49 protein-coding genes (2 of these 49 only partly in view) are annotated in these 57,671 nt (G+C 54.8%); 16 read left to right on the top strand and 33 right to left on the bottom strand.

What is annotated here, in order from left to right; translation table 11 throughout:
- Positions 1-29 carry the beginning of a YdcH family protein gene (locus LC059_RS02825; RefSeq protein ID WP_226702307.1) on the bottom strand. Its footprint begins 220 nt before the window's first position, so the window shows 29 of its 249 coding nt (coding positions 1-29); the start codon lies at positions 27-29; its stop codon lies off the left edge, out of view.
- Between the two features lie 636 nt (positions 30-665).
- On the opposite strand from LC059_RS02825, the gene LC059_RS02820 reads away from it, so the two are divergent.
- The 6 genes from LC059_RS02820 (at position 666) to LC059_RS02795 (ending at position 7,672) form a co-directional block, all read left to right on the top strand.
- Positions 666-1,976 (top strand): nucleotide sugar dehydrogenase, encoded by a 1,311-nt coding sequence (locus tag LC059_RS02820; RefSeq protein ID WP_226702306.1) that lies wholly within the window; start codon positions 666-668, stop codon positions 1,974-1,976.
- A 245-nt stretch (positions 1,977-2,221) separates the two neighbouring features.
- Positions 2,222-3,496 carry an oligosaccharide flippase family protein gene (locus LC059_RS02815; protein WP_226702305.1) on the top strand — a complete coding sequence of 425 codons (1,275 nt, stop codon included), beginning with the start codon at positions 2,222-2,224 and terminating at the stop codon, positions 3,494-3,496.
- Positions 3,497-3,560: 64 nt separating this feature from the next.
- Positions 3,561-4,490 carry an FkbM family methyltransferase gene (locus tag LC059_RS02810; protein ID WP_226702304.1) on the top strand — a complete coding sequence of 310 codons (930 nt, stop codon included), beginning with the start codon at positions 3,561-3,563 and terminating at the stop codon, positions 4,488-4,490.
- Positions 4,487-5,494, top strand: coding sequence for a glycosyltransferase family 4 protein (locus tag LC059_RS02805; protein ID WP_226702303.1), 1,008 nt, complete (start codon positions 4,487-4,489; stop codon positions 5,492-5,494). Before LC059_RS02810 ends, LC059_RS02805 begins: the two co-directional genes overlap by 4 nt.
- An 8-nt stretch (positions 5,495-5,502) precedes the next feature.
- Positions 5,503-6,411 (top strand): glycosyltransferase, encoded by a 909-nt coding sequence (locus tag LC059_RS02800; RefSeq protein WP_226702302.1) that lies wholly within the window; start codon positions 5,503-5,505, stop codon positions 6,409-6,411.
- 31 nt (positions 6,412-6,442) lie between these two features.
- The gene (locus LC059_RS02795) at positions 6,443-7,672 is read left to right on the top strand and encodes a glycosyltransferase (RefSeq protein ID WP_226702301.1); all 1,230 of its coding nucleotides are present in this window, start codon (positions 6,443-6,445) and stop codon (positions 7,670-7,672) included.
- 173 nt (positions 7,673-7,845) lie between these two features.
- Here the strand turns inward: LC059_RS02795 and LC059_RS02790 are convergent, their stop codons facing one another.
- The 3 genes from LC059_RS02790 to LC059_RS02780 form a co-directional block, all read right to left on the bottom strand.
- On the bottom strand, positions 7,846-8,712 hold the full coding sequence (locus tag LC059_RS02790) for a glycosyltransferase family 2 protein (protein WP_226702300.1): 867 nt from the start codon (positions 8,710-8,712) through the stop codon (positions 7,846-7,848).
- The gene (locus LC059_RS02785) at positions 8,712-10,625 is read right to left on the bottom strand and encodes a hypothetical protein (RefSeq protein ID WP_226702299.1); all 1,914 of its coding nucleotides are present in this window, start codon (positions 10,623-10,625) and stop codon (positions 8,712-8,714) included. Before LC059_RS02785 ends, LC059_RS02790 begins: the two co-directional genes overlap by 1 nt.
- Positions 10,626-10,691: 66 nt before the next feature.
- Positions 10,692-11,126 carry a pilin gene (locus LC059_RS02780; protein ID WP_319005067.1) on the bottom strand — a complete coding sequence of 145 codons (435 nt, stop codon included), beginning with the start codon at positions 11,124-11,126 and terminating at the stop codon, positions 10,692-10,694.
- A gap of 507 nt (positions 11,127-11,633) precedes the next feature.
- On the opposite strand from LC059_RS02780, the gene pilB reads away from it, so the two are divergent.
- The 5 genes from pilB (at position 11,634) to yacG (ending at position 16,465) form a co-directional block, all read left to right on the top strand.
- Positions 11,634-13,343: a type IV-A pilus assembly ATPase PilB gene (pilB, locus tag LC059_RS02770; RefSeq protein ID WP_226702298.1), complete on the top strand. Its 1,710-nt coding sequence runs from the start codon at positions 11,634-11,636 to the stop codon at positions 13,341-13,343.
- A 138-nt stretch (positions 13,344-13,481) separates the two neighbouring features.
- Positions 13,482-14,696: a type II secretion system F family protein gene (locus LC059_RS02765; protein WP_226702297.1), complete on the top strand. Its 1,215-nt coding sequence runs from the start codon at positions 13,482-13,484 to the stop codon at positions 14,694-14,696.
- An 11-nt stretch (positions 14,697-14,707) separates the two neighbouring features.
- Positions 14,708-15,592, top strand: coding sequence for a prepilin peptidase (locus tag LC059_RS02760; RefSeq protein WP_226702296.1), 885 nt, complete (start codon positions 14,708-14,710; stop codon positions 15,590-15,592).
- A 4-nt stretch (positions 15,593-15,596) separates the two neighbouring features.
- Complete coding sequence (coaE, locus tag LC059_RS02755; RefSeq protein ID WP_226702295.1) at positions 15,597-16,211, top strand: dephospho-CoA kinase; 615 nt, start codon at positions 15,597-15,599, stop codon at positions 16,209-16,211.
- Positions 16,212-16,243: 32 nt separating this feature from the next.
- On the top strand, positions 16,244-16,465 hold the full coding sequence (yacG, locus tag LC059_RS02750) for a DNA gyrase inhibitor YacG (protein WP_226702294.1): 222 nt from the start codon (positions 16,244-16,246) through the stop codon (positions 16,463-16,465).
- Between the two features lie 3 nt (positions 16,466-16,468).
- Here yacG and LC059_RS02745 read toward each other — a convergent pair whose 3' ends face one another.
- From LC059_RS02745 to trmJ, 21 genes are all read right to left on the bottom strand, one after another.
- Positions 16,469-16,969, bottom strand: coding sequence for a protein disulfide oxidoreductase (locus LC059_RS02745; protein WP_226702293.1), 501 nt, complete (start codon positions 16,967-16,969; stop codon positions 16,469-16,471).
- Positions 16,966-17,685 carry a tRNA (N6-threonylcarbamoyladenosine(37)-N6)-methyltransferase TrmO gene (gene tsaA, locus LC059_RS02740; RefSeq protein ID WP_226702292.1) on the bottom strand — a complete coding sequence of 240 codons (720 nt, stop codon included), beginning with the start codon at positions 17,683-17,685 and terminating at the stop codon, positions 16,966-16,968. The genes LC059_RS02745 and tsaA overlap by 4 nt, the downstream gene beginning before the upstream one ends.
- Before the next feature lie 12 nt (positions 17,686-17,697).
- Positions 17,698-19,155 (bottom strand): NAD-dependent succinate-semialdehyde dehydrogenase, encoded by a 1,458-nt coding sequence (locus LC059_RS02735; protein ID WP_226702291.1) that lies wholly within the window; start codon positions 19,153-19,155, stop codon positions 17,698-17,700.
- A gap of 263 nt (positions 19,156-19,418) precedes the next feature.
- The gene (gene der, locus LC059_RS02730) at positions 19,419-20,813 is read right to left on the bottom strand and encodes a ribosome biogenesis GTPase Der (protein ID WP_226702290.1); all 1,395 of its coding nucleotides are present in this window, start codon (positions 20,811-20,813) and stop codon (positions 19,419-19,421) included.
- Between the two features lie 154 nt (positions 20,814-20,967).
- A complete protein-coding gene (gene bamB / locus LC059_RS02725; RefSeq protein WP_226702289.1) occupies positions 20,968-22,161 on the bottom strand; it encodes an outer membrane protein assembly factor BamB in 1,194 nt (397 codons plus the stop codon).
- Positions 22,158-22,907, bottom strand: a complete 750-nt coding sequence (locus tag LC059_RS02720) for a YfgM family protein (RefSeq protein WP_226702288.1) — start codon at positions 22,905-22,907, stop codon at positions 22,158-22,160. Before LC059_RS02720 ends, bamB begins: the two co-directional genes overlap by 4 nt.
- 90 nt (positions 22,908-22,997) lie before the next feature.
- The gene (gene hisS / locus LC059_RS02715) at positions 22,998-24,260 is read right to left on the bottom strand and encodes a histidine--tRNA ligase (protein ID WP_226702287.1); all 1,263 of its coding nucleotides are present in this window, start codon (positions 24,258-24,260) and stop codon (positions 22,998-23,000) included.
- A 61-nt stretch (positions 24,261-24,321) separates the two neighbouring features.
- Positions 24,322-25,443 (bottom strand): flavodoxin-dependent (E)-4-hydroxy-3-methylbut-2-enyl-diphosphate synthase, encoded by a 1,122-nt coding sequence (gene ispG, locus LC059_RS02710; protein ID WP_226702286.1) that lies wholly within the window; start codon positions 25,441-25,443, stop codon positions 24,322-24,324.
- A 129-nt stretch (positions 25,444-25,572) separates the two neighbouring features.
- The gene (locus LC059_RS02705) at positions 25,573-26,661 is read right to left on the bottom strand and encodes a RodZ domain-containing protein (RefSeq protein WP_226702285.1); all 1,089 of its coding nucleotides are present in this window, start codon (positions 26,659-26,661) and stop codon (positions 25,573-25,575) included.
- Positions 26,648-27,436 (bottom strand): type IV pilus biogenesis/stability protein PilW, encoded by a 789-nt coding sequence (gene pilW, locus LC059_RS02700; RefSeq protein ID WP_226702284.1) that lies wholly within the window; start codon positions 27,434-27,436, stop codon positions 26,648-26,650. The genes LC059_RS02705 and pilW overlap by 14 nt, the downstream gene beginning before the upstream one ends.
- A 68-nt stretch (positions 27,437-27,504) precedes the next feature.
- Complete coding sequence (gene rlmN, locus LC059_RS02695) at positions 27,505-28,650, bottom strand: 23S rRNA (adenine(2503)-C(2))-methyltransferase RlmN (RefSeq protein WP_226702283.1); 1,146 nt, start codon at positions 28,648-28,650, stop codon at positions 27,505-27,507.
- A 91-nt stretch (positions 28,651-28,741) separates the two neighbouring features.
- Positions 28,742-29,167, bottom strand: coding sequence for a nucleoside-diphosphate kinase (gene ndk, locus LC059_RS02690; protein WP_226702282.1), 426 nt, complete (start codon positions 29,165-29,167; stop codon positions 28,742-28,744).
- A 166-nt stretch (positions 29,168-29,333) separates the two neighbouring features.
- Entirely contained in the window at positions 29,334-29,528 is a 195-nt protein-coding gene (gene iscX, locus LC059_RS02685; RefSeq protein WP_264189153.1) for a Fe-S cluster assembly protein IscX, read from the bottom strand.
- A 47-nt stretch (positions 29,529-29,575) separates the two neighbouring features.
- Complete coding sequence (gene fdx, locus LC059_RS02680) at positions 29,576-29,914, bottom strand: ISC system 2Fe-2S type ferredoxin (protein WP_226702281.1); 339 nt, start codon at positions 29,912-29,914, stop codon at positions 29,576-29,578.
- A gap of 72 nt (positions 29,915-29,986) precedes the next feature.
- Positions 29,987-31,879: a Fe-S protein assembly chaperone HscA gene (hscA, locus tag LC059_RS02675; protein ID WP_226702280.1), complete on the bottom strand. Its 1,893-nt coding sequence runs from the start codon at positions 31,877-31,879 to the stop codon at positions 29,987-29,989.
- 116 nt (positions 31,880-31,995) lie between these two features.
- A complete protein-coding gene (hscB, locus tag LC059_RS02670; RefSeq protein WP_226702279.1) occupies positions 31,996-32,520 on the bottom strand; it encodes a co-chaperone HscB in 525 nt (174 codons plus the stop codon).
- 69 nt (positions 32,521-32,589) lie between these two features.
- Positions 32,590-32,913, bottom strand: a complete 324-nt coding sequence (gene iscA, locus LC059_RS02665) for an iron-sulfur cluster assembly protein IscA (RefSeq protein ID WP_226702278.1) — start codon at positions 32,911-32,913, stop codon at positions 32,590-32,592.
- Positions 32,914-32,965: 52 nt separating this feature from the next.
- Complete coding sequence (iscU, locus tag LC059_RS02660) at positions 32,966-33,370, bottom strand: Fe-S cluster assembly scaffold IscU (protein ID WP_078084205.1); 405 nt, start codon at positions 33,368-33,370, stop codon at positions 32,966-32,968.
- Between the two features lie 47 nt (positions 33,371-33,417).
- A complete protein-coding gene (locus LC059_RS02655; protein WP_226702277.1) occupies positions 33,418-34,632 on the bottom strand; it encodes an IscS subfamily cysteine desulfurase in 1,215 nt (404 codons plus the stop codon).
- A gap of 106 nt (positions 34,633-34,738) precedes the next feature.
- The gene (gene iscR / locus LC059_RS02650; protein WP_226702276.1) at positions 34,739-35,239 is read right to left on the bottom strand and encodes a Fe-S cluster assembly transcriptional regulator IscR; all 501 of its coding nucleotides are present in this window, start codon (positions 35,237-35,239) and stop codon (positions 34,739-34,741) included.
- Between the two features lie 243 nt (positions 35,240-35,482).
- Entirely contained in the window at positions 35,483-36,295 is an 813-nt protein-coding gene (gene trmJ, locus LC059_RS02645; protein WP_226702275.1) for a tRNA (cytosine(32)/uridine(32)-2'-O)-methyltransferase TrmJ, read from the bottom strand.
- 171 nt (positions 36,296-36,466) lie between these two features.
- On the opposite strand from trmJ, the gene LC059_RS02640 reads away from it, so the two are divergent.
- Positions 36,467-37,273: an inositol monophosphatase family protein gene (locus LC059_RS02640; protein WP_226702274.1), complete on the top strand. Its 807-nt coding sequence runs from the start codon at positions 36,467-36,469 to the stop codon at positions 37,271-37,273.
- Between the two features lie 54 nt (positions 37,274-37,327).
- On the opposite strand, the gene LC059_RS02635 is transcribed toward LC059_RS02640, so the two are convergent.
- Complete coding sequence (locus LC059_RS02635) at positions 37,328-40,726, bottom strand: EAL domain-containing protein (protein ID WP_226703173.1); 3,399 nt, start codon at positions 40,724-40,726, stop codon at positions 37,328-37,330.
- Positions 40,727-40,927: 201 nt separating this feature from the next.
- Positions 40,928-42,946: a sensor histidine kinase gene (locus LC059_RS02630; RefSeq protein ID WP_226702273.1), complete on the bottom strand. Its 2,019-nt coding sequence runs from the start codon at positions 42,944-42,946 to the stop codon at positions 40,928-40,930.
- Between the two features lie 732 nt (positions 42,947-43,678).
- On the opposite strand from LC059_RS02630, the gene LC059_RS02625 reads away from it, so the two are divergent.
- From LC059_RS02625 to nagX, 4 genes are all read left to right on the top strand, one after another.
- Positions 43,679-44,821, top strand: coding sequence for a fatty acid desaturase (locus LC059_RS02625; protein WP_226702272.1), 1,143 nt, complete (start codon positions 43,679-43,681; stop codon positions 44,819-44,821).
- 182 nt (positions 44,822-45,003) lie between these two features.
- Positions 45,004-45,462 (top strand): hypothetical protein, encoded by a 459-nt coding sequence (locus LC059_RS02620; RefSeq protein WP_226702271.1) that lies wholly within the window; start codon positions 45,004-45,006, stop codon positions 45,460-45,462.
- Between the two features lie 278 nt (positions 45,463-45,740).
- Complete coding sequence (locus tag LC059_RS02615; protein WP_226702270.1) at positions 45,741-48,848, top strand: glycosyl hydrolase family 18 protein; 3,108 nt, start codon at positions 45,741-45,743, stop codon at positions 48,846-48,848.
- Between the two features lie 266 nt (positions 48,849-49,114).
- Positions 49,115-50,212: a transmembrane glucosamine N-acetyltransferase NagX gene (nagX, locus tag LC059_RS02610; protein ID WP_226702269.1), complete on the top strand. Its 1,098-nt coding sequence runs from the start codon at positions 49,115-49,117 to the stop codon at positions 50,210-50,212.
- Positions 50,213-50,340: 128 nt separating this feature from the next.
- On the opposite strand, the gene mutT is transcribed toward nagX, so the two are convergent.
- From mutT to ftsZ, 6 genes are all read right to left on the bottom strand, one after another.
- Positions 50,341-50,751 carry an 8-oxo-dGTP diphosphatase MutT gene (mutT, locus tag LC059_RS02605; protein ID WP_226702268.1) on the bottom strand — a complete coding sequence of 137 codons (411 nt, stop codon included), beginning with the start codon at positions 50,749-50,751 and terminating at the stop codon, positions 50,341-50,343.
- On the bottom strand, positions 50,751-51,947 hold the full coding sequence (gene argJ / locus LC059_RS02600; RefSeq protein ID WP_226702267.1) for a bifunctional glutamate N-acetyltransferase/amino-acid acetyltransferase ArgJ: 1,197 nt from the start codon (positions 51,945-51,947) through the stop codon (positions 50,751-50,753). Before argJ ends, mutT begins: the two co-directional genes overlap by 1 nt.
- Before the next feature lie 107 nt (positions 51,948-52,054).
- The gene (gene secA / locus LC059_RS02595; RefSeq protein WP_226702266.1) at positions 52,055-54,802 is read right to left on the bottom strand and encodes a preprotein translocase subunit SecA; all 2,748 of its coding nucleotides are present in this window, start codon (positions 54,800-54,802) and stop codon (positions 52,055-52,057) included.
- A gap of 172 nt (positions 54,803-54,974) precedes the next feature.
- A complete protein-coding gene (locus LC059_RS02590) occupies positions 54,975-55,913 on the bottom strand; it encodes a M23 family metallopeptidase (RefSeq protein WP_226702265.1) in 939 nt (312 codons plus the stop codon).
- 236 nt (positions 55,914-56,149) lie between these two features.
- On the bottom strand, positions 56,150-57,061 hold the full coding sequence (gene lpxC / locus LC059_RS02585; RefSeq protein ID WP_226702264.1) for a UDP-3-O-acyl-N-acetylglucosamine deacetylase: 912 nt from the start codon (positions 57,059-57,061) through the stop codon (positions 56,150-56,152).
- A gap of 501 nt (positions 57,062-57,562) precedes the next feature.
- Positions 57,563-57,671: the 3' end of a cell division protein FtsZ gene (gene ftsZ, locus LC059_RS02580; RefSeq protein ID WP_226702263.1), read on the bottom strand. Its footprint extends 1,097 nt past the window's final position; the window shows 109 of its 1,206 coding nt (coding positions 1,098-1,206); its start codon lies beyond the right edge, outside the window — the gene reads right to left on this strand; it ends in the stop codon at positions 57,563-57,565.

Here is a 57,671-nt window from a genome sequence, read left to right as displayed (position 1 = left end):
GTTTCAAGGGTGCGGGAGGGAATAGACATTGACTGCGGCTCCTCGTGCTTGATGGTTTACATAAATATTGTAGTCTCCAAGTGTTCCACGCCCACCAACTGACCAGGCCTCGATTACGGTATTAGCCCGCTCTTGCAGTCCTTGATCCGGCGGCACCCTAGCCCTGACAAAACGCATCGCCTGGACGGCCATCTTGCCCCCTTATAGACCAAAAGAACTCTAAATAGACCAAAAGAACTCTAAGGCCGAAAGAGCTGGCCAAGCAAAATAGACCGGAAAGTCAAGATCATTAAACCCATCTCCAAAACTACGAGTTTATGCCTGTCGCACCATAGTTCCTCAGAAAAGAGTCGAGTAGAATGTCAGTTATTCCGGGCAACTCCCGGCGACCGATATTCATAAAAATGATGTGCAATCAAGATGTATGCATCTTCTAAATTATCCCACAGTCACTTCATAGACAGCTGCCAATACTCTACACCGCACTCGCTAGCCTGTAGGCGAGTAACGTCTCATGTATATGGCAAGAGAGCTCGGTCAAAAGCCATATAGATGGCTTGGGCTCCCGCTGTTCTGCTAAGAAAACTTAACATCCACCTGGGGCCTTAGAAACCAACACAAAGCAAGCGTCAATAACACTAATATTGCACAGGTCCACGTTACTCATGGTCTATCAAGAAGAGCTTATCAAGAAGCTCAAAAATCATACAGCACGCATAGGAGTGATTGGCCTAGGTTATGTAGGGCTTCCACTTGCGCTCACTTATAGCAAAGCGGGATTCAGAGTCCTAGGTTTCGATACAGATGACCAGAAAGTTCAAACGTTGAACGCTGGTGGCACCTATATTGAGCGAATAGCAAAGGAAGAAATTGGGCTGGCGAGAGAATTTGGCTTTGAGGCAACATCAAATTTTGAAGAAGCGTCACTATGTGACGCACTCATTATTTGCGTACCCACGCCACTCACTCAACATAGAGAACCCGACATCAGTTTCATAGTGAATACGATGGATAGTATTTGCCCTTATCTACGAGCAGGGCAAGTCATATCATTAGAAAGCACCACTTACCCTGGCACCACAGAAGAAGAGCTTCTACCCAAAATTGAATCTAGTAGTTTGATTGTAGGGCAAGATACCTTCCTTGTTTATTCGCCTGAGCGTGAAGACCCAGGCAATCCAAAATATGAAACTCGTAACATCCCGAAAGTTGTTGGCGGGCTTACCAAGGCATGCCTAAAGGTCGGAACTGAGCTTTACGAACAAGCTATCGAAACAGTTGTTCCCGTGACAAGCACCAAGACCGCCGAGATGACAAAACTCCTAGAAAACATTCACAGAGCAGTCAATATTGGGCTAGTCAACGAAATGAAACTCGTTGCGGACCGCATGGGGATCGACATCTTTGAAGTCATTGACGCAGCTGCAACCAAGCCATTTGGATTTACCCCATATTACCCCGGCCCGGGCCTGGGAGGACACTGCATACCGATTGATCCCTATTACCTTACATGGAAGGCGCGTGCCTATGGGATAAATACACGCTTTATCGAGCTATCAGGCGAGATAAACAGAGCTATGCCAGAATTTGTTCTAAAGAAACTCATTGATGGGTTAAACCAGCAGGGGAAGGCGCTAAATGGAAGCAAAATTTTAATTATAGGGATTTCATACAAAAAAAATGTAGACGATATGCGAGAGTCTCCATCTGTCGAAATTATGGAGCTAATCCAAAAGAAAGGTGGAGTATTATCCTATAGTGACCCCCATGTACCTGTATTCCCCAAAATGAGACAGCACCACTTTAACCTAGAAAGTATACCTTTAACCGAAAGCAATCTATCGATGCATGATGCAGTGATAATAGCCACGGACCATGAAAAAATTGACTATGTCAAGATCAAAGAAAACAGTCAGCTCATAATTGATACCCGCGGAAAATACAGAGATCCCGCTGCGCACATAGTTAGTGCGTAGTTTTGTAACCCGATGTTGGCGCCCTTAGTTAATAATGGGCAATTCAAAGAGCCGCTAAATCCCCCCAAATTGAATAAATTATTACAGAATGTGAAATAGACACCATGTCGGACAAAATTTGAAACTGAACGCGACACCCGGTAAAAAGCAAGATTTAAAATTCTTAACATCTATACACATGACATAACAATGAATTTAAGCCAAAGACAAGCACCATGTAAGGGACCGACACGGGAAATAGCTAAGTGACCCGCCCCAAATACGTATATGCTACAGGGGCACTGGCTCGCAATACGATCTGGCTAATGACAAGCCAGGCAATTAGAATTTTTGTACAGGCAGCGTACTTCTTGTTAATAACAAGAACACTGGGAGCGCAAGGTTACGGTATATTCGCGGGCGTTGTATCGCTAACTACAATTTTGGCAGCATTCGCGGGAATGGGCAGTGGACACATATTGATAAAGAATGTGGCGAGAGCTCCCGACTCTTTTTCACATTACTGGGGCATCACGCTAACACTGCTGTTAGCAACATCGATCCCACTCACTAGTCTACTACTCCTTCTCGGAATCTTATTTTTGCCGCCGGAAGTCCCGGCTGAAATAGTCGTAACAATTGCGATAGCCGACCTTATATTTGCACCACTCGTATTAATTTGCAGTCAAAGCTTCCAAGGTTTTCAACGGATTCGAGAAGCAGCAACAATACTACTCATTCTTGCGCTCAGCCGCCTAATGACTGCACTAGCAATGGGGCTAAAAGAAAGTTCACCGACGCCGGAGGATTGGGCCAATTTTTACCTCGCAGGCACCATAATTGCCACAGTGATTTCTTTTTATTTCGTACGGAATAGGCTCTCAGCACACTTTAAACCTCAGCTGATAACGCTCAAGGAATTACGTGAAGGGTTTAGTTTTTCACTTAGCAACAGTGGACAACGAGGTAATAATGACATAGACAAGACTATGTTATTACGCCTCGATACTGCACAATCTGCTGGTCTATATTCAGCTGCCTATCGCATAGTTGAAGTGGCATTTATGCCGGTGACGGCTCTACTTTCTGCGGCGTACTCCCGTTTTTTTCAACAAGGTGCTAACGGCCTCTCAGGGAGCCGTAATTACGCGCTAAAGCTCCTTGCGCCTGCTACAGGTTATGCAGCATTAAGTACCATAATTATCTATTTTTTTGCCCCATATCTACCAATGTTACTAGGAGATGGATTTGAAAGCACTGAGAGTGTAGCCCGCTGGCTTGCAATAATGCCCTTATTGTTAACGTTATACACAACATCTGCACTGGCATTAACTGGAGCAGGACATCAAAACCTAAGAACTGGCATTGAGATCAGCACACTGGGCATCAACCTAGTGCTAAATCTTTGGTGGATTCCGATATATTCATATTATGGTGCTGTTTGGGCGACGCTTTCTTCAAGATTATTAGCTACCGCAGCCACAATGTATTTTCTGTATAAGATTTCACCACAACAGCAAAGTAACGCAAACGCAATTTAAGCCCACAGATAACACCCAAAAACATGTGGCTTTGAATGGAAAGAACATACACGAGAGCAGACAGATGAACGAAAAAATTATGAAGCGCTCCAAAAAAATTATTGAATCAATAAAATCTGAGGGACTACTGGGTTACCTTAAGCGCTTACACGATCTCGGCATGTATCGTCATGCAATGAAAAAAATAGCTTATGCGAACCGACTTAATAGCTCTGAAGCACTAGTTCATGGGCATATACTGAGCTTACCAGAGCGTACTGCGGGTATAAAAGAGGAGCTATTGCTGTATGGAGTTCATGAGCCATTATCTACCAAGCTATATCAACAACATCTTCAGGAAGGCGACATCATTTTCGATGTAGGCACAAACTTGGGCTACTACATCACTGTAGCAAACACAGCACTAAGCGGGAATTGTAAAATTTTTGGCTTCGAACCAGATCCCGAGCTTTACGAGTTAGCGAAACAAAATGGCGCTAAACTAGCTTCACCGGTAACAATGACGCATGCCGCGGCAAGCGATAGCGATAAAGCACTGCAGTTCTACCGTTCGGAAGTATCCAACTGGGGCACCATCGTGCCAAGAGAGTGCCTGCAACTCTCAGAGAAGGTTAATGTAAGTGGAGTTCGAGTCGATAGCTTTGCAAAGAAAACCGGCATTGAACCAACTGTACTGAGAATGGACATTGAGGGAGGAGAACTCTTAGCTCTACGTGGATCTAAAGAGATACTAAAATCAGTAAGGCTCATTTTTATCGAACTCCACTGTGTTTTTCTCGAACGCCATGAACTGGAAGAGATTTTTAGCATTCTCGCTGAAGCCGGATTTGAGAGCGCAAACTGGGTCGATCGCTATTACGACTGGCCGTGGAGTACTACAGAAGCGCAAGATCGCTCTCGCAAAGAAGGAACCCTGAAAGACCTAAAAGAATTTTCAATAGCTAAAGAATACGGTGTGCTCGGAGCATTTATATTTAATAAAAAAGCATCATGACAAAGAACCTCAATATTTGGCTGCCAGCTGTTCGCGCCGGAAGTGGCGCAGACATATATACAATTCGACTCAGCCAAGCACTTAATCGCCGTGGGGCGAACGCGAGTATAACCTGGTTCAATCACTTATATGAATTGGCCCCGTTCCTAATCAAGAAAAATATCCCCAAAAACACAAACTTGATAATTGCCAATAGCTGGAATGCCTTTCATTTTAAGCACCCATCAATCCCACTAATTTGCGTGGCCCATCATTGTGTCTTTGACAAAATACTTGCCCCATACAAGTCGGTCGGACAGAGAATGTATCACAACACGCTATTACATAAATACGAAAAAGAGTCACTTATTAAGAGCGACAAAATAGTTGCGGTTAGCCACTATACTGCGGATTCGTATCGGGAAAATTTTGGCACAAAGGATATTTCCGTCATCCACAACTGGATTGACACAAACCTTTTTCGTCCTCAACCAAGAAAACCGTCATCAAAAGTAACGTTAGCGTTTACGGGAAACTGGTCCACACGAAAAGGGGCTGACTTACTTCCAGAAATCATGCAATCCCTGGGGGATCGTTTCTTACTTTTAACGACAGCAGGCAAAAGAAATGGCAAGCTTGCCGCCAGTCTACCTACAAATATACGCTCAGTTGGACACCTGAAATCAGAAGTTGAATTGGTAAATTTTTATAACCAATCAGACATTTTAATATATCCAAGCCGACTAGAAGGTTTTGGATACTCTGCGCTAGAAGCCCATGCCTGCGGAAAGCCGGTTGTTGCAACTAACGGTAGCGCGCTTCCGGAAGTTATATCCCACAACCATTCAGGAGTGCTTTGCGAAAAAGATGATGTGCAAGAATTCGTTGCCGCCATATCCGATCTCGGCAGAAACCATGAGCTGCGCGAAGAAATGGGGCTAAACGCAAGAAAAATCGCAAAAAGCGTGTTTTCTGAAGATACCATTCTTGACAGCTACCTTCAGCTACTCAACTCACTCATCTAAGTTACCGCATGAAATTTCCAAACCCTGTAGTCGGATTGATAATAAATTACAGAGATGCTTCACTCACGGCACGATGTATCGAATCACTCTTGAGTCAAGATGTTGATTGGATTCTTGTTTTAGACAACTCAGAGGACAATGGCGCTTCAACTAAAGAGCTGGATGCGCTATTGCGCCATAATCCCAAAGTCCAGATACACATAAGCCGTGCAAATCTGGGCTTTGCTATTGGTGTAAATCATGGACTAAGGTTAATTGCGGAAACCTCACCTGAAGCCTGGGTATTGCTCATCAACAATGACGCATATTTGCTACCTAAAGCAATCTCTTTGCTTGCGGAAGAACTATATAAAAGACCTAAGTGCTTTATTGCCTACCCCAGCATTGATCACGGCGGCTCCATAACTGGGACAATGTACTACCAGAGAATTAGCGGACTGATAACGACAGCGCCATTATTTGGGAGCTTCCCGTACCCAAGCGGCTGCTGTTTGCTTATCGCGCAAAACCGAGTATCGCCTCCTCTTTTTGATGAAGACTTCTTCATGTATGGAGAAGATACGGCACTTGCTTTCAAGCTCGGAGAAAACGCGTTTGCACATATTCCTAAGAAACTCGTGATTCACGATGGGTCTTCGGCTAGCAAAGTGGGATCCATATTTTACGAGTCGCGAATTGTTGTCGCGCATCTTCGACTATCAGGAAAACTTGCAAAAAACAAAGCGGATCAATTCTCGCTGCTACTGTTCCGTGGCATACATCTCTTTGTACGCTCTGTATTAAGATCCGTGCGTTTCAAATCATTAACACCGATATCCGCGCTACTAAGGGGTGGCAAGCTCGCAGTTATTGATGATCCCCAGCTAAAAAAAGCTCGCGACATTAAAATAAAATCAACACCATATCCACATAACTAAAGATTTTCGCCCACTTCAGCCGAGTTCAAGAATGAACGACAACCACAAGTGCAACATTCTGGTAATGACATCAACGCTACCAAGATGGAAAGATGATCCAACACCGTCCTTCGTATTGGACTTCTGTAAGCATCTGAAAAGCGCCAATCTTTCCATCAAAATTCTAGCACCGCATTATATTAACTCGAGAATTCGTGAAAGAGTGGATGGCGTAGATATTCAACGCTTCAGGTATTGGCCAGTAGAATCCGGCCAGAATATCACCTATGTAAAATCGGCCACTCAACTTATCAGATTGAGGCCTCTATATGCGGCTAAACTACTGGCTTTTTTAGCTAGCCTATTCATACACACCCTGACTATCGCAAAGCGTCAAAAACCTATACTAATCAATGCTCATTGGATTATCCCGCAAGGATTCATAGCAGTTTTAGTTGGAAAACTCCTCAAAATTCCGGTAGTTGTTACCGTTCACGGGGGGGATATATTTGGCTTGCAAGGGAAACTGTTTAAAGCCATTAAGCGCTGGACGTTGGAAAATGCAACTAGTGTCGTTGTAAACAGTAGCGCAACGGAAAGGTCAGTTCAGCAGATATCAGAGCGCATAAGTACGGAAAAAATTCCAATGGGTATCGCGGTATACACCGTTTCCGAAGATGAAGCGCAAAGTGAAACCGGAAATCAGGATCAGTTTACGGTACTTTTTGCAGGCCGCGTCAGCGATGAAAAGGGGGTGATTTTTTTATGCGAGGCATTCTTGCTACTTAAGCGAAGAACGACCAATACAACCCGAAAAATCAAGCTGATCATTGCCGGGTCTGGCCCTGCGGAGGAAGAAGTCAGAAAATTCATCACTGAAAACGATCTTGAAGACAGTATCGAACTAAAGGGGTGGTTATCGCATCCTGAGCTTCATACGCTGTACCGCTACGCAGATGTACTCGTTGGCCCATCTATCACACTTGAAAACGGATGGCAGGAAGCGTTCGGACTCGTTTTTGCCGAATGTCTAAGCACTGGAACGCCTGTAATTGCGACAAGAACTGGGGGGATTTCAGATATAGTAGAAGATTCCGTATCTGGGTTTCTAGTTCCAGAACGCGATCCGGCAGCTATCTGTGAAAAACTGCTTTACCTTTTATCCAATCCCCAGAAGGCTTCAGAAATGGGGAAGCGCGGCAAAGAACATGTAGAAAAAAATTTTCTCTGGAATGGAATTGTGAGCAAGTATAAAAACGTATTCTCACGCGCCATTAACTGATCACTGAACCCCAGGACGTTGAGTTGAACCCTCCCGAAACGTCACATCCGTCAGCAAGCGCATATACGAATGACTCAGAAGTCGATCGTGGGCGCTTTAGCGAAATCAATGTTTGCTGCCTGACTGCAACGACCAATTATTTTTTGACTACTGCAACAGGCATACCCCTCTAATTACTTCACACCTTTATACATTAGTGCGGTAATCTGCTCGGAAACCAGCCCCATTAGAAACACTTGAACACTCGTCACCATTAACAGGGCGGACATATTCGTAAACGTACCCATATCGATATATGTGTAAATATAGCGAACAACCCCAAGAAGGAAAAAAACTACGGATACTGGCAAAAATACTTTCAACGGGGAAAAGAGTGTCGCCACCTTGAAAATAATCACCAAAAAGCGTAACCCATCTTTAATCGGACGAATATGACTTTTACCTCCACGCTTTTCTACATTCACCGGCACGAAATCAACCTGATACCCACTGCGTAAGAACGCCATCGTGCTGGTCGTAGGGTAAGAAAATCCGTTTGGGAGCAGTGAAAGAAATTGACGGAACTTTTCTGCCCGGACCACCCGAAAACCGGAGGTAAGGTCGACGATTTTCTGCCCCGAAATCAGGCTTGCAAACCAGTTATAAAATGAGTTCGCCAACCACCGCCCCCTATTCGCCTGCCCACCTGCATTACGTGAGCCAACGACCATATCAAACCCACCCGTATTTACTTTATCCAGTAGCTTGGGAATATCTTCCGGCCGATGCTGTCCATCCGCATCCATAAATAGAACCCAGTCGCTTTTTGCTTCACGGAATCCACGTTTAATCGAGGCGCCATTGCCGAGACTGGTCTGGTGCCTGACCACCTTTGCACCAAAAGAATTAGCGACGGCACCCGTTTCGTCATCCGAGCCATCATCCACCAGAATCAGCTCATCAAACTTACCCCATTCAGCCAGCTTCGGCAGCCACTCTTTGAGATTGTCCGCTTCATTTTTTGCCGGAATAACGATACTCAGAGAAATCTTGTTTTCCATTACTGAATGTCCAACTTGCAACTATCTTGTATTTTAGCCGTGAGTATTTTTAGCTCACTTTGATAGTAATCTTTATTGAAATTATTCCCGCTGTGAATTAGCGGATCTTCGAGCTCCGAAATCAAATTAAGCGCTGAGCGACAGTTTCCGTCCGTAGCTAACACCGCTGCGGACTGCAGAAACACGCCAACTCTTGGCCGTAACTTGATAGCGTGAACAAAGTCAGATTTCGCCCCATCCCCATCCTTCTCATAAGATCTTATGACACCACGGAAGAAGTAGAGTTGGTGCCGAAACCCTCCAGAGGAGCGAGCCACTGGATTAGTCATCAACGCAGAAATCCACTCTTTTGAGTATTCGGGGTTCAGAGACTGGCATCCATTTCCTTTCGAGGCGGAAAGAAAAACGTCGATCATATTGGTTAATTTAGGGTTAAAAGGTGCGTGTCGTGAGATTTCTAAGAGCAACACTTTATCCTGAGCTATGTTCTGCCCCAAAGAACACTTCAGCAGCATCCTATGCATCAAAATAGAATGCTCCTCGGCGTGCTTTTCAAATGCTTGATTCAACACATCGAGCGCTGACTCAACGCGCCCCGCCTGTGTAAGTGCTATCGCGGCGGAACGCTGAGCCCGTACAGAATGGGGAGCCTCCTTTGCCCAGGATGAGGCCAAAGAAACGCTATCGCTCCATAAATTTACCCGATTCAGCAGAAGAAATGTGACCGTCAGTAATACCAAACCAGTGGTCACGGGCTTTATCCAACCGGTGAGCCACTGTAATCCTGCCGCTACCGGTAAAAACAGGAATATCGCGGGCAGATAGTTTCTGTGCTCAAAGTACAACTCAAGACTGACTGTGGTTGACTCAATGAGGTGACCGACAAAATAGAAACTTAACGCCAGAGAAAGCAGCGGCCATCTTTTTCTTTGGATTACACAAAGATATCCCAATAGAAGAATACCAATTATTGCCGGCAAGGTTACCAGAGGGTCAACCAGTGAGCGAGAAACGGCGTAGTTGTCGTGAAATAGACCGCTACCTTCCACTCTGAAGGCGTACAGCCGGAAAAAGTAGTCCCAAAGTATGCGACTCTCGGTAATCAAGCGCTCGAATGGAGAGAAACCCCGGGAGGGCCATTCCACAAAAAAGCCCTGCTTGAGCGGAATACTAAGTAGATACCCCAGGATGATAATCGTTGGCACAACGAGAAAACTGATAATCCATGCTCGCGACAGCTTGTCATTCGCTCGAAAACCGGAGCACTCTAGCACCAGGATAAGGGCCGGGAGTAAAACGCCGTTTTCTTTGCTCAAAACTGAAAGGGCGCCCCAGAATCCGAGGCTAATCGTCATCCCAGCGTATGCCGCCTTTGGGCGAGACTCAATCAGAGAGCGGAACAGGATATGAGATAATAATCCCGCTAGCACAAAGGTAGCCGACAGCATTGCCATCCGCTGGACCACATACAGGACGGTCGACGTAAACAGCGGGTGGAGCAGCCAGAGCAACGAAGCCACCAAGGCTATATAGAAATGTTTTTCTCGGAAATTTTGCCGCGGACTTTGCTGCAATAGCAATAATTGCAGCCAGAACACCAAACAACCGTTCAGTGCATGAATCAGAATATTCGTATACTTAAAACTTTCCGGGCTGGAAGGCCATGAATTATCGTCAATTAAAAAGCTAAGAAGCGATACAGGCCTGCCCGTAGGACCGGCATCTCCTTGCGAGAGATAAAGCCATAGACTTTGCCAGTCATTTACACCACCGTGGGCACCCAGCGCATCGAGATTGGCGAAATCATCAAATAGAAACGGGCCATTAACACCGTGTAGGTAAATAGCAACAACGACAAGAATCGCGACCGGCCACATCAATGCGGGGAATAATGAATTACTTACAACTTTCATTTTTTACAATAAAAAAGCCGCTCTAGGGTTTCCCAGAGCGGCCTCTCGCTTACAACTATCTACAAGTTAGATGCTGCGGCATTCTGAAGGCAGGTACTTGTTGTCAATGGTGCCAGGCTTACATACCCAGTCAATAGAACCAGCATTGGTAACCGGGCTCATTGAAAGAGTCGCGCCACGGATGGCTTCGGCAACGCCGGTAGACTGCATAGTAGCAGTGATAACACCGCCAGCAACTTCAACATTGTCTACTTTGTCGCCAGTAACGTCGGCTGCAGCAGGAATACCCAAATCACCGCTGTTGGCGTCAGTGAACTCACCTTCAGTGGTGTAAATTTCAGTTACGGTGCTCTTCAGCCCACCCATCAGGTTTACCGCTTCGGTAACCTGCGCGCGCGCTGTGTAATCCTGATAAGCCGGCAGTGCTACTGCGGCCAGAATGCCGATAATCGCAACCACGATCATCAGTTCGATAAGTGTAAAGCCCTGTTGCTTTTTCATTATAACCGTCTCCATACAGACTGTTGTTGTAAGGTGAAATCCCGTGAGGAAGTCGGCGTTTACGATACCCGTAATGTGGCAAAACGCGCAAGCGTAGAAATTACCCTTGCGACGCAGTCTGGGAGGAAAGTCATACTTCTGCAGAGCGATAAATGAGCAGATCGTTCAATTTTTAAATAAACAACGGGATGTAGTGACGTAAATTGTCACGGCTCGCGAGAATGGCGAGCACCTGAAGCTGAAACTCTGTTGTTCGATTTTCCTGTTACTGGGTAGCGCATACTGAATCCAAAGTGATACCGGCGATAGCGTTTGGCAGCGCGGTAAATGAATAGGAAGTTATCCAGTTCACAGCTTGCGGGAATGGCTCTACAGGATCATTGGCTGGCGGATGCTTATTCGCTATATTGGAGCGCCTGCCAATAGCAAATTCTCTTTGCTGACCGGCATTTAAGAACACAATTTAAACAAAGATAACAAATTCAGCACTCATTCTAACGGTCCCCCATGAGCAGCACTCCACTGAGCGGCCTAGCCAAGCGGCTGGTTTCTGACAATGCCATAGACGAGGCGACGGCCCAGTCTGCCATAAAGGCCGCCAAACGCGAGGGGCAAACCTTTGCCCAGCACGCGGTGGAGGCCAAGCTGGTTAAAAGCCGGGAGCTCGCCAATATTGCATCAATGGCTTTCGGCAGCCCATTATTTGATCTTTCCAGCTACAACTTTGATCTTCTCCCCAAAGACATAGTTGACGAAAAATTAATCAGCAAGCACTTTGCCCTCCCGCTTTACAAACGCGGTAACCGACTGTTCGTGGCGGTTGCGGACCCTACCAATTTGGCCGGGCTGGACGAAATCAACTTCAACACCGGCCTAAACACCGATGCTGTTCTGGTTGAAGCGGACAAGCTCAGCAAGGCGATCGAAAGCTTCTTGTCCAACAGTGACATTGGTGGTGGCCTCGAAGGGTTGGATGACGATGACCTCGACGGACTGGATGTAGAGGGTGGAGAACAGAGCCGTGACGATGAAAGTGACCCCGGTGGCGATGAGGCCCCGGTCGTACGCTTTGTGAACAAAGTGCTGCTGGATGCGATCCGTACCGGCGCATCGGACATTCATTTCGAACCCTATGAAAAGTCCTACCGTGTAAGACTGCGCACTGATGGCGTGCTGCACGAGGTGGCCCGCCCGCCAATTCAGCTAGCCTCGAGGATATCTGCCCGCTTGAAGGTGATGTCCAAAATGGATATTTCCGAGCGCCGCGTACCCCAGGATGGCCGCATCAAGATGAAGCTGTCGAAGACCAAGGCCATTGACTTTCGGGTTAACAGCCTCCCGACCCTGTGGGGCGAGAAAATCGTACTGCGGATTCTGGACCCGTCTTCAGCCAAGCTGGGTATTGACGCCTTGGGCTATGAAGAGGAACAGAAAAAGATCTACCTGGATGCCCTGGCGCAACCGCAGGGTATGATTCTGGTTACCGGCCCCACTGGATCGGGTAAAACGGTATCGCTCTATACCGGCCTGAATATCCTGAACACCCCGGAGCGGAATATCTCAACCGCAGAAGACCCGGTGGAGATCAACTTGGAGGGGATCAACCAGGTCAACGTCTCTGCCAAGGTGGGCCTGAACTTCGCCGAAGCGCTTCGATCCTTCCTCCGCCAGGACCCAGACATCGTCATGGTGGGGGAAATCCGAGATCTGGAAACGGCGGAAATTGCCATCAAAGCAGCACAAACGGGACACCTGGTGCTGTCGACCTTGCATACAAACTCGGCGCCAGAGACTCTAACCCGTCTGATGAATATGGGCGTCCCAACTTTCAATATCGCAACCTCTGTCAGCGTCATTATCGCGCAACGGCTAGCGCGCAGACTATGCGGCGAGTGCAAAAAGCCCGCACAACTACCAGACGAAGTACTGAAAGCGGAAGGTTTTGACGCGGTCACCATCCCCCAAAGCGATTGGCAAATTTTCCAGCCAGTAGGGTGTGAGCACTGCTCAAAAGGCTACAAGGGACGGGTCGGTGTGTATGAAGTGGTTCGCATTACCGATGGAATTTCGCGCATTATAATGGAAGGTGGAAACTCTATTCAGATTGCCGACCAGGCCCGCAAAGAAGGCTTTAATAACCTGCGGACATCGGCTTTGCGCAAAGTGGTGATGGGGGTTACGAGCCTGGAAGAAGCAAACCGGGTGACTAAAGATTAAATTTGAGCGAGTATCCAGCTCCAGAGTAAGACAACTGCATTCCGGAGAGATTCCGGAAGGCTAGACGACGAACAGACGAATAATTAAATTTTGTGGAGTCGACCAGACTCCAATAGAAAGATCAACGGGAAGAGCACCATGGCCAAAGCCGCCACTGCAGTCGCTTATGTTTATAAAGGCGTGGATGTCAAAGGCAATAAGGTTCAAGGGGAGATAAGTAGTACTAGCCCTGCTCTTATCAAAGCCCAATTGCGCCGCCAGGGGATCATTGCAAATAAGGTCCAAAAAAAGCCCAAGCCACTGTTCGGAGGTAAAAAAAAGGTGAGTCCGGGTGATATCGCTATTTTTACTCGACAGATGGCGACCATGATGAAAGCCGGTGTGCCCTTGGTGCAGAGTTTCGAGATCGTAGCCGATGGCCTGGATAATGACGGCCTGAAGGAGTTGATCTTTAAAATCCGTGACGATGTGGCCTCAGGTACCGCGTTTGCTGAAGCACTGAGAAAGCACCCTCTCTATTTTGATGATTTATTTTGCAATCTTGTAGCCTCTGGAGAGCAGTCCGGTGCTTTGGAGACCATGCTTGACAGAATTGCCACTTATAAAGAAAAAACAGAAACCCTCAAGAAGAAAATCAAGAAAGCAATGACTTACCCCATTGCTGTCGTGGTTGTTGCCATCGTAGTAACCGCAATCTTGCTGGTTAAGGTGGTACCACAGTTTGCTGAGACTTTTTCCAGTTTTGGTGCAGACCTCCCTGCATTCACCCTTTTTGTCCTCAATATATCCGAATGGATGCAGGCAAATTGGCTTTTGGCATTTGTATCGATAATTGTCGGCGTTGGCGGCACTTTGGAGGTCAAAAAGCGCAACACCAAAGTGGCTAACTTCTTCGACAAACTGATGCTGAAGCTACCTATTCTGGGCTTAATCACTTACAACTCTATCGCTGCCCGCTTTGCCAGGACATTGTCGACTACCTTTGCCGCGGGTGTGCCGCTTATCGACGCGCTAAAGTCCGTTGCCGGGGCAACCGGTAACGTGGTTTACGAAGAAGCTACCCTAAAAATTCGTGACTCCGTTGCCACAGGTATTCCCTTAAATGGCGCTATGCGTGCATCCGGCCTATACCCATCCATGCTGGTCCAAATGGCTGCGATCGGTGAAGAATCGGGCTCACTGGATGAAATGCTAGCGAAGGCGGCGGATTTCTATGAAGAGGCCGTGGACAATCTGGTAGACAACCTCACGACGCTACTCGAGCCAATGATCATGGCGGTTCTGGGCATATTGGTGGGCGGACTGCTGATCGCCATGTACCTACCTATTTTCCAACTGGGCCAGGTTATCTAACAAGTCTACTTATGCTCGAGCAATCCTTTATCCACCCAGCGCTGCTTATTAGCAGCGCTTTTATTTTAGGCCTGCTGATCGGCAGCTTCCTCAACGTGGTCATTCACCGCCTACCCATCATGATGGAACGGGAATACCAGCAGGACTTTTACAGCTACTTTGAAAAGACGCCTTCGGCTGACGACCAGAAAGAGCTGGAACAAACCTACAACCTGGTACTGCCCCACTCCCACTGCCCCAAGTGTGAGACGGTGATCAAGCCCTGGCAGAATATTCCCATCGTCAGCTACCTGCTGCTGCGCGGTAAGTGCGGCAACTGCGAGACCCCCATCTCCAAGCGCTACCCGCTGGTGGAGCTGGCCACGGGCATTCTTACCGCCATTGTGGTCTGGCAACTGGGCTTTACCTGGCAGGCGCTGGCCGGGGTGTTTTTTACCTGGGCGCTGATCGCCTTGACGGGGATCGATTTCGACAAGCAGTTGTTGCCCGACAACATCACCCTGCCGCTGTTGTGGGCCGGTCTGCTGATCAATATCTGGGGCGTTTTCGCACCGCTACAGGATGCGGTGATCGGGGCCATCGCTGGCTATCTGGCGCTCTGGAGTGTGTTTCACATATTCAAGCTGATTACTGGCAAGGAAGGCATGGGTGCGGGAGACTTCAAGATTCTTGCGGCCATCGGTGCCTGGTTTGGCTGGCAAATATTGCCGTTAGTAATTCTCCTATCTGCTGCAGTTGGTGCCCTCGTAGGCATTCTGTGGACGCTGATTTCCGGTCGCGACAAGAACCTGCCTATCGCCTTCGGCCCCTATCTCGCCGGCGCGGCCTGGATTGCCATGTTGTGGGGTGAGCAGATTATGGGCTGGTATTTCCGCATCTCCGGGCTGAGTAGCTAACACCGTGTTTACCGTAGGCCTGACTGGTGGCATCGGCAGTGGCAAGTCCGCTGCGGCAGCGCGGTTTCGGCACCATGGGGTGAATGTGGTGGACGCGGACCAGGCTGCACGTATTGTCGTGGAGCCCGGGCGGCCGGCACTAGCTGCGATTGAGGAGCACTTTGGCGGTGCTGTGATTCAGGCGGACGGCTCACTGGACAGGACGGCTCTGCGCAAGCTGGTGTTTGATAACCCTGCGGAGCGGCGCTGGCTCGAACGGCTGACGCACCCCTTGATTCGCGAGGAGATCATTTCATCCCTCGCCGCCAGCCCGAGCACCCACCCCGCACCTTACGCTATTCTGGAATCTCCCCTGCTAATAGAGACCAGCCAGTCTGAACTGGTACAGCGTATTTGCGTGGTGGACATCCCCGAGGAACTTCAGCTCCAGCGTGCCAGTGCGCGTGATGCCAACTCCGCAGAGCAGATCCGCAAGATCATGGCGGCACAGCTACCGCGAGCGGAGCGGTGTGCAAAGGCGGACGATATTCTGGATAATAGCGGCTCGCTCGACTCACTCAATGCGCAGGTGGACGCGCTTCACCAGAAGTACATTCAACTGGCCGCCTGCTCTCAATAACTACCGCAATAATTGTCGCAATAGCTGTTTTTATGTCTGACCGCACCACTACTGACACTCCTAGCGTCGCCTGTCCTACCTGCAAGAAGCCGATGGAATGGAGTTCCAAGAACCCCTACCGTCCGTTTTGTTGCGAGCGCTGCAAGCTGATTGACCTGGGCGAGTGGGCCAGCGAGGGGCACAAGATTCCGGGGCAGCCGGTGTTTGATGATGTGATGAGTGAGGACCTGGATCCTACCAAGACGCGCCACTGAGCCTCAGCGATCAGCCAGCCAAAGTCTGGCTTTCAATCCCCATTTGGATGTCATTCCCGACGTCACTGCGTTCACCCCGCCTTCCCTGTCCACAATCGCGATTGTTGGGGTTACCTGTAACCCCCAGCTGGCGCTGAGCGCGCCCGACGGGTCGTTGATGGTACGGAAGTTGAGGTTGTGCTTCTGCTGGTAAGTGGCCACCTCTTCCGGCGTGCCGGATTGCAGGGCGATGGAAATAACCTGGTGATCTTCTGCCAGCTCGGAAACCGCCGGGGAAACCACACGGCAGTATCCGCACCAGGTGGCCCAGAAGTAAATGAGTACCGGGCCCTTTGCTGCCATGTTCTGCAAGCTGACAGGTAGGCCATTGATATCCGGGGCCAACAGGTCCGGAGCCTCGCCTTTAGGCATATTGCGGCTGTGGTACCAGGAAACCGCACTCACGACGATAGCCGCCAAAACCACGAACTTTGTCAGGGACCAAAGGGTGCGGCGGACATTCACGATTCTTTTCCTTGTTCGAGCGGGCTAAGCCCCACCACCTGAATTTCATCTTCCCGGTAGCGCCACTGCAGATTGAATCCACAGAGCTCCATGCCGTAAAGCCGCTCGGGATCCGGTTGCTGGTAGGCAGGCTTGGGGTCCTGCGCAAGCACCTGATGGATCAACGCCAGGAGGTCTGTGCCCCAGCTGTCCCGATATTCCTGCGCAATGCGTGCGATTTGATCCGGAATATAAACGCTTGCAGCCTGCGGCGCAGACTCGGCAAAGTCGCTGATGGCAACTGGGACGCTGTCGGCATAGGGGATATAGGGTTTGATATCCAGGATGGGTGTGCCGTCCAGCAGGTCAGCGCCGGCTACGATCAATTCCACCCCGGGCTGCGTGCGCACTTCAATCAGGCGGACCACTGACAGGCCAATATTATTGGGGCGGAAGGGAGAGCGGGTCGCAAATACACCGAGCTTTTTGTTTCCACCCAGGCGCGGGGGGCGGACCTTGGGAGACCACTGGCCGGCCACCTCATGAAACTGCCAGGTAAGCCACAAGTGGCTGTGTTGCTCCAGGCCGGCGACGGCACCCGGGTTATTGAACGGCGGCAACAGTTCGATGGACGCGCGGCTGGCGTCCGCCAGCAGAGGCTGGCGGGGGATACCGAACTTTTCAGTGAAGCACGAGTGGGTGGTGGCGATAGGGACGATGTTTAACGGCGCGTTCAAATGCCACCCATACTAAATTCCACCCATACACAGGTATTTGATTTCCAGGTAATCGTCGATGCCGTACTTGGAGCCTTCACGGCCGGTGCCGGATTCCTTGATACCGCCGAAGGGAGCCATCTCATTGGAGATAATGCCTTCGTTGATACCCACCATGCCGTACTCCAGCCCTTCTGCGACACGCCAGATACGGCCGATATCGCGGGAATAAAAATAGGAGGCAAGCCCGAACTCGGTGTCATTGGCCATTTGAATGGCCTCTTCTTCGCTGGAAAACTTATACAGCGGCGCTACGGGGCCGAAGATCTCTTCCTTGAACAGTTTCATGGTGTCGTCCACGCCGGACAGTACCGTAGGGGTGTAGAAGCACTCACCCATGTCGCTGGGGCCGCCTTCATTGAGGTTTTTCGCCCCTTTGCTGACTGCGTCTTCGACCAGGGCTTTCACATCTTTTACCGCACCCGCATTGATCATCGGGCCGACTTCCACGCCCTCTTCCACCCCGTTACCCATTTTCAGGTCATTGACCGCGGCGGTGAATTTCTTGGCAAATTCTTCGTACACACCTTCCTGTACAAAAATGCGGTTGGCGCAGACACAGGTCTGCCCGGCGTTGCGGTACTTGCACACAATTGCGCCTTTGACCGCTTCATCCAGGTCGGCATCATCGAACACGATAAACGGCGCATTGCCGCCGAGTTCCATGGAGGTCTTCTTGATGGTTTCGGCACACTGGGCCTGCAGTTTTTTACCCACGGCGGTGGAGCCGGTGAAGGTAAATTTGCGTACCAGCGGGTTGCCGGTCATCTCGGCACCAATTTCCCGCGAGCTTTTGCCAATCACAACATTGAACACGCCTTTGGGCACACCCGCTTTTTCAGCCAGTACCGCCAGAGCCAGGGCGGACAGTGGGGTCTCAGAGGCCGGCTTGGCGACGAAGGTACAGCCGGCAGCCAGGGCCGGGGCGACCTTGCGCGCGATCATGGCACTGGGGAAATTCCACGGGGTGATGGAGGCGGTGACGCCCACCGGTTGTTTTACGACGACGATACGTTTGTCTTTGCTGGGAGGGGCGATGACGTCGCCGTATGCGCGCTTCGCCTCTTCCGAGAACCATTCCAGATAATTGGCGCCGTAGGTAATTTCGGTTTTGGCTTCGGCCAGGGGCTTGCCTTGCTCTACGGTGAGGATGCTGGCGAGGTCGTCGACGTTGTCGATAATCAGGTTGTACCAGTCGCGCAGGATTTTGGCGCGCTCTTTGACGGTGAGACCGCGCCAGGCTGGCCAGGCTTCGTTGGCCGCTTCGATGGCGCGGCGGGTCTCAGTGGCACCGCAGGAGGCGATGGTGGCGACGTGTTCGCCGTTGGCGGGATTGGTGACGTCGAAGGTATCGCCGGAGTCGGCGTCGACCCATTGGCCGTTGATGTAGGACTGCTTGCGCAGCAGGTCGGGGTTATTTAGTTTAAGCATGGTCAGTCTGTCCTTATGGTTGCCAGCAGTTGCTGTGGTGGCACAGCTGGCTGGTGCAGGTTTGCCAGACACGCCGTGAACCCATCCATGGGGGCTCTTCTAAAACATCCCTGTTTTAGAAGGTCTGGCAAACCTGCACCAGCCATCTGCGCCTTAGCATCGAACTATCGTTGTTCGCAATTCTAGCCTTACGCAGTTTTTCTGCCCTTACCTAGAGGGTATTGCGGCGCCCCAGCAACGATTCAACCCTATTCAACCGCGCTTTATTTTTTCTTCTTCACAAACTTCATCAAGCGGCGCTTCTTGGCCTTCTGGCGATCGCTGAGTTTGTTTTTCTTGCCCGCGTAAGGGTTGTCACCTGTGCGGAATTCGATTTTTACCGGGGTGCCGTGGAGATCCAGGGCTTTGCGGTAAGTTTTTTCCAGGTAGCGCACATAGTGATTCGGTACCTGTGAGGTCTGATTGCCGTGAATCACGATTACCGGTGGGTTCTGGCCGCCGGCGTGGGCGTAGCGCAGTTTGATACGGTGACCGTTAACCAATGGTGGTTGGTGCTCACTGACTGCCCACTGCAGAATCCGCGTGAGGTGGTTGGTAGACAGTTTGTCGGTCGCAGACTGGTAGGCATCCTCGATGGACTTGTACAGGTTGCCGACGCCAGTGCCGTGCAGTGCGGAGATAAAGTGGATATCCGCAAAGTCTACAAAGCGCAGGCGGCGCTCCAGTTCGGTTTTGACGAAGTCGCGGTGGTCGGGGTCGAGGCCATCCCATTTGTTGAGGGCGACAACCAGAGCGCGGCCAGCCTGGATAACGCTGCCCATGAGGTGCATGTCCTGGTCTACCAGGCCTTCGCTGGCGTCGATCACCAGTACCACGACGTTAGCGTCTTCTACTGCCTGCAGGGTTTTGACAATGGAGAATTTCTCCACCGATTCCTTGACGTTTTTGCGGCGACGGATGCCGGCGGTGTCGATGATGGTGTAGGGCTTATCATCGCGGGTGTAGTTGATGTACACGCTGTCGCGGGTGGTGCCGGGCTGATCAAAGACCACTACACGGTCCTCGCCCAGCAGGCGATTGACCAGGGTGGATTTTCCTACGTTAGGGCGACCGACGATGCCGATCTTGATACCGGTGGCTTCTTCCTGCGCGTCTTCTTCCGCGGGTTCCGGCAGGCCTTCTACCAGCCGTTCCATCAGCGCGCGCACGCCGCGACCGTGGGTGGCGGTGGTGGGGAAAAGTTCGCCGATGCCGAGTTCGTAGAAAGGTGCAAGGGCGATGTCCGGGTTTACGCCGTCAACCTTGTTGGCCACCAGGATGGTGGGCTTGGAGCGAGTGCGCAGGCGCTCGGCGATCATGTCGTCTGCCGGAGTGAGGCCGGCGCGACAGTCAACCAGGAACAGGACGAAATCAGCCTCTTCGATGGCCTGCATGGACTGCTGGGCCATGGCGGCGTCGATGCCCTCTTCGTCACCGCTGATACCCCCGGTATCCACCAGGATCATTTTGCGGCCGTCAAACTCCGCTTCACCGTATTTGCGGTCACGGGTCAGACCGGCGTAGTTGGCCACGAGGGCATCACGGCTTTTGGTGAGCCGGTTGAACAGGGTGGATTTACCGACATTGGGGCGCCCTACGAGGGCGATTACAGGCAACATATTCAGAAATACTCAAAAGCTGGCCCAATACTTGAGCCAGACCAGAAATACGAACGCCCGCAGGAGTGCGGGCGGTTCGGTTCGCCTGCAAGCAGGCTCCTACGGATTAGCGGGTTTTGCTTCCGTCATACCGGCCTGCGCCGGTATGTCGCAGTTAGCGCTCCAGGCGCAGTGCCACCAGCTCACCGTCATCGGACAGGGCAAACAGCAGGTCGCCATCGGCCAACAGCGGGATACGCACCGGATCGCGGTCGATACGGGTGCGGCCCACAAAGCGGCCGTTGGCGGGATCCAGCGCATGCAGGTAACCGTCCAGGTCCCCTACTACCACTACATCACCGAAGTAAGCCGGCCCGCTCAACTGGCGACGCAGCAGTTCGCTGTTGGTCCACTGGATTTGTCCATTACCCACATTGTAGGCGTGGACACTGCCATCGGCGCCGCTCAGGAACACCTGACCGGCACCAACCGTCACACCGTGGTTGGTTGAGGCGTCACGCGCCCACAAACCGCGGCCGTCTTCGCGGGAAAGCGCCACGGCACGGCCCTGATAACTGGCGGCAAATACCAGCTCACCACGAACCAGTGGGGTGCCGTCCACATCGACTACGCGATCCAGCTCGGCAGTACCCTGGGGAATGGCCACACGCTGTTCCCAGCGGGTGAGGCCATCGGCAGCACTCAATGCGATCAGCTTGCCGTTATCCAGGCCGGCGAACACCACACCGGCAGAAATGACCGGGCTGGCGGTACCGCGCAGGGTGAGTACCGGCAGGACTGTATTGTGGCGCCAGCGCTGTTCACCGGTATTGGCGTCCAGGCCCAGCAGTTTGCCGTCCACGGTCTGCACCACCACCATGCCGGAGCCCACCGCCGGCGTGGAAACAACTTCGCCACCCAACTGGGTAGCCCAGCGCTGGCTGCCATCGTTCAGGTTCAGGGCCACAATGCGGCCGCGATAATCCGCAACTACCGCCATGCCCAGGCCAACACCGACACCGCCGCCGATGGACTGCTCGATATCGACCTTCCACAGACGCTTGCCACTGGCACGATCAAAGGCGTAAACGTCGCCGTCGCTATTGGCGGCGACCACTTTGCCGTCGATGATGCCCGGCTTGAGCATCGCATAGCGCAGTGCGTCGATGTCGCCGATATTCTGCGACCAGACCTCGCGCAGCTGGACGCTCTCAGTGATCTCCGTCAGTTCGACGGGATCTGTGTCTTCCTTTTCCTCGTTGGAGGCACAGGCGCTGATCACCGCGGCGAGGGCCACAGCGGCGATCCGGTTAAACGTCTTGCCGGCAATCGTGCGAAAACCGGTGTGCGTCGCTTTTATTGCGATCATTGCGCGTCCTTATTGGTTTCTGCTTGGTCAGCTTCCACTGCCGGCTCGTCTTGAGACTGATCTTCTGAGGCACTGTCGCTCTCAACCTGCGGCGCTTCACCCAGGTTTTCAATTTTCAGGTCCAGCAGGCGAGAGCCAGCCGCCTGCTCGGGCAGCAACTGGGCACGAGCCTGCTGGTAGGCGGCGCGGGCGCCCTCTTTATCGCCCTGCTGTACCAGGATGTCGCCGCGGGTTTCCGCAAACAGCGCAGCGAATGCCGGCGGCACATCGCCTTGCACCAGTTCCAGTGCTTCTTTGGTCTCGCCGCGAGCGGCCTTGACCGCGGCCAGACGGCGCTTGGCGACCAGCTGAAGCGCCTCGTCATCGCTGTTTTCCAGCACCCACTGCAGCTCTTTGGCCGCAGTTTCCAGATCGTTTTTCTGTGCAGCCAGGCCCGCAAGTTGCAGGGAAGCCTGTGCCGCATAGATACGTCCGGCGAAATCGTCTTTGAGCTCGCGCGCCAGGGACTGCGCGGTGGTCAGCTGTTTGTTGTCCGGCTGGCCCTCGTTCGCAGAGATCGCTTCAACAAAACCCTGATACACGTTGGAGGCGGCTTCTGCGTCGCTGCGCTCTTTGCCCTGCCACCACTGCCAGCCGAAGTAACCGGCCAACGCCAGAGCAACACCAGTGACGATGCCGGTACCGTTTTCTTTCCACCAGCGTTTGAGCGACTCAATCTGTTCTTCTTCGGTCAAATGGTCAGCCATTTCTTATTCGCCTTATCTTTTAAATCCAATTCTTTATTCGGTCTTGAAGCTTGTGGTTACACGCCTGCGGTAACTTACGTCTTCAGTAACTTACCCCTGCAGAACGTTGGCCAGCTCGCCGAGCGCAACGGTTTGCTGTTCCACGTCTGCGCGCAGGGATTTTACGGTCACCTGCCCCGCCGCCGCTTCATCTTCGCCAATGATCAATGCGTAATCCGCATTGCTCTTGTCAGCCTTTTTCATCTGGCTCTTGAAGCTGCCGCCCCCACAGTGGGTCTGCAGTCGCAACCACGGCAGATCGCTACGCAGTTGCTCCGCCGCCTTCAGGGCCGCGGATTGTACATCACCCACCGCCACCAGATAGGCGTCTACCTGCTGATCCAGGGCATCTGGCAATACTTCCAGAGTCTCCAGCAGCAGCACCAGGCGCTCAACGCCCAAGCCGAAGCCAACCGCCGGGGTTGGCTTCCCGCCCATCTGCTCGACCAGACCATCGTAACGGCCGCCGGCACACACGGTGCCCTGGGCACCGAGGCTGTCGGTCACCCACTCAAAAACCGTCTTGCCATAGTAGTCGAGGCCGCGCACCAGGCGCGGATTTACCTCGTACGCCACACCGGCGGCATCCAGGAAGGCACGCAGCTGGTCGAAGTGCACTTTGGATTCCTCATCGAGGAAGTCCAGTAGACAAGGGGCGTCCGCCAGCAGTTCCTGAGTCTGTGCATTTTTGCTGTCGAGGATCCGCAGGGGGTTCTTGTCCAGTCGACGCTGGCTGTCTTCGTCCAGCTGGTCCTTGCGCGCGGACAGGTATTCCACCAGCGCGTCACGGAAGGCGGCGCGGCTCTCGCTGTTGCCGAGGGAGTTGAGCTGCAGGGTGACATGCTCGGAAACACCCAGCTGTTTCCACAGGCGCGCGGTCATCATCAGGATTTCGGCGTCGATATCGGGGCCTTCGATACCGAAGACTTCCACACCGAACTGGTGGAACTGGCGCAGGCGGCCCTTCTGTGGGCGCTCATAGCGGAACATGGGACCGAAGTACCACAGCCGCTGGGGCTGGATCAGCAGGTTATTCTGGATGGCCGCGCGAACAGTACCGGCAGTACCTTCCGGGCGCAGGGTTACGCTGTCTCCGCTTTTGTCATCGAAGGTGTACATTTCCTTTTCGACGATGTCGGTGGCTTCACCGACGGCGCGGGCAAACAGTTGCGTCGCCTCCAGCAGCGGCGTGCGGATTTCACTGTAGCCGTAGCGAGCAAAGAGTTCGCTGAGGGTGCTTTCCACGTACTGCCACACCGGTGATTGCGAGGGCAGCAGATCGTTCATGCCACGGATGGCGCGAAGTTGTTTCAACGGTAATCCTTAACTTCTATTCAATGGGTGGATGCGCTGCGCGGATCCACCGGGGTCCGATTCAGTCAATAGTTTCCTTGGCAATGATGCTCGCTTCCTGCGCGGCCTTGGCATCGGCCTTTTCGCGGATCAGCTTTTCCAGATCATCCACCAGATTGTCATTCTTGAATTTGCGGTCGGGCTGGCCGTCCACGTAAATGGCGTGGCTGGGCGTGCCGCCAGCAAGGCCGATATCCGCCTCTTTTGCCTCACCCGGGCCGTTGACGATACAACCAATCACCGCCACGTCCAGCGGCGTGGTGATGTCTTCCAGGCGGGTCTCCAGTTCGTTCATGGTTTTCACCACGTCGAAGTTCTGGCGCGAGCAGCTGGGGCAGGCGATAAAGTTGATACCCTTGGTGCGCAGACGCAGGCTCTTGAGCAGATCCCAGCCGACTTTCACTTCTTCCACCGGGTCAGCCGCAAGGGAGACCCGCAGGGTATCGCCGATACCGTCCAGCAGCAGCGCACCGAGACCGATGGCAGACTTCACGGTACCGGCGCGCAGGCCGCCGGCTTCGGTGATGCCCAGGTGCAGGGGCTGCTCAATCTGGGTCGCCAACTTGCGGTAGGCGGCGGTGGCCATAAAGATGTCCGACGCCTTTACGCTCACTTTGAAGTCCTGGAAATTCAGGCTGTCCAGAATATCCACGTGACGCAGGGCGGATTCCACCAGTGCATCCGGGGTGGGCTCGCCGTACTTTTTCTGCAGGTCTTTTTCCAGGGAACCCGCATTTACGCCAATACGGATCGGGATATTCAGGTCCCGCGCTTTGTCCACCACCGCGCGAATACGCTTCTCGCGGCCGATATTGCCGGGGTTAATCCGCAGGCAATCCACACCCAGGTCCGCCACACGCAGGGCGATGCGGTAGTCGAAGTGGATGTCTGCTACCAGCGGCACATTGACCTGTTTTTTGATCTCGCCGAAGGCTTCTGCGGCCTCCATGGAGGGCACTGATACCCGCACGATATCCGCCCCCGCTTTCTCCAGGCGCTGGATCTGGTCCACGGTGGCGGCCACATCGCAGGTCTCGGTGTTGGTCATGCTCTGAACGGAGATGGGCGCACCACCGCCGACCGGCACATTGCCCACCATTATCTGGCGTGACACGCGGCGAACTATGGGTGACTCGAACTGCATAACAGAACCTGCGTTGGCTTTAAGCGGGTATGGGTGACGGTAAAAAAACGGGGAGATTATAGATAGATTGGGCGCAAACCTACAGGGTTTGCGCCCTTTCCGGGGGATTAGACGACCGGGGGAACGAAATCAGCCGCCCACGGTGAGCTTGCGGGTCCGGCGATTGCCCAACGGGGCGCTGTCCACGACCTCACCGGCATAGCTGACGGTGGTGGCGGCGGCATTACCCAGCATCAGGCTGAACGGGGCCTGACCATTGAGCTCTACGGTAGAGCCGGCGGGCTGCAACCGGGCGATCAGCTTGTTGCCAGTGGCATCAGTGACTTCTACCCAGGACTCCTCAGCGAATGACAGCGCCAAAGCGACACCGGATGCGGCCATCGGAGCCTCGGGCTCCACTTGCTGCTCTGAGGCAACCTCAACTGGCTCCCGCACCGACTCCTGTACAGATTCCTCTGCCGTTTCAGCGGTCTCGATAACTGGCTGGCTAGCCAGTTCGCTAGCTGGCTCCACGACCGCTTCGGGCTCGGATTCTTCAGCTTCCACACTAGCAATCGCAACATCCGCCAGCTGCACATCCGTTTCCGGCTCGAAATCTTCGGCCATTTCAGCAACCGATGCTTCCGGAGACGACACGGAATAGGCTTGTGCAGGTTCAGGGTCGCTCTCCAGGCCCGATTCGCCCTGCAGATCCGAATCGCTCTCAAGATCAGAAGCCGTTGTAGCCCCGACCCTCACCTCGGGCACATCCGCCACCTGAGCCTGCGGTACCGCCGGCTCTCCCTGCTGCCCCATCCACCAGTAGCCAGCCACGGCGGCCACCGCAACAAGAAGCAGCAACGGGCTGAATGCCGAGCTGCCACCAGCGGTATTACTACCGGACATGACAGGACCTTTTGGAACCTGTGCAGCGCGCGGCGCTTCCGCCGGCGCCTGCTTGGCGTAAGCGGCCAGGACCTGAGCCTCATCGGCGCCGAGCTCTTTACAGATATTGCGGATATACCCGCGCACGTAAGTAGCACCGGGGAAACTGTCAAACCCGTCCCGCTCAAGCGCTTCGAGTTTGGAGGGCGTCATACACAGGCGACGGGCAAGTTCGTCACTGGTCAGGCCCGCGCGTTCCCGGGCCTCGCTCAGTAACGCCCCCACGGATGCGGCGACCTGCGCCTCCGCTGCCAAAACTTCTGCCTGATCGAAATTTAGGTTACTGCTGCTCATTTTCGGCCATCATCTGTTGGTACTTCAGCGTTTCTGCTGAATAGGGAAAGAGGTTTTTCAGCGCAAGGGCATAACTCCTTTCCTTGTCCCGATTGCCAAAGATTTTCTCGATGCGAACCCCCAACCATAGGGATTGCGGCACTTGCCGGTTTCTATCGCTATAGCGGTCCAGGTAGTGTTTCGCCTGGGTGTAGTCCTGCTTCTCAAACTTGAGCTCCGCCAACTCTAACAGTGCGACCGGCAAATCTGCACTGAGTGCCAGCGCCTTTTTGAAAGCGCGTTCGGCGCCCTCCAGCTCGTGCAATCTCAGCTCTGCACGGCCGAGGTTTGCCAGGGCATAAGAGCGGCGGTTATAGGAAAGATCCTCAGAAGCCACAAGAAACTGCTCTTTGGCCTCCTGATAACGTTCCTGCTGGTACAGGAAAACCCCATAGTTCACCCGCGCCATGGAAAAGTCGCGGTCATAACGCAGGGCTTTTTTGAAATGGGATTCAGCCACCTGCAACTCGCCATCAACCTGATACAGCAGCGCGAGACCGTGATGAGCCTGAGGGTCTTTCTTGCCCAGCTTCAACGCTTCCTGGAAGTGATGGCGAGCCATCTCGCGGTTGTCACTGCCACTTTGCAAGTAGCGTAAGCCGAGCTGCACATGGGTTTCACGCGCCTTGTCGAGATCGATCTGTTTACCGCCGGGACCTGTGGTTACACAGCCACCCAGAAGCAGGGACAGGAGTAACCCGGCAAGGACTGCCGGATTGAAAATTTTTGCTAACACGAGCCTCACCTTGTTGTTATCGGGTGCGTACTACCTGCGCACGCCGGATCCCTTCGGCGATGCAAGAATTAAGCCTGGCTAACGATCTTCACCGGGCGCTCGGCGTTGCGGTAGCGCTCCGAGCGGCGGGTGCGGTCGTTTACCTGACCGGCCAGCTGACCACAAGCTGCAGCGATATCGTCGCCCCGGGTGGTACGCACGGTTACGGTATAGCCTTTGTCCAACAAAATCTGTTGAAAACGTCGCAATGCGTTGTTGCTGACCCGTTGATAATCGGACAGCTCGAACGGATTGAAGGGTATCAGATTTATCTTTACCGGCACATCACGCAGTAGTTCCGCCAATTGTTCGGCGTGTTCCGGGCGATCATTCACCTCCCGGATCATGGTGTACTCGATAGTCATCTTGCGATGATTGTCCGGCATGTTCTCGATATAACGCTTGGCGCTGTCGAGAAGCATCGCAATGGGGTACTTCTTGTTGATGGGCACCAGCTCGTTGCGCAGCTCATCGTTGGGCGCGTGCAGGGAGATGGCCAGGCTCACATCGGTCACCTGCGCGAGGCGGTCAAGGGCCGGCACCACACCCGAGGTGCTCAGGGTTACCCGGCGCTTGGAGATACCGTAGGCGTTGTCTTCCATCATCAGGTTCATGGAATCGACCACATTGTCGAAATTGAGCAGGGGCTCGCCCATGCCCATCATTACCACGTTGGTCACTTTACGCGGACCATTGGGCTGCAACTGCCCGAAAGACTTACACGCAATCCACACCTGGCCAATGATCTCGGCAGCGGTCAGGTCGCGGTTAAAACCCTGCTTACCCGTCGCACAAAAGCTGCAATCGAGGGAACAGCCTACCTGGGAGGACACACACAGGGTGCCGCGGTCGCCATCGGGGATGTAGACGGTCTCAATCACATTACCGCCGCTGACTTCGATCAGCCATTTGCGGGTGCCATCGGCGGAGTCCATCTGCTTCAGGACTTTGGGGGCGCGAACTTCGGCAATCTCGGCCAGCTTAGCGCGCATGGCCTTGCTGACGTTGGTCATCTGCTCAAAGTCGTCGACGCCGTTCTGGTGGATCCACTTGAGCACCTGCACCGCGCGAAAGCGCTTCTCGCCCAAACCGGCAAAGAACTCGGTGAGCTTGTCTACAGACAGGCCCAGCAGGTTAACTTTTTCAGTCTGTACGGCAGTTTGTACATCAGTCATGGATTCACCTTGCACCGGATTCGATGCGGAAAAGAGTACGTTGCAGGAGCCCGCACGCAGGCTCCTGCAAGAGTGCTTAGTAGCGGACTACTTAGCGCGCGCAGATTTCTTCAGCGGAGAAGAAGTAGCTCACTTCGCGCTCGGCGGAAGCCGCAGAGTCGGAACCGTGTACCGCGTTGGCATCGATGCTGTCAGCGAAGTCTGCACGGATGGTGCCAGCGTCGGCTTCTTTCGGGTTGGTCGCGCCCATCAGGTCGCGGTTGACCAGGATGGCGTTCTCGCCTTCCAGAACCTGTACAACTACCGGACCGGAAGTCATGAATTCAACCAGGTCTTTGAAGAAAGGACGCTCTTTGTGCTCGGCGTAGAAACCTTCGGCTTTTTCCTGAGACAGCTGAACCATCTTCATGGCAACAATGCGCAGGCCCGCTTTCTCGAAGCGGCTCTCGATTTCACCGATAACATTCTTGGCTACGGCGTCCGGCTTGATGATGGACAGGGTACGTTCCACGGCCATGATTTCCTCCATTTCTAGGTTTTTACAAAAAATTGTCTTAAGACAGATACGAAAAAAGCAACTTACGTTGCTCTTCCCTGAATTCTCTCGCCTCGCAAACTGTCGATTTAATAACCAACCAGGTTCGCGGAGCGCGGATTATACGCGCTGTGCGATGAAGTTTGTACTATTCGTTTTCTTCTATCCACGCCGCCTGAATCGCTTCAAGGATCTTCTCCCCACAGCGGTCAGGATCGTCGTCAAAGCCCGGCAAATCCATCACCCACTGGCGCAGGTCGACGAAGTTGACCCGCAGCGGGTCTACATCCGGATGAGCGTCACTAAGCTCGATGGCAATATCGTGAATATCCGTCCATTTCATCTTTATGCCCTCTTCTCTGTGGCTGCTTAAGCCGCCCGGTAATCCACTCAGTGGCGCTCGGAAACCTGGTTGATGGTGTACTTGGGAATCTCGACCACCAGGTCTTCATCTTCCACGATTGCCTGACAGGATAGGCGGGATTCGGGCTCCAGGCCCCAAGCCTTGTCCAGCAAATCTTCTTCCAGCTCATCCGGCTCTCCCAGGGAGTCGAAACCTTCACGCACGATGACATGACAAGTGGTGCAGGCGCAGGACTTCTCGCACGCGTGCTCTATCTCAACCCCGTTCTGCAGCGCCGCATCGCAGACACTGACGCCGGGCTCCACCTCAATGACCTTGCCTTCCGGGCACAGCTCTTCGTGGGGCAGGAAAACTATTTTCGGCATACTCTCAACTCTCTGTATTGACTGCCCCTCGGGGCATGTCGAATGGCCCCTCAGGGCTTGTCGAATGGCCCCTCAGGGCTTGTCGAATTCATCCAGGCTGTGGCCCTGCATGGCGCGCTTGATGGACTTGTCCATGCGGCGCGCGGCAAAGGGCTCGGACAGCGCATTCAGCTCTTCGATGCGGCTGCGAATCTCTTCTGCGGTGCCGCCATTGTGGGCCAGACGCAGGGCCTGCATGGCGCGCTCCAGCTGGTCCAGCTCATTCTCGTCCAGCAACTCGGCGCCATTTTCCTGCAACGCCACCAGCATTGCCTCCAGGGTGCGCTCGGCTTCTACCTGAGCCTCGCGCAGGGCGCGGGCAGCAATGTCTTCTTCCGCCTTGGCGTAGGAGTCCTGCAGCATGCGGGTAATATCGGAATCCCCCAAACCATAGGAAGGCTTGACGGTGATCTCCGCCTGAACCCCGCTGCTCTTCTCCATCGCGGTTACCGACAGCAGACCATCGGCGTCCACCTGGAAGGTCACACGGATATGCGCCGCGCCTGCCACCATGGGCGGGATACCGCGCAACTCAAACCGGGCCAGGGAACGACAATCCTGCACAAGCTCGCGCTCGCCCTGTACCACATGAATCGCCATCGCGGTCTGGCCATCCTTGAACGTGGTGAATTCCTGGGCCTTGGCCACAGGGATAGTGGTGTTGCGGTGAATCAGCTTCTCGGTGAGGCCACCCATGGTCTCAATACCCAGAGACAGCGGAATCACATCCAACAGCAGCAGGTCTTCACGGGACTTGTTACCCACCAGCACATCGGCCTGCAGAGCCGCGCCGATGGCAACAACCTGATCCGGGTCGATATCCGCGTGGGGGTCACGACCAAAAAATTCCTGCACTTTCTCGCGCACACGCAGGGTACGGGTGGAGCCTCCGACCAGTACCACCTCTGCGACCTCTTCCGCAGACAGGCCCGCGTCACGCAGGGCGCGCTTGCAAGCGCGCAGAGTCTTGGCAATCAGGGGGTCCAGCAGCTCGGCAAGTTTGTCCCGATTCAGCTCCGCAGACCAGCTGCCATAGCTAACCGGCACTGCGGATTCACTGGCGAGCGCCTCTTTGGCGGCACAGGCGGTGTTGAGCAGTTTGCGCTGGGTTGCGGCATCGTGGTCGGTGCCGAGCCCCGCCTCCGCAGCGATCCACTCCGCTACCGCGCGGTCGAAGTCATCGCCCCCGAGGGCGCTGTCACCGCCGGTGGAGAGCACCTCGAATACGCCTTTGGACAGGCGCAGAATTGAGATATCAAAAGTACCACCGCCAAGGTCGTAAACGGCGATGGTCTTGTCGGCTACATCCCCCCCCTGCTCCGGCTTATCCAGCCCGTAGGCAACGGCCGCGGCAGTGGGCTCATTCAGCAGGCGCAGTACTTTCAGGCCCGCCAGCTTGGCGGCGTCCTTGGTCGCCTGACGCTGGGCTTCATCAAAATAGGCGGGCACGGTAATGACCGCGCCATCCAACGGGCCGCCGAGGGAGTCGGCGCCGCGCTTGGCCAGCGCTTTCAGGATTTCGGCGGAAACCTGTACGGGGTTTACCGCACCACTCACGGTTTCGATCACCGGCATACCAGCACCACTCTCCGAAGACTGGTCGGCGAAATGGTATGGGAGCTGGTCACCAAAATTTTTGATATCCGCCAGGCCGCGCCCCATAAAACGCTTGATGGAAATCAGGGTGTTGTAGGGGTCATCGCCAGCAGCAGCGCGCGCAGCGTAACCAACCTCGATACCGGCTTCGGTATAGCGCACCGCGGAGGGAAGGATCACACGGCCATCTTCCGCCGGCAGCGACTCTGCAGTGCCGCTACGCACGGTTGCCACCAGTGAGTTAGTGGTACCGAGGTCGATACCCACCGCGCGCTTGCGCGCATGGGGTTCTGGGGTCTGGCCGGGTTCGGAAATCTGCAGTAACGCCATAGTGGTCTTTAAAAATAGTGTTCTGTAAAAGTAGTGACTTAAAAAATAGCGACTTGGAAAATAGTGACTTGAAAAATAGCGGCCCGTAAAAGCCCTGTTCTAACAGTCAGCCCGGATCAGTCCAGCAAGTCTTCTTCAAGCTCTTCAATCTGCCGCTGCAGTTTGGCGAGAAACTGAAGCTTGAGTAGCGCACTCCTGGCATCTTCCAGCGCGCGATTATCCAGCGCCGCGGAGAAAGCGGACTCCTGCGTCTTGAACAGGCTGGAGGCCTCGCTACCAAGATCTTCCAACTCTGATTCCGGGTCGGCGGCAGCGCGCACGTCCTCGAGACGCTCGCGCAGGATCATCTGCTGCATCAGGAACTCGCCATCGGCGGTGGTCTGCTCCGGGTTGATCTCAACCCCGGCCAGCTTCAGCAGGTAGGCAGCGCGGGCGACCGGATCCTTGAGGGTGTTGTTGGCCTCATTGATCTGCGCGGCGTACTGCATGGACAGCATCTGCTCGCGCTCGGATTTTGCTGCAAACCTGTCAGGGTGAAATTCTTGCTGCAACTCGCGGTAGCGCTTGGCCAGCGCCGGGCGATCCACCTGATAGGAAACCGGCAAGCCGAATATTTCAAAATGATTCTGTTGCAGTTCCATGCTTAATCCCATAACAAAAAGGCCGGCATGCACCAGGCATCCGGCCTCCTGCTGCCTGAAAGCTCCGACTTAAACGTGGAAACTCTCGCCGCAGCCGCACTCGTTCTTTACATTCGGGTTTTTAAAGGCAAAGCCTTCATTCAGCCCTTCCTTGACGAAATCCAGTTCGGTGCCGTCGAGGTAAGCGAGACTCTTTGGATCAACAATCAGTTTGACCCCACCCGCTTCAAAAACCGCATCTTCCGCCTCGGCCTCGTCAACAAATTCGAGAACGTAGGCCATCCCGGAGCAGCCAGCGGTTTTCACGCCGACACGAATACCAATGCCCTTACCCCGGCTGGCCAACTGCTTGGCCACGTGGGCTTGGGCCGCTTCGGTCATGGTGATTGCCATCTGCTACTCCTTACCGCTCGCTATCACTGTTCACTAAAACTGAGCCCAGGACTCAGCCAGCCGCTTCTTCGGTTTTCTCTCCGCGCTTTTCGCGGATGTTTTTCACCGCAGCCTTGATCGCATCTTCAGCGAGAACGGAGCAGTGAATCTTCACCGGCGGCAGCGCCAGCTCTTCGGCGATTTCGGTGTTCTTGATTTGCGCCGCTTCGTCCAGGCTCTTGCCTTTTACCCATTCGGTGAGCAGGGAGCTTGAAGCAATCGCGGAACCGCAGCCGTAGGTTTTGAACTTGGCGTCTTCAATGATGCCGCTGTCATTCACCTGAATCTGCAGACGCATCACGTCGCCACAGGCCGGCGCACCGACCATACCGGTACCCACGTTCTCCGCCTTGTCGTCCAGGCGACCGACGTTACGGGGGTGCTCATAGTGGTCAATTACTTTATCGCTATAGGCCATGACTATACCCTCTTAATTCGTTTCCATTGCCGCCTGTCAGCAGCAAATCAGTGTGCTGCCCATTCAATAGTACTGAGATCCACGCCGTCCTTGTACATATCCCAGAGCGGCGACAGTTCGCGCAGTTTCTCTACCGCCTGCCTTACTTCTTTGGCCGCAGTATCCACGTCCTGTTCCGTGGTAAAGCGACCAAAACTGAAGCGCAGGGAACTGTGTGCCAGCTCGTCGTTCACGCCCAATGCGCGCAGTACATAGCTCGGCTCCAGGCTCGCTGACGTACACGCAGAGCCAGAGGAAATTGCCAGATCCTTGAGGGACATAATCAGGCTCTCGCCCTCAACAAAGGCAAAGCTGACATTCAGGTTGCCCGGCACACGCTGCTCTGCGGAGCCATTGATGTGTACCTCTTCCATATCAGAAATCTGGCTCCAGAAGCGCTCGCGCAGAGCGACCAGGCGCTTGGCCTCATCCGCCATCTCTTCTTTGGCGATACGGAAGGCCTCTCCCATACCCACGATCTGGTGGGTTGGCAGGGTGCCGGAGCGCATACCGCGCTCGTGACCGCCACCGTGCATCTGGGCTTCGAGACGCACGCGCGGCTTACGGCGCACATACAGCGCACCGATACCTTTGGGGCCATAAATTTTGTGTGCGGAGAAGGACATCAGGTCCACTTTCATTTCCGCCAGATCGATATCGATCTTGCCGGCGCTCTGCGCAGCATCCACGTGGAAGATCACTTTGCGCTCGCGGCACAGTTCGCCGATTGCGGCGATATCGTTGATCACACCAATCTCGTTATTGACGTGCATCAGGCTCACCAGGATGGTGTCTTCACGCATGGCTTCCGCCACCTGTTCCGGGTAGACGATACCGTCTTCTTTCGGGTTCAGGTAGGTAACTTCAAAGCCCTCACGCTCCAGCTGGCGACAGGTATCGAGCACGGCTTTGTGCTCAATCTTGGAGGTAATGATGTGCTTGCCGCGCCCTTGATAGAAGTGCGCAGCACCCTTGATGGCGAGGTTATCGGACTCGGTGGCACCGCTGGTCCAGACAATTTCACGGGGATCGGCATTGATCAGTTCCGCCACCTGACGGCGGGCGTCTTCCACCGCTTCTTCCGCTTTCCAACCGAACAGGTGAGAGCGGGAGGCCGGGTTGCCGAAGTTGCCTTCCATAGTGAGCTGCTCCGCCATTTTACTGGCGACGCGCGGGTCTACCGGGCAAGTTGCCGAATAATCCAAGTAAATGGGAAGCTTCATAATCTTCTATCTCCAATCGCCGGTATGTCACCGACGCCATACTGCTGCTAATTAAGCTCAAAGTTCCTTTGGCCAAAGCCTTCGCGGCTGACCGGGCGGCGGCACCTTACTGCAAGCCGCCGATAATCGCCACTTTCTGTTCTGCCACGCGATCCAGCGCATCCTCGGCGGCGCGCCCGTCTTGCCGGCGGGCCACTTCCTGCACATCAGCACGTGCGACCATATCGGCCAGGCTGATACCGTTCAGGAAACCGTGAATCTGGCGACTGAGATCTGTCCATAGGTAATGCGTGAGGCACTGCTCACCGGCAGAACAGTCGCTATTGCCGCCACAACTGGTAGCGTCGACAGACTCGTTGACGGCATCAATGATTTCCGCCACACAGATTTCTGCTGTGTCTCGCGCCAAACGATAGCCACCGCCCGGACCACGCACGCTGGACACAAGTCCCGACTGCCGCAGACGGGAGAACAGCTGCTCAAGGTAAGACAGGGAAATGTCCTGACGCTTGGATATATCTGCCAGGCTGATGGGACCGCGTTCGGCGTGCAATGCGAGGTCCAGCATGGCTGTGACCGCATACCGCCCTTTGGTTGTTAAACGCATACGCTCTCCTGACGATATCGACCTTCCACTGAAAGGCCATCCTGTCGCCCGGTTTACGGGCCCTGCAGCCCTGAACCAGCGCCACTGAATTGGGGCGCGAGTATGTAATAACCTACTACTTCAGTCAAGTATATAGCCGAGTATTCAGGTCGGGTATTTGGCGGATGGTTTTGCCCGCCGGTCACCCCGGAGCAATTCCGGGGTTAAACCAGGGATATAACGGGTGAATCGTGACCCGACCACTCAGTCGGGCCGTCCCTTGCCGCCAGCGCGGTGGATATGATTCTGGATCGCGGTCAGCATGCCGCGGAGAATACCCAATTCCATATCGTCAGGACGAACCCGACTGAACAGTCGGCGCAGGCGGGTCATAGTCTGGCGGGGATTGTCCGGATCGATAAACCCGAGCTCGCCAAGTGCCAGCTGCAGATGATCGTAGTAAAGCTCCATATCGCCCGCTTTTGCCGGCGGCCTATCCCAGTCGGAATAGCTGATGGGCTGGCCCTTCTCTGCCTCCAGCGCCGCCATACGCGCCTCATAGACCAGAACCTGCACGGCCGTAGCCAGGTTCAGGGAGCTGTACTCGGGGTTGGCGGGAATGTGCACATGGAAGTTACATGCCTGCAGCTCTTCATTCGTCAGCCCCCGGTCTTCACGACCAAACACCAACGCCACCGGATGCGTCTTGGCTTCGACGACCGCGCGCTGGCCACATTCCCGGGGAGTAAGCAGCGGCCAGGGGATACGTCGCTCGCGGGCGCTGGTGGCGACTACCAGTCCACAGTCGGCTACCGCTTCTTCGAGCGTCTCCACCACGACTGCGCTGTCGAGTAGCTCTGCAGCCCCAGCGGCGCGCCATACCGCATTGGCAGCCGGAAACTCCCGCGGCTGCACCAGGTAGAGCTGGCTCAACCCCATGTTCTTGAGCGCGCGGGCCGCGCCTCCGATATTGCCCGGATGGGCACTGTTCACCAGTACCACGCGGATGTTGTCCAGCGCAGCCAGAGCACTTTTTGATGCCGCTTGAGATGCAGATTCGGAAGGGGAAGTCGCCATAGGGGTGTATCCGGTTGGGGTTGGCCTGTCTGAAAGAGTGACTACAATTGGGCCTGTTACAAATCGGGCGCGGAGTGTAGCAAAATTGCACAGGAATCCCTACAATCGCGCCGCCGGCACGCCCGGCACTGCTTTTTACCAACGATATCCACAACTGACCGCGGAATTCCTATGGAACCCATGCTGAATATTGCCCTGCGCGCGGCGCGCAAGGCCGGTGAACTGATCGAACGCGCCTGGGAGCGCGGCGACCTGATGAAGTTTGAAGAAAAGGGCCGCAACGATTTCGTGACGGAAGTGGACAAGGCCAGTGAGCAGGAGATTATCTATCACCTGCGCAAGGCATACCCCAAGCACAGCATCATCGCCGAGGAAAGCGGCCTGCAGGAAGGCGCTGAGCCGGAATACGAGTGGATCATCGATCCGCTGGACGGCACCACCAACTTTATCCACGGCTGCCCGCACTTTGCCATCTCTATCGCCTGCCGCTACCGCGGCCAGATCGAGCACGCCGTTGTTCTCGACCCGATCAAACGTGAAGAATTCACCGCCAGCCGTGGTCGCGGTGCGGCGCTGAATGGCCGTCGCATTCGGGTTTCCAACCGCCAGGGTATGAATGGCGCACTGATCGGCACCGGCATCCCTTTCAATGGTGAGCCGCTGGATAATATCGACGCCTACCTGGCGGTGATGAAAGAAGTTGCCGGACAGACCGCTGGCATCCGCCGCCCGGGCGCCGCAGCGCTGGACCTCGCCTATGTGGCGGCCGGCCGCTTCGATGGTTTCTGGGAGATGTACCTGAACACCTGGGACGTTGCAGCGGGCTCTCTTCTGGTGAAAGAGGCTGGCGGCCTGATCAGTGATTTCCGCGGCGGCAATAGCTACCTTGAATCCGGCAACCTGGTTTGCGCCACGCCGAAAACCTTCAAGCCGCTACTGCAGATTGTCGGCAAGCATCTGGGAAAAATTCCCCAGTAATCTTTTCCAGATCTCTGCTGCCCCCAACAAAGCCTGAAGCGGTGCGACGCCGCTTCAGGTTTCTGTTTCCAGCGCTCTGCTACCGCCCGCCTCTGCGCACTCTTCACCACTGCCCCGGCGTTTTCTAAACTTGGCGATTACCCGCTCAGGAATGGCCGCCAGCACTTCGCCCAGAGGCTGCGGGCGACCAATATGGTAGCCCTGCAACAGATCGACCCCGATTTCCTGCAGCCGCTCTGCGGTACTCACATCCTCGACAAACTCGGCAATGGTGCGCGCGTTCAAGCGATGGGCCACCTGATTGATCGACTCAACAATCATCAGGTCGACAAAGTTGGACTCCACCTGCCGCACAAAGCTGCCGTCAATTTTGATGTAATCGATCGAGAAGGCCTTGAGATAATTGAATGAACTGAGGCCATTGCCGAAATCATCCAGTGCCACCTTGCAACCCATTTCCCGCAAGGTGGCGACAAACTCACTGGCATTTTCCATCTGATTGATCATGGCCGTTTCGGTAATTTCGATCCCCAAGCGGTTCGATGGTAGCTCTGCATCGTTCAAAAGTTTGATAAATTTTCTCTGGAAATCGCGATCCCCAATCGCTTCCGCAGACAAATTCATGGCAAAGCTCAAGCCACTTGCCACTGCCAGGCTTGCCTTGTTGCATAGAAACTCGTTCATTACCCATTCGTCGATCTGCAACATCAGACCGTAGCGTTCGGCGGCAGGAATAAATGCCCCCGGGAGGATCAGAGTTCCATCTGCATCCACCATCCGCACGAGCAATTCATAGTGACTTGTCTGGTTAACATCTTTGGCGCTTGCAATCGGTTGTGCATGGAGCTGCAACCGGTTTTCATCCAGCGCCTCGCGAATACGCGACGCCATATGAATTTCCCGGTGCTGCTCAGCCGCAGCACTACTGTCTGCCTCATACAGCATCACGACACCGCGCCCGGCATGTTTCGCAGAATAGCAAGCCACGTCGGCCTGGCTCATCAAGTCCGCCACTTGGCTGTTATCGCGACGGATCTCCGTCACCCCCACGCTGGCACCGACATCGAACACACGCCCGGCCCAAGGGAAGCGCAAGGCAATGATTTTTCTTACCAGTTGCTCACAGCGCAGGCGTCCTTGCACCTTATTGCAGTCGCGCAACAAAATGCCGAACTCATCGCCACCGAGGCGGGCTACGCAATCCGTTTCGCGAAGTTGCCCCCTCAGAAAACGGGCCACGTTGCGCAAAAGAGCATCCCCCGCCTGGTGGCCCGCGCTATCATTGATCACCTTGAAGCGATCGAGGTCCATATACGCGAGAGTATGTACCTGTTCGTTATTTCTGACCGAAGCAACAGCCTCCAATAGTTCACGCTTGAAAGCCTCACGATTGGGCAGATGGGTAAGATCATCGTGATGTGCCTTGTAGCGGAGCTGTCGGATCAATTGCCGGGTTTCTGTTACATCCTGGAATACCAGTACCGCACCCAGAACCTGACCACTTCCTGTGCGCAACGGGGAGGCCGAACACTTCACGTCGTAACTGTTGCCACTGCGATTGTGAAGTACAGAACCCTCCACCGAAACAAACGGCATCACGTGATGCAGGCAATCTTTCACAGGACTGCTCACCGGCTTGCCATCGCGGCCGCTCGACAGATGCAATACGCTGTCGATATCCCGCCCCTGCACTTCACTTAATGACCAGCCGGTTATTTGCTCTGCTACTGGATTCATAAAGGTGATGCGCTGGCGCCGATCGGTGGCAATAACCGCGTCCGCAATCGCGTTCAATGTCACCTGCAGGTGCTCTTTTTCCTCCTCCAGTGAACGCGCCATCTCCTTGTTTTCGGTAATGTCGCGGAGAATGCCGATCAGGCGCATCGGCTGCCCTTCCTCACCCGATTCCATAACGTGGGCGGTTTCATGAATCCAACGAACCTCACCAAAGTCCGTCCGCACCCGGTACTGACAATCGATATCCTTTGCCTGGCCATTAAAGTGCGCGAGTTGCGCTCGAAGCAGGGAGTCGCGGTCTTCGTCGTTCACCCGCGCCAACCAGTCGTGACGACTGGCGAGGTTCTCCGCATCGATACCGACGCCACTATTCAGCCATTCGGAATAAAACGTCTTTCCCGTAGCAAGATCCCAGTCGTACACCACCTGTCCGGTAACGGTGAGTGAAAACTTCCAGCGCTCCTCGGCTTTCGCCAGCTGGGTTTCGCTGCGCTTTCGCCAGTCGATGTCCTCTACCTGAACCACAGCATAGAGAGGTTCGTTATTAGCACCGCGGGCCAGGCTGCAAGACCAGTGCCCCCACACTTGCTCTCCGCTTTTGCGTATAAACCGCCACTCCGCGTCCTGCACATAGCCCAATTCAAAATCGAACAGCAGATTCGCACGGCTAGATTTGTCACCCCCAGTTGAAGCTGAGCGGCCCATGTTCTGCTCTTCCACACCAATCACTTCGCGGATATTCAGCCCGCGCAACTCGACTTCCGAGTAACCGATAAAACGGCAAAAGCTCGGGTTCGCCTGAATAATCCTGTTATCGAGAGACACCAACAACATACCAATTCGGGACGACCCCATCGCCACACGAAAGCTGCTCTCCATTTCAACAATTCGCTGGCTGCGCTTGCGCTCCACACTTGTCGTCACAGCCATTACGTACGCGGGGATCATCGCTGTATAAAGTGGAAGTAAATCGAGCGGAGTATCAAGGTCCCGCATATCCTGAGGTAGCCAGCTGCCGCTGCTAACGAAAACCAGAAGCAGCACCATGACCGTGCAGAACACCAGCATCAGAGTCTGTGGTAATTCAAGTCGGGACGCCGCCCAAATCAATGGAAGCGCAACAAAAACAAATGGATGTGAAAGAAACTGGAGTATGACAAAGATGCTGATCAACGAAACCAGTGAAATACTCAAGAAGTGGAGGAGTTGTCGAACTTCCGGCAACCGATTCCACACCTGCAAATTCACCATATGAAGAAACGGCAGGAATACTGCAATACCGACGGTATCTGCCAGATACCAGAGTACAAACACATCACTAAATGGCAGGCTGCGGAGCAGAGAGGCAAACCCCGCACCTACTCCCGCACCAACCAGAGTAGAAAGTAGCGCGCCGAATAAGAGAAATCGCAGCCAGCGCCAAACGCTGCCAAAAAAATCGCCATCCGCACAGAAGAATCGCAACAGCGATGTGGCGACAAATACTTCAGCCATACCGGCCAGAGAGTACATCGCAGATATAAAAAGCGGCAGCCCGCTTAACGCCGATGCGGCCAAATTGCCAATGAAAGAAGCCGGCAGTAACAGCGCCCAACGTGCGACGGGAAACCGGTATAAAACTGCGATTGCCAATGCATCAGCTAGCCAGATGGTCGCGATACCATCGCTGAAAGAGAGAAAATGCTTGCAAAAATAGGCTAGGCAAAAGCTCCCCATCGCCAGCAAAAAGACTGCTGACAGTGGACTGATTGGCGCAGCGCTATGCGCCGCACAATTCTCACCAGTAAATAGGGGAAACTTGCTCCCACCGGGAAAGTGAACGGACATCAACCACTACTTCCTTTTAGGTTGGTATTTATTATTTTGTGCAGCCGACACTATCGGCTGCTTATAAACATCCTGTAAACAACTCTACCGTCAGAGTGACCCGCCACCCTGCGCGATAACGTCATTTTTTAACCCCAGGCAGTAGCGTAACGCTTCTGCCAGCACCGGGAGGTCGTAACTACTAGGGACACAAGCATCGAGACAATCGGTAGATTGGTCGATAATACCCAGCAGAGGAATACTCGCCGTCGCAACATCCCCGCGCACTATGGCTGCAAAGTCTCTTAACGAGATTCCCGGCAATTCAGCGTCAACAATCATGAGATCGGCACTGCCGGTGCGCGCACTGAAAATCCCCTTCATGGCATCACTGACAATCTGTAACTCTACCTGCTGTACCGACGCCAACACCCCTTTCATTCGGTTTGCCCAAGCCGACCTTCCGGTAATATACATTACGCGGCAGGCCGGGAGCATACTCGTGTAATCCGGTCGGGCAGCCATCTGCAACACTTCACTGGGTGCGTCGTTCATCATGAACTCCACCCAGAACACGGAGCCCTGCCCCTCCTCACTGTCAAAACCTATGCGCCCACCCATGGCCTCGGTAAGCTGCCGGGCAATGGCGAGCCCTACGCCGGTGCCCTCAATTTTACCCTGCTCCATACCCAGTCGATTAAAGGGTTCAAAGACTTGCGACTGTTTTCTGGTAGCGATCCCACTACCGGTATCGAGTACGCTGAGGCGCAGCCAACCCTCTGCCTGGGGCGCAAAGGAAATCACTACCCGCCCATTTTCCCGATTGTATTTGATGGCATTGCCCACCAAATTCAGCACCACTTGTTTGAACCGGGTCGGGTCCGCCAGCACGTATGCACGCTCCCAGCCCAGCGGTTCGAAGGTAAGGCTGACCTTGCGGGTTTCTGCCAGAGGCTCCAGTAACTGACGACAATCGGCTACCAGGGGAGCGGGCTGTACCGCCTCAATAGACGGCGCCAGCCGATTACTATCAATACGCGCCAGATCCAGCACGTCGCTCACCAAGTGCAACAGGTGTTGCCCGGCTTTGCGTATCTCTGCCAGGCGCAAACGCTGATCCGGGTTCAGGCTCTGGTCCAGCTCCACCATCTGGCTGTAACCCAGAATGGCATTCAGCGGTGTTCGAAGTTCATGACTCAGGCTGGAGATCAATTCCGTTCTGCTCGAACTTTCCTGCTTAAGCCGCTGCAGCTCTTCATCCTGCTTGAGTTGTTTTTTCTTGACCGCAGTGATGTCCTGCAAAGTGCCCAGCACGCGAATAGGCTGCCCGGCGCTGCTGCGCTGAACGTTACCGCGGCAACGCACCCACACAATCCCCCTTTCCCGATGCCGAAGACGGAATTCGACATCCAACGGCAGCTGCTCGCGGACATTGTCCTCCATTGCCTGTTTTACTTCGGGATAGTCGTCCGCAACCATATGCGTCTTCCAGCGCGCAAGCGCAGCGCGAGCATCTGACTCACTCTGGCCCCGAGAATACCCGAGCATACGCCAGCACGCATCGTCCAGAACAACTTCATCCACGCGCAGATCCCACTCCCACAGGCCATCGCCCACCATATCCATCGCGGAATGGAAGCGTTCACCAGAAAAATAGGAAAGAGACCGGGGAGAGAGGGACTCACTGTAATCGGTACAGCCACCCAGGAAAAAGCGCTCACCAGAGGGTGCGGTAAACGCACGCGCCCACAGACGCAACCACACTGGCTGGCCGTCGCGGGCGTAGGCACGGATAGTCGCGTCGACAAAAGTACCCTGCTGGCAGAGCCGCGAGCGCAGGTTCAGCAGTCCGTCGCGGTCATCGGAGTGCACGAGAGCGAGATCACCACTCCACACACCAGACAGTGCCGCCTCTGGATCGCGGTGCAATTGCAGCCAGAGGTTGCCGGTGGCGCGCTGGGTGCCGCTATCCGGGTGCCATTCCCAAACTCCCCGATTGGCGCTCAATAGCAAGCTGTGCAGATAGCGCACCTGTGTCAGCGCCTGCTGTGGCTTCAGGTCTTCGAGCTCGCCGGGCGTGGCGAGGTTCAGATCCACCGCTTGGGTTTGAGAGAGATCAGAGTTCGACACTATCTTGGCTCTTCACTAGCTTGGCTAGATACTAAATTGGCGTACCTTGGCTTGGCGTACCTGGATTTGGTTTACCCTGGCCTACCCTGGCTAGCCCCATCCCGACGTCACGGCACCAGCACCGCGGCGAACGCCGCAAAATTCCGGATATATTGAGAGCTAGTGAATCACTTATCTGCAGATAAAAAAAGGCCCCGCAATGCGGGGCCCAAAATAGCGATGATGAGAGAAAACGGGAAGTCACGCATTATTTCGTATGCCATAACCCGTGATGGATTCCCGGAGCGTGGACCTCGCGGCCCACGCCTAAGGTATTGCAACCCTTGTGCCAACTTTGAGAAATAACTCAAAAATAATCAAAAAAGCGATTTCTGGCGGAAAACCGATCATTTGGCAACCAGCAAGAACGGCGCGCCAGCGTGATAATTGTGCTAATTATGTTCCTGATACTGGAAAATGACAGCGCTTGACCCAAGAATGAACGCAAAAATCCACTATTGCACCATAACAAAGCATTTTTTCGACCATTCCGATGCAATGTGACTTTCTTGCCCTTGCCTACTCCTTTCCCATCACCTGCGCGGCACTATCGGTCACTTGAGATGTCTCAAATTGGTCAAGCTGCCCTCGAATAACGTGTCCCGGCAGCACATCTGCGGTAGGATTTCTTTTTCGACCCGCGCGCACTCCGCCGGAATCGAGATCGGCAGGCTCAAACAAGGTTGTAAATATATGAAAGCAGTTCCCGAAGCCCCCCGTATCTGGCTCACGACCATACTTTTTGCCAGTACCGCACTGGTGGCCGTGACCCTGGTACCGCTGTACGGCTTCCTGGTTGGATACCATTGGTACCAGTGGCTGGCATTCGCCGTGCTGGGTGCCTTTTGTGGTTTTTCCATTACCGCGGGCTATCACCGCCTGTGGTCCCACCGCACTTACGAGGCACACTGGTCTCTACGTCTCTTTTACGCACTATTTGGCGCCGCCGCGCTACAGAACAGTGCACTAATCTGGTGTTCCGGTCACCGCCGCCATCATCGGCACTGTGACGACAACGATCACGATCCCTATTCCGCCAAGCGCGGCTTCTGGTTCTCCCATATCGGCTGGATGCTGCGGGAGTACCCTAGCGGGGAAGTAGATTTCGACAATGCCAAGGATCTGCAGCGGGACAAGATCGTGATGTGGCAGCACAATCACTATGTCCCCATTACTGTGGCGATGAATGTGGGCGTACCCCTGGTACTCGGCCTGCTTACCGGCGACGTGATCGGTATGCTGCTGCTCGCCGGTGTACTGCGCATCGTGGTCAATCACCACACCACTTTCTTCATCAACTCCCTGGCTCACATCTGGGGCCGCCGCCCTTACACCGATGAGAACACCGCGCGGGACAACGACCTGCTGGCGTTTTTCACCTTCGGCGAGGGCTACCACAACTACCACCATATTTTTCAGACCGACTACCGCAACGGCATCCGCTGGTACCAGTGGGATCCCACCAAATGGTTGATCAAGACCGCCAGCTGGCTGGGCCTGGCGAGCAATCTGAAAACCGTGCCGGCAATGCGCATTCAGCGCGCCATGCTGACCATGCAGTTTAAACGCGCGGAGAAAAAGCTAGAGAACTCCAAGCACCGCGAAAGCTGGAAGCAACTGTTGGAGCGCGAGGCGCAGGACTTTTCCGAGGCGCTCGCCGAGTGGAAAGAGTTGCAGCAACAGCGCTATGAAAATGCCCGCGAGCGCCTGATGAGTACCTGGGAAGGTGCCACCATACGCACCCGGGTAAAAGAGCTGGAGTACAGCCTGAAGATGCAGCGCAAGCGCCTGCAGATCATGATGGAGCAATTCCACTTGGCCCCAGCGGCAGCGTGAGATTGAACAAGGCGACCCTTCCGGTCGCCTTTTTTGTATCTGGCTCCAAGCCGGTATCGCTGAAAAGAGGACTTGAACGCCCGTGGATATGCACTATAACCATAAGAGAGACATTGCAGTTCGCCAACCGACGGCCCCTCTGAGAAAACTATAATTGACTCAACCACTGAGAAGGCGCAGAGATGAAGACGTTCAAACAGGCCCACGAAGTTCTCAAGAACGCCCAAAAATTCCACCTGGACATGGCCGGTGTCTACCAGCAACTCTTGGAAAGTGCGCAAGATAACCGCACTCAGCTATTGCTCAAGCACTTGCACGAGCACGAGTTACGCATGGCCAACAACCTCAAGAATTACGGTGCCGTTGCAGAACAGAAAGTGATGCAAACCTGGCTCCAGTACACCCACGAAGAGAGCGCCGGTGACCTGGTCAAGAACCTTTACCTGAGCGACAAGCCCAGCATTGAGGAAATCAATCAGCTCGGGCAGGAAGTCGATCGCTATTTCTCCGATCTGTACCACTCCGTGTATGGATCCATCGAGTCTGCGGAAGTCAAAGAAGTCTTCGAGAACCTGAAACATATTCAGGACAAAGAGCGAATTACGCTCTCCATGGCCACCAATTCTCTCTGGGATATGTAGCGGGCACTACTGCCAGATAACCCTCACCGCTCCCAGCGTCACCCGACAGAAACCACATTTCCGCGCCATTCTCCGGCGCGGAGGCTGTGACAGAATTCCCAAAGACAAAGCAAATTCGGCGAAATTGGCGCAAAAAATCACAAATGTGACGGTTTGATGAATCCGCCTTGTTGCCACGCCGTACCCCGATTGCTATTTTGACAGCGATGTCATTTAGCGGCGTCGAGGTTCTGGCGTCGAATTCCTATAAAAATAATCTGCCGCAAGGTGAACAATTTATGATCAATAACAAGCTCCGGTTCGGTCTGGTGACCGCTGCCATGCTCTCCGCGGGACACGGCTACGCCGCTGTGGACTGCAGCTCCCTCCCGGTCTGGGAAGCGGGGCCCTCCTACTCCGGTGGTGCCCAGGTTCAGTACAACGACAACGCCTATGAGGCGAAGTGGTGGACGCAAAACCAGAACCCCGAACAGTATTCCGGCCAATATCAGGAATGGAAACTGCTCGGCGCCTGTGACGACGGCAACCCGCCGCTGACGCCACCCCAAGGCTCGATTACCGCACCGACCGCGGGGATTACCGTCAGCGAAAATGACAGCGTTGTCGTCTCCGTGTCCGCATCCGATGCAGATGGCCAGGTCACCACGGTCGAGTTCTTCGTCGACGGTACGCTGATCGACACGGATACCGCTGCCCCTTGGGAAACCACCTGGACCGCGACCACCGGCCAGCCCAGCCTGACCGCGCGTATCACCGATAACGACAGTCTGAGCACCACCACTGCGCCGGTTTCCATTACGGTTGAAGAGGTCGTCGTCGGTCCCTTCGCACCAGAGGTAAGCATTACCGCCCCGGCAAATGGCTCCAGCCACACCACCGGCGACAGCCTGACCATCACCGCCAGTGCCACTGACAGCGATGGCACCGTCAGCCAGGTCGCCTTCTATGTCGACGGCAGCCTGATCAGTACCGATACCAGTGCGCCCTACAGCACCCAGTGGACTGCTACGCTGGGCAATCACAACATTTCCACGGTAGCCACCGATAACGACGGCCTTGAAGCTTCTGCGGAAGCAAGCATCTCCGTGGAAGACGAGCAGGTAGTCATTGGCGACTTCCCCTGCCGCCCGGACGGCCTTTACACCACCCCAGGCACCGCCCCCAATTACTGCGATATCTACGACGCAGAAGGTCGTGAAGACATGGGTGCCGACCACCCTCGCCGCATCATTGGCTACTTCACCAGCTGGCGTAATGGCGCCAACGGCCAGCCCAGCTATCTGGTGAAAGATATTCCCTGGGGCAAGATTACTCATATCAACTACGCCTTCGCGCACGTAGGCAGCGACTACTCCGTTTCTGTGGGCAACACCAGTGACCCCGCCAACCCGGCCACCGGTATGGAGTGGCCCGGTATTGCCGGCGCGGAAACCGACCCGAACTACCCCTATAAGGGCCACTTCAACCAGCTGTCCAAGTTCAAGGAACAGCACCCGGAGGTGAAAACCCTGGTATCCGTGGGTGGCTGGGCCGAAACTGGCGGCCACTTCAATGAAAACGGCGACCGCGTGGCCGATGGTGGTTTCTACACCATGACCACCAACGCCGATGGCAGTATCAACCACCAGGGTATCGAGGCCTTCGCCAACTCCTCCGTGGACTTTATCCGCCAGTACGGCTTCGACGGTGTGGATATCGATTACGAATACCCGACCAGTATGAACGACGCCGGCAATCCGCTGGACTTCGGCATTGCCAACTCCCTGCGCGGCTCGCTGATGGACTCCTATGTGGAGCTGATGCGAGTACTGCGCGAGAAGCTGGACCAGGCCGGTGAAGAAGATGGCACCCACTATATGCTGACCATCGCCTCGCCCTCCTCCGGCTACCTGCTGCGCGGCATGGAAACCATGCAGATCACCCAGTACCTGGATTACGTCAACATCATGACCTACGACCTGCACGGGGCGTGGAATGAATACGTTGGCCACAACTCGGCACTGTTCGACAACGGCAACGATCCGGAGCTGGCGGCGGCAAGCGTGTACAGCACCTCCCAGTACGGTGGCATCGGCTACCTGAATATCGACTGGGCAGTGAAGTACTTCCGTGGCTCCATGCCCGCGGGACGTATCAACGTGGGTATTCCCTATTACACCCGAGGCTGGCAAGGCGTCTCTGGTGGTGACAACGGCCTGGGCGGCTCTGCGGCATTGCCGGCACAGTCCGAGTGTCCCGAGGGCACCGGCGGTGCTTCCGATTGCGGCCACGGTGCGGTCGGTATCGACAACATGTGGCACGACCTGGACGAAGGCGGCAACGAAATGGGCGCGGGCTCCAACCCCATGTGGCACGCCAAGAACCTGGAAAACGGCATCCTCGGCAGCTACGTAACCGACTACGGCCTGGACCCGGCCAACGACCCGGATGACGCGCTGACAGGCACCTATGTGCGCAACTACGACAGCGTGTCCGAAGCGCCGTGGCTGTGGAACGCCCAGAAGAACGTGTTCATCTCCACCGAAGATGAAGAGTCCATGGACGCCAAGGTGCAGTACGTCATCGACCAGGGCGTGGGCGGCATCATGTTCTGGGAACTGGCCGGCGACTACGATTTCGACGCAGCAAAGGGCGAGTACTACATGGGTGACACCCTCACCACCCTCGCTTACGACAAATTCGCCAATGCCAGCGATTACCGCCACCTGCGCACCGATCGCGTAGTACCAGACGAAGCACTGAATATCGGTATCGAAATCACCGAGTTCAAACTGGGCGATCAGAACTACCCGCTGAATCCGAAGCTGTATATCACCAACAACACCGGCGGCACCCTCCCCGGCGGCACCGTGTTTGAGTTCGATATGCCGACCTCCACTTCCAACATCATCACCGACCAGAGCGGTGCGGGACTGGAAGTGATTGAGGACGGCGCCAATGCTGGCGGCGGCAATGTGGGCGGCCTGGAAAATGAATTCCACCGCGTGCGCTTCAGCCTCCCCGGCTGGCAGGATCTGGCGGATGGTGAATCTTGGGATATGACCCTGAACTACTACCTCCCGGTATCCGGCCCACAGGCCTATACCGCCACCGTTAACGGTACTACCTACGCACTGGCATTCGAATATCCAGACCTGCCGGTTGCTGAACTCAGCAGCGGCGGCTCCTCTTCAGGTGGCAGTTCCTCGGGTGGCGGCAGTGAAACCTGTGCCGCTGCAGGTGTCAGCACCAGTGGCCTGGTGACCTACCCCGAGTGGCCGCGCAGCAATCACGCCGCTGGCGGTGACCGGATCATTCACGACGGCAGTGTATTCGAAGCCAAGTGGTGGACCCAGTCGGTACCGGGCACTGCAGATGGCAGCTGGCAGTTTGTCTGCTCGATCTGATCGGGCACTGAAACGGAGTTACCCGGCCGGCGACGCAGCGCTGGCCAAATCTCACAGGATGGAATGTAGTTAACGATAGCTTTTGAAAATTCTCTCTGCGTTGTAACTGATAGGGATCTCCTGTACAGGAAATGCTCCTATGTTCGCCCCGACTTCGGTCGGGGCTTTTTTGGTTTCTGGCACCATGATTTCGGCTCTGTACATGCCCTATCATGGGAGCCAATGATGTTTCGACTCACTACAACAATTGATTAGCAGTAACAATCATGATCAATAAAAAACAACGACTCGCTTCGGTGGATGCCCTGCGCGGCTTCGACATGTTCTGGATCATCGGTGGCGAGGCTTTATTCCTGCCGCTATTTGCGCTCACCGGCTGGTCCATTTTCCAGTTCGGCAACGGGCAGATGCAGCACACCGAGTGGCATGGATTCAGCTTTTATGACCTTATTTTTCCGCTGTTTATTTTCTTGTCCGGCGTCACCCTGGGGCTTGCCAACAAGTCGCTGCGTGGACTGCCGTTTAGCCAAAGGACGCCGGTGTACCGCAAAGCATTAAAGCGGCTATTCCTTCTCATTTTGCTGGGCATTCTTTACAACCACGGCTGGGGAACCGGTATTCCGGCGGATCTGAGCGAGATCCGCTACGCCAGTGTATTGGCCCGCATCGGTTTCGCCTGGTTTTTTGCGGCAATGATCGTGTGGCACTTTGGTATTCGCACACAGTACGCGATTACCGCGGGTATTTTGTTTGGGTACTGGCTGATTCAGGCCGTTGCTGGTGACTTTACGCCAAACGGTTCGGTAAATGCGTGGGTAGACCAGCATTTACTGCCTGGCATTACTTATCAAAACCGTGCCTACGACCCTGAAGGTGTTCTCTCCACCATTCCGGCGATTGTCAATGCGATGTTTGGCGTATTCGCGGGTCGTTGGCTCAGCAAGAATGCGGGTAATCACGGGGCCATCCTGAAAGGCCTGTTTATCGGCGCCGCGGCCTGCCTGCTGGCGGGTGTCCTTTGGCACTGGATTTATCCGGTGAACAAGGAGCTTTGGACCAGCTCTTTTGTGTTGATCACCTGCGGCTGCTGCCTATTGCTGCTGGGGATCTTTTACCTACTCGTGGATATGTGGCACTGGAAAACCTTCACGTACTTTTTCTCGGTGATTGGTTGCAATGCCATTCTGGTGTATCTCGGAACCAGTTTGGTGAACTGGCAGTACACGAGTAAAAGTGTGTTTGGCGGGATTGCTTCAGCCTTGCCCGAAGCGGCAGGGATTTTAGTGATTGCCTGTGGTGTGATTTTGCTGCAGTGGTTGGTGCTGCGATTCTTGTTCAAGCGCGGGATTTTTATTAGTCCCTGAGTTTCGGGGCCCGGCGTTATTGAACCGGTGGCGGCAGAGCAGCGGAATGGGTTCACAGCGATCCTGAAAACCCACACCCAGTGCTTCTCCGCCACCTAACTCACAAAAGAACTTAGCGAGGCCCGGACTTAACCAATGCGCACAATCAAAGCTTCAACAATAGGCTGATTAGCATCCGGAAAGTGAAAATCAGATAACTCTGAAACAGAAACCCAGGCCAACTCCTGCCCCTCGACACCGCGTTCTTTACCACTGAATTCGGTAACGAACCAGGTATCCAGAAACACCTGCTTGTCCCCGTAGTCATGGCGAACTTCGATTAATGGTTCCATGGCTTTCACTTCAATATCGAGCTCTTCTTTCAACTCGCGTGTCATCGCCTGCTGAATGGACTCATTGCCCTCGACCTTGCCGCCCGGAAACTCCCATCGTCCACCCATGTGGAGGTGATCCGGGCGTTTGGCTAGAAGAATGCGGCCATCAGCACCGAGGATTACTCCAACCGCAACGTGAATATGCTTGATCCCCGAGCCCCCCATCAGGTCCGGTACTCCGCATTGATGGTGACGTATTCGTGTGAAAAATCGCAGGTCCAGATATGCTCGCAGGCATCACCCCGCTGCAGGTCGACGGTGATGGTGAACTCAGGCTGTTCAAAAATCTTCTGGCCCGCTTCCTCGGTATAACTGTCCGCGCGACCACCGGCATCGACGATCTGTACATCATCGAGAAAAACACTGATCTTGCTGGTATCCAGATTTTCTGCACCGGCGTTACCGATCGCCATTACCAAGCGGCCCCAATTGGGGTCGGAGGCGTACATGGCTGTTTTCACCAGCGGCGACTCACCAATCTCAAACGCCATGCGCAGCGCTTCTTTTGAACTGGCTGCATTGTTTACCTGCACGGTGACAAACTTGGTCGCCCCCTCGCCGTCTCTCACGATGGCCTGCGCCAGCTCGATGTGCACATCGACAATTGCCGCTTTCAATTGCGCATAGGCATCGCTGTCAGGGCCAATTTCCTCACCGGTCGTACCACTGGCAATCAATACACAGGCGTCGTTGGTGGAAGTGTCACCATCCACACTGATACGGTTGAAGGACGCACCTACCGCTTCTTTCACCAGTTCGTCGAGTAACGGCTGCCCAATACGGGCATCAGTAGCCACATAAGCCAGCATGGTCGCCATATTTGGCTGGATCATGCCCGCGCCCTTGGCGATACCCGCGATGGTGATCGTTACTCCCGCAACCTCTACCGTGCGACTCGCAGTCTTCGGGCGCGTATCGGTGGTCATGATGGCTTTGGCGGCACTGTCCCAAGCATCCGCCTGCAGTTTCTCCACTGCGGCGGGGAGCGCATCGAGGATTTTTTCTACCGGCAGATGCTCGCCGATGACACCTGTGCTGAACGGAAGCACCTGCCGTGCGCTGATACCCAGTGCCTTGGCGACACCCTCACAGCTCTGCTCGGCGGTTCTCACACCGCGTTCGCCGGTGGCCGCATTGGCATTACCGGCATTGATCAGCAACGCGCGGATGTTGCCCTGGCGGATGTGATCTTTTGCCACCAGTACCGGCGCCGCACAAAAGGCATTCTGGGTAAAAGTGGCAGAGACGCTCGCCCCTTCGGCGATTTCGATCAGAAGCAGGTCGTCGCGCTGCCAGTTCTTAATTTTGGCGGGAACGGCCGAGAGACGGACACCGGGGATCTGGGGAAGTGGCTGCGCCATGAGGTTACGTCCTTGAGCAAGATACATTTAGCAAAAGCGTTGAAGGGCGAATTATAAATAAAAAGGCCCGCTGGTAAGAGCGGGCCTTTTCATTTGCTACTCCGCAATCAGGTGGGAGTAGAAGAAGTCAGCTTACCGTGGCACTGCTTGTATTTCTTGCCGGAACCACATGGGCAGGGATCGTTGCGGCCGACGCGGGGACCCCGGCGCACCGGCTCCGGGGCAACCTCAGCCTGTGCGGCTTCTGCTTCCGGCATGGCGGATGCCTGCGCGTGTTGCAGTTCGAGCTGCTGGCGACGCTGCGCTTCCAGACGACGCTGCTCCATCTCTTCCATCTGCTCGCGGGTCATTGGCTCCACATGCGCCAGCACACGAATCACCTCGTGCTTGAGGTTGTCCAGCAGGCTCTGGAACAGGTGGAAGGATTCGCGCTTGAACTCCTGCTTGGGGTTCTTGTTGGCGTAGGCACGCAAGCCAATGCCGGCACGCAGGTGATCCATGCTGGAAAGGTGCTCTTTCCACAGCTGGTCCAGCACTTGCAACATGACCTGACGCTCAATGGTCGGCATCAGGTTTTCGTCACCGGTGCTCTCAGCAATGCGAGCAAGCTTGTTCTGGTAGGCCTGTTGCGACTCTTCCACGATTTTTGCGCGCAGGCTCTCTTCGTGCAGAGTGCGATCCTCATCCAGCCACTGCTGTACCGGCAGTTGCAGGCCGAGTTCGGAGGCCAGCTGCTGCTCCAGCGCAGGGATATCCCACTGCTCTTCCACACTCTGTGGCGGCACATAGCTGGAGATCAGTTCGTTGACCACATCTTCGCGGATGGCATTGATGGTATCGCTAATGCTATCCGCCTCCAGCAGCTCGTTGCGCTGGGAGTAGATGACCTGGCGCTGGTCATTGGCCACGTCATCATATTCCAGCAACTGTTTGCGGATGTCGAAGTTGCGGCCTTCCACACGGCGCTGAGCCTTTTCGATGGCGTTGGACACCATGCGGTGTTCGATGGCTTCACCGCGCTCCATGCCCAGCATCTGCATAAAGTTCTTCACCCGGTCGGAGGCGAAGATACGCATCAGGTTATCTTCCAGGGAAAGGTAGAAACGGGTTACACCCGGATCGCCCTGGCGCCCGGCGCGGCCGCGCAACTGGTTGTCGATCCGGCGGGACTCGTGACGCTCGGTGCCGATGATGTGCAGACCGCCGGCCTCGATCACCGTGTTGTGACGCTCTTTCCACTCCGCCTTGATCTTTTCGACTTCCTCGGCGGTGGCTTCGCGACCTTCGCGCTCTTGAAGTTCCTCGACTTCCGCTTCCCAGTTACCGCCGAGCACAATGTCAGTACCGCGGCCCGCCATGTTAGTGGCGATGGTCACGGTTCCCGGGCGGCCGGCCTGGGCGATGATCTGGGCTTCTTTTTCGTGGAATTTGGCGTTCAGCACCTGGTGATCAATCTTGGCTTTCTGCAGCATGCGAGACATCTCTTCAGAGGTCTCGATGGACGCGGTACCCACAAGAATCGGCGCTTTCTTGTCGCGACAGTACTTGATGTCTTCGATGATGGCTTCGAGCTTCTCGTCCTTGGTCAGATACACCAGGTCGTTCAGGTCTTCGCGCTGCTTTTCTCTATTGGTGGGAATCACCACTACGTCCAGACCATAGATCTGGCGGAACTCGAAGGCTTCGGTATCCGCAGTACCGGTCATACCGGCCAGCTTGGGGTAGAAACGGAACAGGTTCTGGAAAGTGGTGGAGGCCAAGGTCTGGCTCTCGCTCTGGATCTGCACGTTTTCCTTTGCTTCCAGCGCCTGGTGCAGGCCCTCGGAGAGGCGGCGGCCGGGCATGGTGCGGCCGGTGTGCTCGTCGATCAGTACCACCTGACCATTCTGCACAATGTAGTCCACATCTTTGTGGAACAGCACGTGCGCGCGCAGCGCGGCATTCACGTGGTGCAGCAAGCCCAGGTTGCCGGGCGCGTACAGGGATTCGTCTTCTTTCAGCAGGCCGCCGCGGGTCAGCAGGTCTTCAATCAGCTGGTGACCGTCTTCGGTCATTTCCACCTGACGGGTCTTCTCGTCCACGGTGTAGTGGCCTTCCCCACCCTCTTCACCGCGCTCCAGCTGCGGTACCAGCTTGTTCATCGCCATATACAGCTGTGAGGAATCTTCTGCAGCACCGGAGATGATCAGGGGGGTACGCGCTTCGTCGATCAGGATGGAGTCCACCTCATCAACAATGGCAAAGTTCTGTGGGCGCTGGGTGCGGTCTTCCTTACGCAGAACCATGTTGTCGCGCAGGTAGTCGAAGCCGAATTCGTTGTTGGTACCGTAGGTGATATCGGCCTGATAGGCGGCCTTTTTGTCTTCCGGGTGCTGTTGGGAAACCACAATGCCCACAGTCAGCCCAAGGAATTCATACACCGGGCGCATCCAGTTGGCATCGCGGCTCGCCAGGTAATCATTCACGGTTACGATATGAACGCCCTTGCCCTCCAGCGCGTTCAGGTAGGCCGGAAGGGTTGCCACCAGGGTTTTACCTTCACCGGTGCGCATCTCAGCGATATGGCCCTCATGCAGGGTCATACCACCAATCATCTGCACATCAAAATGACGCATTCCGAGGGTGCGGTCACCAGCCTCTCGCACAGCGGCAAAAGCTTCTGGCAGGATCTGATCCAGGGTCTCGCCATCGGCCAGTCGCTGCTTGAACTCTTCGGTTTTGGCTTTCAGCGCATCGTTGTCCAGCGCCTTGTACTCTTCTTCCAGCGCATTGATCTTGGCGACCACTTTACGCATGCGCTTGAGTTCGCGGTCATTTTTTGAACCGAAGACCGTTTTTATCAGTTTGCCAATCATTATTCAGAAACCACATTAAAGCTGAGTGTGCCCGCGGGCCCGGGTCTCGGGGCCTCTGCGCGGAAAAGGTGCAAGTAAACAGGAAGGCGCCAGGCGCCGCAACTGTGTATGAAGTTGCGGGCGCCACTACAGGATTACAAGTGTCCTGCCGCGCAATGATAGAGGATAGTTGTTATCTGCCGGTGCGGCGGATGTACGTAGCGGGGTCTACCGGGCGATTGTTCTTGTAGACTTCAAAGTGCACGTGCGGGCCAGTGGACCGGCCACTGGAGCCCATCAGGGCAATAACCTGCCCTTTCTTTACAATGTCGCCCAGCTTGACCTTGAGCTCACTGTTGTGCCCGTAGCGGGTTTTGTAACCATTTCCGTGGTTGATCTCAACCAGCTGGCCATAGCCGTAACGATCTTCGGCCCAGGTAACCACGCCAGCGGCAACGGAAACCACGTCAGAACCATTTTTCCCTGCGAAGTCCACACCCTTGTGCCAGGAGCGGCGGCCACTGAAAGGATCGGTGCGGTAGCCATAGCGGGAGGACATCCAACCGCGGGAAATCGGGCGCCCGGCGATAAACTGCTCGTCCTGCAGCTGACGTCGAGCCATCAGATCATCAAGAGTGGAGAGTTGCATCTGGCGGTCTTCGATCTGATCAGATAGATCGCCGATGACGTCGAGGAATTCGGGGGGCTGGTAGGGAAGTTCACTGGCGCCGCTGATACCCGGGTCTTCCGGGCCGCCTACCGCCGGCACACTGCCGAACTGGAATTCCCCTTCATCAAGCTTGGCAATGGTGGTGAGGCGCTCGCCGAGGGCGTCGAGGCGGGTCAGTCGAGCCTGCATTTCCGCCAGTTTGACCGTTAACGCGGTGAGCTGCTCGCGGGCCTGCTGATCGGCTTCCTGAATATCTTCCTGCTGCTTGCGCAGGGCCTTGTTCCAGGCCTTGACCGCGCGGGCATCGAAAATGTCGGATTCTGCGGTGGGGAGGTTGCTGCCCAGCCAAAGCGCACCTACCGGCAACCCCAACAGGCAAAGGCCGAGCAGTGCTTTGCTCAGCCCACCAAAGTTGAAGCTGCGGGAAACACCCCCACGCTCGTTGACGAGAATAATTTTCATATCAGGCGTGCAAGAATTGCGACAATTTGTTGTTTTAATGATTTATTCACCGTCCCGCGCTCGTGGCGCTCGCACGGTGATGGGACTGTCGCTTCCTGCTATGCCCCCCGACCACTCCCCTGGTCGGTGGCAACCTGCCGAACTCGCGCTCCTCAGGCTGCCTGAATTACAACGTACCAGTTTAAGGCACGTAAAAAAGCCGGCAATTTCTGTGCCGGCTTTGCTGTCTGCGCTTCTTACACCGCCAGAATCGGTTTGACGTAAGAGATTGGCGCTTCCTGTTCGCCCTCGAAGGTCACCATTTCCCAGGCGTCTTCCTGCGCCATAAGAGTGCGCAGAGACTTGTTGTTCAATGCGTGGCCAGACTTAAAGGCCTTAAATTCACCGATCACACTGGTACCCAGCAGGTACAGATCGCCGATGGCGTCGAGAATCTTGTGTTTTACGAATTCGTCTTCATAGCGAAGGCCGCCTTCGTTCAGAATACGGTACTGGTCGATAACGATAGCGTTATCCACGCTGCCACCCTGCACCAAGCCTTTGGAACGCAGGTACTCAATTTCGTGCATGAAACCGAAGGTACGCGCACGGCTCACTTCTTTTACGAAAGAGGTGCTGGAGAAATCCACGGAGGAGCTGAGATTGCGCCCCTGGAATACCGGGTGGTCAAAGTCGATGGTGAAAGACACCTTGAAACCGTTGAACGGCAGGAAGCTGGCAACCTTGTCGCCCTCTTCTACGGTAACCGGCTTCTTGATACGCAGGAACTTCTTGGCCGCGGACTGCTCCTGGATTCCTGCGGACTGAATCAGGAACACAAACGGACCGGCACTGCCGTCCATGATCGGCACTTCCTGAGCGGAGAGTTCGACAATCGCATTGTCGATACCCAGCCCAGCCATGGCGGACAGCAGGTGCTCAACTGTGGCAATGCGCACGTCTCCTTTCACCAGAGTGGTAGAAAGCAGGGTGTCGCCTACGTTTTCAGCACGCGCTTCAATCTCAACCACCGGATCCAGATCAACCCGACGGAATACGATACCGCTGTTTACCGGCGCCGGTTTCAGGGTCAAAACAACCTTTTTACCGGTATGCAGGCCGACACCAGTGGCTCGGATAGCATTTTTGAGAGTGCGCTGTTTGATCATCTATGTCTTGGTTCCCATTCGGTGAGCTGCGCACGAACCGCAGCGAGCCGGCGATAGTAACAGAAAATATACGCCAAAACTACAAGTAACGCATTGGTCACCCTCTGCTATCACTTGATCACGTAACGAGCTTCGGGCGGAGCTTTTCGGCTCTGATCCCTGTAAGCATAGCGCAGTGCGAAGACTGTAACGCCAAACTAGCGCACAGTAAGGCCTCTAATTAACTGTAGCGCCAGTTCCTAATTGTACTGCGATATCGGCTGACCGTAGGGCAAACATTTGATCAATAAATGTTAACTCTGAAGCCAAAACCTGGCGGCCACAACGGAGTGACCCCGAATTCCACCTTGAGAGTGATAAATTCCTGACCTCGCAGGCCCCGAACACCGGGTCAACGGTGTCCGAAACCCACACCGGAGCGGGCGGGGCCCGGCCAAACCGGCCGGGCAATGACATGAGCAGATGTTTTCCGCCCCACACTCCGGTGAGAGCGGGACGGAGTCAGTCTGCCTGGCGGCGCAGGAACGCCGGGATATCCAGATATTCCATGTCCTGATCAGCCGGGTTCAGAGCCGGCATAGCGCGCTTGGGACGCTCGCTCTCGGCACGA

It is taken from the genome of Microbulbifer elongatus, from assembly GCF_020524885.1.
Taxonomy (GTDB): Bacteria; Pseudomonadota; Gammaproteobacteria; order Pseudomonadales; family Cellvibrionaceae; genus Microbulbifer; species Microbulbifer elongatus_A.
This window is presented reverse-complemented; position numbering and strand designations above follow the sequence as displayed.

What these genes read in the sequence shown, in the direction of transcription:
- LC059_RS02820 (WP_226702306.1), top strand. Translation starts at nt 666, where the DNA reads ATGGTCTATCAAGAAGAGCTTATCAAGAAGCTCAAAAATCATACAGCA.
- LC059_RS02810 (WP_226702304.1), top strand. Translation starts at nt 3,561, where the DNA reads ATGAACGAAAAAATTATGAAGCGCTCCAAAAAAATTATTGAATCAATA.
- LC059_RS02805 (WP_226702303.1), top strand. Translation starts at nt 4,487, where the DNA reads ATGACAAAGAACCTCAATATTTGGCTGCCAGCTGTTCGCGCCGGAAGT.
- LC059_RS02800 (WP_226702302.1), top strand. Translation starts at nt 5,503, where the DNA reads ATGAAATTTCCAAACCCTGTAGTCGGATTGATAATAAATTACAGAGAT.
- LC059_RS02795 (WP_226702301.1), top strand. Translation starts at nt 6,443, where the DNA reads ATGAACGACAACCACAAGTGCAACATTCTGGTAATGACATCAACGCTA.
- LC059_RS02790 (WP_226702300.1), bottom strand. Translation starts at nt 8,712, where the DNA reads ATGGAAAACAAGATTTCTCTGAGTATCGTTATTCCGGCAAAAAATGAA.
- LC059_RS02785 (WP_226702299.1), bottom strand. Translation starts at nt 10,625, where the DNA reads ATGAAAGTTGTAAGTAATTCATTATTCCCCGCATTGATGTGGCCGGTC.
- LC059_RS02780 (WP_319005067.1), bottom strand. Translation starts at nt 11,126, where the DNA reads ATGAAAAAGCAACAGGGCTTTACACTTATCGAACTGATGATCGTGGTT.
- pilB (WP_226702298.1), top strand. Translation starts at nt 11,634, where the DNA reads ATGAGCAGCACTCCACTGAGCGGCCTAGCCAAGCGGCTGGTTTCTGAC.
- LC059_RS02765 (WP_226702297.1), top strand. Translation starts at nt 13,482, where the DNA reads ATGGCCAAAGCCGCCACTGCAGTCGCTTATGTTTATAAAGGCGTGGAT.
- LC059_RS02760 (WP_226702296.1), top strand. Translation starts at nt 14,708, where the DNA reads ATGCTCGAGCAATCCTTTATCCACCCAGCGCTGCTTATTAGCAGCGCT.
- yacG (WP_226702294.1), top strand. Translation starts at nt 16,244, where the DNA reads ATGTCTGACCGCACCACTACTGACACTCCTAGCGTCGCCTGTCCTACC.
- LC059_RS02735 (WP_226702291.1), bottom strand. Translation starts at nt 19,155, where the DNA reads ATGCTTAAACTAAATAACCCCGACCTGCTGCGCAAGCAGTCCTACATC.
- der (WP_226702290.1), bottom strand. Translation starts at nt 20,813, where the DNA reads ATGTTGCCTGTAATCGCCCTCGTAGGGCGCCCCAATGTCGGTAAATCC.
- bamB (WP_226702289.1), bottom strand. Translation starts at nt 22,161, where the DNA reads ATGATCGCAATAAAAGCGACGCACACCGGTTTTCGCACGATTGCCGGC.
- LC059_RS02720 (WP_226702288.1), bottom strand. Translation starts at nt 22,907, where the DNA reads ATGGCTGACCATTTGACCGAAGAAGAACAGATTGAGTCGCTCAAACGC.
- ispG (WP_226702286.1), bottom strand. Translation starts at nt 25,443, where the DNA reads ATGCAGTTCGAGTCACCCATAGTTCGCCGCGTGTCACGCCAGATAATG.
- LC059_RS02705 (WP_226702285.1), bottom strand. Translation starts at nt 26,661, where the DNA reads ATGAGCAGCAGTAACCTAAATTTCGATCAGGCAGAAGTTTTGGCAGCG.
- rlmN (WP_226702283.1), bottom strand. Translation starts at nt 28,650, where the DNA reads ATGACTGATGTACAAACTGCCGTACAGACTGAAAAAGTTAACCTGCTG.
- ndk (WP_226702282.1), bottom strand. Translation starts at nt 29,167, where the DNA reads ATGGCCGTGGAACGTACCCTGTCCATCATCAAGCCGGACGCCGTAGCC.
- iscX (WP_264189153.1), bottom strand. Translation starts at nt 29,528, where the DNA reads ATGAAATGGACGGATATTCACGATATTGCCATCGAGCTTAGTGACGCT.
- fdx (WP_226702281.1), bottom strand. Translation starts at nt 29,914, where the DNA reads ATGCCGAAAATAGTTTTCCTGCCCCACGAAGAGCTGTGCCCGGAAGGC.
- hscA (WP_226702280.1), bottom strand. Translation starts at nt 31,879, where the DNA reads ATGGCGTTACTGCAGATTTCCGAACCCGGCCAGACCCCAGAACCCCAT.
- hscB (WP_226702279.1), bottom strand. Translation starts at nt 32,520, where the DNA reads ATGGAACTGCAACAGAATCATTTTGAAATATTCGGCTTGCCGGTTTCC.
- iscA (WP_226702278.1), bottom strand. Translation starts at nt 32,913, where the DNA reads ATGGCAATCACCATGACCGAAGCGGCCCAAGCCCACGTGGCCAAGCAG.
- iscU (WP_078084205.1), bottom strand. Translation starts at nt 33,370, where the DNA reads ATGGCCTATAGCGATAAAGTAATTGACCACTATGAGCACCCCCGTAAC.
- LC059_RS02655 (WP_226702277.1), bottom strand. Translation starts at nt 34,632, where the DNA reads ATGAAGCTTCCCATTTACTTGGATTATTCGGCAACTTGCCCGGTAGAC.
- iscR (WP_226702276.1), bottom strand. Translation starts at nt 35,239, where the DNA reads ATGCGTTTAACAACCAAAGGGCGGTATGCGGTCACAGCCATGCTGGAC.
- trmJ (WP_226702275.1), bottom strand. Translation starts at nt 36,295, where the DNA reads ATGGCGACTTCCCCTTCCGAATCTGCATCTCAAGCGGCATCAAAAAGT.
- LC059_RS02640 (WP_226702274.1), top strand. Translation starts at nt 36,467, where the DNA reads ATGGAACCCATGCTGAATATTGCCCTGCGCGCGGCGCGCAAGGCCGGT.
- LC059_RS02635 (WP_226703173.1), bottom strand. Translation starts at nt 40,726, where the DNA reads ATGGGGAGCTTTTGCCTAGCCTATTTTTGCAAGCATTTTCTCTCTTTC.
- LC059_RS02625 (WP_226702272.1), top strand. Translation starts at nt 43,679, where the DNA reads ATGAAAGCAGTTCCCGAAGCCCCCCGTATCTGGCTCACGACCATACTT.
- LC059_RS02620 (WP_226702271.1), top strand. Translation starts at nt 45,004, where the DNA reads ATGAAGACGTTCAAACAGGCCCACGAAGTTCTCAAGAACGCCCAAAAA.
- LC059_RS02615 (WP_226702270.1), top strand. Translation starts at nt 45,741, where the DNA reads ATGATCAATAACAAGCTCCGGTTCGGTCTGGTGACCGCTGCCATGCTC.
- nagX (WP_226702269.1), top strand. Translation starts at nt 49,115, where the DNA reads ATGATCAATAAAAAACAACGACTCGCTTCGGTGGATGCCCTGCGCGGC.
- mutT (WP_226702268.1), bottom strand. Translation starts at nt 50,751, where the DNA reads ATGGGGGGCTCGGGGATCAAGCATATTCACGTTGCGGTTGGAGTAATC.
- argJ (WP_226702267.1), bottom strand. Translation starts at nt 51,947, where the DNA reads ATGGCGCAGCCACTTCCCCAGATCCCCGGTGTCCGTCTCTCGGCCGTT.
- secA (WP_226702266.1), bottom strand. Translation starts at nt 54,802, where the DNA reads ATGATTGGCAAACTGATAAAAACGGTCTTCGGTTCAAAAAATGACCGC.
- LC059_RS02590 (WP_226702265.1), bottom strand. Translation starts at nt 55,913, where the DNA reads ATGAAAATTATTCTCGTCAACGAGCGTGGGGGTGTTTCCCGCAGCTTC.
- lpxC (WP_226702264.1), bottom strand. Translation starts at nt 57,061, where the DNA reads ATGATCAAACAGCGCACTCTCAAAAATGCTATCCGAGCCACTGGTGTC.